Below are 57671 nucleotides of genomic sequence, written 5' to 3'. Positions count from 1 at the left end.
GTTTTGCTTTTTAAGAAAGGAGATGGAATGAAATTTGTTTCTATAATAATGGGCTCAAAGAGCGATTACGAGGTCGTTTACGAGGCGGCTAAAATTTTAAATGAATTCGGCGCGGCGTACGAGATGATCGTATCTTCGGCACACCGAAGCCCCGCTCGTACGGCTAAATATGTCGCGGACGCCGAGAAAAAGGGCGCGCAGGTTTTCATCTGCGCGGCGGGCATGGCGGCGCATCTTGCGGGCGCGGTCGCCGCAAATACGACCAAGCCGGTGCTCGGCATTCCGCTCGGCGGCAGCGCGCTTAGCGGCGTAGATGCGCTGTATTCGACCGTGCAGATGCCTGCGGGTATCCCCGTCGCGACGCTTGCGATCGGCAAGGCGGGAGCGAAAAACGCGGCGTATCTGGCGGTGCAAATTTTAGCTCTAAACGACGAGGTGCTAAGCTCGAAGCTAAAGGCGGATCGCGCGGCAAAAGCGGAGGCGCTGAAAAAGGACTCCGAGCAGATCGAAGTACTACTTGAGGACTAGAGCGCAAAGGTGCGCGGCAGCGCTAGGCGCGAGCTTAGCGAGTAAAATTTGGCGCTCAAAAAATGTTTAAATTTACGCAGCGGCAAATTTAAACGGCGAGCCATAGGTGCCGCGAGGCTAAATTTTTAAATTTATACTTCGTGCGGGTTTTAAAATTTAAGAGCCGAAACCCGCGCGAAATTTAGTAAAATTTGATCGATTTAAAGGAATAAAATGAAAAAGATCGTCGCTCTGTCGCTTGCTTTTGTCGCGCTTTTAGGCGCAAAAGAGATTAAAAGCAAGGAGGTGTTTTTATCGGACGCCGCCTCCGTGGATAGTTTGAGGCAATTTTTGAAAGCGAATAAAGAGGAGATCGTAAAGTTAAATTTAAGCTACTGCGCGAACGAGAACAGTTTGAAAATTTTAGAAAAAAATGCGAACGAGCGCAAAGGGGGCGTGAAATTTAGCGGTATTGCGGAGGATTACAAGCCCTCAAAAGACGTTACTATCGAATATTACGGCGAGCATTTCGATCTGGGCGAGGGCTATGACGACGAGGGTAACGCCGCAATCGACGAGGGGCAGATGATCATCAGATATAGCCCGCGCGAGAGTTCGTTTCAAAGCTTGACGCTACAGGTGGGCAGCTCCGAGCGCGGCACAAGATATAAGTGGCGGTATTTTTGGGACGAAAAAGCTAGATGCAAGGACGGCGAAGTGAGGCTAGACGGGGCGTTTTACGTCACGGACGGCGAGTATCCCGCAGCAAGCGATCTCGGCGATAAGGGAGATTTCGATATATTCGCCCTTGATCCGATCGCGAAAAAATATTTCAAGCTGCTGGAGTATAGATAAATTTGCCGCAGCGGGGCTTGCAAAACGAAATTTCGCTAAAATTTTAGGCGAAAATAAGAGATCGCCTTGTTTTGAAAAAATGACCTGGTTTCAGTAAATTCCGACTTGACGGGCGAATGCTCGGCTGAAATTTGAAAAATTTAAGAGCTGCAAAGAGCCTTTAAAGCAGGCTTTGAAAGGCGCTTTGGAAGATAAAATTTAAATTTACATATCGATAAAAGGATAAAAATGACGTTTTCACAGATTATTTTGACGCTTCAAAACTACTGGCACGAGCAGGGCTGCTTGCTCGTTCAGCCTTACGATATGCCAGCGGGCGCGGGCACCTATCATCAGGCCACCTTTTTGCGCAGCCTAGGAAGCAAACCTTGGCGCGCGGCATACGTAGCACCCTCGCGTCGCCCTACAGACGGACGCTACGGCGAAAACCCAAACCGCTTGGGCGCGTATTATCAGTTTCAGGTGATCTTAAAACCGAGCCCTGATAATATCCAAGAGCTCTATCTAAAAAGCTTAGAAAAGCTGGGGCTAGATCTTAAAAGCCACGATATCCGCTTCGTAGAAGACAACTGGGAGAGTCCGACGCTCGGGGCCTGGGGGCTTGGCTGGGAGGTTTGGCTAGACGGCATGGAGGTGACGCAGTTTACATATTTTCAGCAGGTGGGCGGCATCACGTGCGAGCTAATTAGCGGCGAGATCACCTACGGGCTTGAGCGCTTGGCGATGTATCTGCAAAACAAAGACGACGTTTACGACATCGTCTGGGACGACAAGGCGGGGCTAGTAACCTACGGCGACGTGCATAAAAGAGGCGAGTTCGAGTTTAGTAAATACAACTTCGAGCTTGCGGACACCGCGATGCTTTTTAATCAGTTTGAAAACTGCTTCGGCGAGTGCAAAAGCATCCTAAAGCACGGCCTGGCGCTTCCTGCGTATGATTACTGCATGCTCGCGGCGCACACGTTCAACGTCCTTGACGCGCGCGGAGCGATTTCGGTCACGCAGAGGCAGGATTATATTTTAAAGATCCGCGATCTTGCCAAAAACTGCGCGCTTTGCTATGCAGATCCGCAAAAATATGTCGCCGATCTTTGCGGCACGGCATGCAGCGGTAAAAAAGGCGGCAAAGAGGGCGGCGCGGCGCCCGCTTCCTCCGCAGGCGTAAATTTAAAAAACGCTTGCGGCAAGCAAAATTCCGCAAATAAGACAGATAAAAGCGTAAAGTAGGATTTATGAAAACGGGCGAAATTTATGAAATTTTAAATGCCGCCGCGCCTTTTTGCGACGCAGAGACGTGGGATAATAGTGGACTAACGCTCGGAAACTTGGATGATGAAATTTCAAAAATCTATCTAAGCCTCGACGTTACTAGCGAGCTGGTGCGCGAGGCTGAGGCGGGCTCTCTTTTCGTGGTGCACCACCCGCTGATTTTCAGTCCGCTAAAATCGCTTGATCCGCGGCTATATCCCGCAAATTTGATCTATGAGATGATCCGCAAAAATATCTCTCTCATCGTGATGCATACGAACTTTGACAAGCACGTTTTAAACAGGTTCGTAGCGCGCGAAATTTTAAAATTTGAAATTACGGATGAGCAGGAATTTTTGGTTTTCATGCGCGCGGATTTGAGCTTTGAGCATCTGTGCGCGGATATAAAGCGCAAGCTTGGCATTGAGCATCTGCGCGCGGTAAAGACGAAAAATTTCATCCAAAATATCGCGCTTTGCACCGGTAGTGGGAGCGAACTAAATCAAAGTTTGGGCGTGGATTGCTTCATCACGGGCGATATAAAATATCACGCGGCGCTTCAAAATTTAGAAAACGGCGTGAGTTTGATCGATATAAATCATTTTGAAAGTGAGCGCTATTTTGGGCGCGCGCTCGCACCTTTCTTGCAAAAAAGCGAAATTGAAGTTATAATAAGCGAGCAAAAAAATCCATTTACGTATTATTAAAGGAAAAAGATGAACAAATATTTAAGCCAATTGGTAGAGCTTTGCGAATTCGATAAGCAGCTGGACGGATTTAAGCCTAAAATCGAAGCCGCGCAGGAGAAACTAAGCAAAAAAAGCGGCGAAATTTCAGGCGCAAAAGAACAGATCGAAACTCTAAATGCGGAGATCGCCGAGCTAAAATCTCAAATTTTACAAGCAAACGCGCAGCTTAGCGCATTTTCGTCCAAGCTAAAAAGCACGGGCAAAAAAAGCGGCGCGGCAAAAACCGAAAAGGAGATCAAGGCCCTTAGCGTCGAAGAGGACATCGCAAAAGAGCAGCTCGAAGCCACAAACGAGGAGATCGAAAGGCTAGAAAAGATCGTAGCCGCAAAGGAAGCGCTCGTAAAGGAGCAGAGCGAAAAGCAAGAGGCGTTTGAAGCCGAGTTAAAAAGCTTGCAAGAGCAGGTAAGCGCCGAGATGGGCGAGGTCGAGGTCGCTCGCGGCGCGATCTACGCCAAGCGCGATAAATTAATGCAGGCGATGAATCCAAAAACCGTCTCATTCTACGAAAAAATCCGCAAATGGGCGGGCAATACGGCGGTCTCGCCGGTGCGCAAACAGGCCTGCTACGGCTGCTTTATGCGCATAAGCGACAAGACATATTCCGCGGTCATCAAAAGCGACGACATCGTAACCTGCCCGTATTGCGGCAGAATTTTATATAAAGAAGCCGAGTGATCTACACCGCCTTGGCGTTTTTGGCGTGGCTCGTCGCTGCGCCTTTTATTTTTATCCTAAGCTTTAAAACAAAATACCGCACGAGCCTGAAGGCGCGATTTTTTCTATACAAAAACCCTAAATTTAGCCCCGCTGCGGTGCACTTTCACGCTTGCAGTTTGGGCGAGGTAAACGCTCTTGCGCCACTAATTTCTAAATTTGAGAGCGTCGCGCTTAGCACGACCACGCAGACGGGCTTCGGTGCGGCGCGTGCTCTCACGCCGAACTCTCGCTACCTGCCGTTTGAAAACTGGCTTCCGTTTTGGCTTACTGGCAGCCGCGTGCTGGTGATTTTCGAAGCGGAGCTGTGGCTAAATTTGACCCGTTCCGCCAAGGCGCGCGGAAGCTACGTGATCCTGCTAAACGCGCGCATTAGCGACCGCTCGTACGCGAGCTATTTGCGCTTTAAGCTTTATTATCGCAAAGTGTTTGAAAATATCGATCTGGTGCTTGCGCAGAGCGAGCTTGATGCGGCGCGACTGTGGGAGCTCGGCGCAAAAAATATAAAGGTCGCGGGCAACGTGAAAAGCGCGAATATCGCCGTTGCGACGAAGGACTATTCCGCCGCGGCCGCAAATAGCTTTGTGCTTACGATCTCAAACACTCACGAGGGTGAAGAGGAGCTTGTTTTATCGAATTTAAACGATTTTATAAAATTTCACGGCTCGCAAAGTGCACTCGAAAAATACCAGCGCGCAGCGAGTATCCGCAGCGAGACGGACTTGCCTACGGCCGAGCTTCGCGACGAGCAGGGCTCGACCGAGCCGGTAAATTTAAACGCAGCTTCTTTGGATGCGGCGAGCTTAAGCGACGCTTCGTTCGCCGTGCCGAATGCGGCGACTTTAAACGGCGCGTCTTTAAATTCTGCCGCACGGAATGCAGCGCCTGCGATCGACGCGCCGCAAAAGCTAAAAATCATCCTGGCGCCGAGGCACCCGGAGCGCTTTGAAAAGGCCTACGAAATTTGCAAGGCTTGGGCGCGCGAGCACGGGCTTAGCTTTGAGCGATTTAGCGACAGCGCGGGGCTTCGGAGCGATTTTATCTTGCTCGATGCCTTCGGGGAGCTAGCGAACTTTTATAAAATTTCAAACGTCGTGATCTTGGGCGGCAGCTTTTTGCGCAATATCGGCGGACATAGTCCGATCGAGGCGGCAAGCTTCGGCGTGCCGATCATTAGCGGGCGATTTTTTCATAATCAAAAGGCGCTGTACGCGCTCGTGCAAAATATCGCTCTGTGCAGCGCGGATGAAATTTCAAGCCTTTTAAAAGAGCCGCTAAAGGGGACGCGGATAGATAAAATTTGCGATCTGCAAGAGATAGAAAATTTAATCAAGGAAAGAATTTAATGCAAGAAAAAGCCTACAAACTGCTGGCGGCGCAGGAAAACATCTCGCACAACGAAGCCAAGGCTCTCATCGATGCGGGGCTTGTGAGCGCGCGCGGCGCAAAGATCGCTCTAGCGCGCGAGATGCTCGGCGAAAATACTAAATTTAGCGTGATGAAGCCCGCAAAACCCGCGATCATTTACGAGGATGAGAACGTTTTGGCGGTCAATAAGCCGCCCTTTATGAGCAGCGAAAATTTAGAAAAAATCTATAAATTCGGGCTTCTAAACCGCCTGGATAAGGAGACTAGCGGCGTCGTGCTGCTATATAAGAACGAGGAATTTCGCGAAGCGGCGATTGCGGAATTTAAAAATTTGCGCGTGAAAAAAAGCTACATCGCGATCGTGAAGGGGATCGTGAGCGAAGAGATGAAATTTGACGAGCCGATTTTGACGATAAAGACCCGCAGCGGCGCGTTTTCTAAAATTTCGCCAAACGGCAAGAGCGCATTTAGCGAGGTTTATCCGCTGATGATAAGCGGCAAAAAATCGCTCGTAAAAGTGCGGATCGAGACGGGCAGGACGCATCAGATCCGCGTGCATCTGGCCAATGCGGGATTCGGCGTAATAGGCGATGAAAAATACGCTAAAAGCCGCGCGAAGCGGATGTTTCTGCACTCATACGAGACCGAAATTTTGGGGCTAAAATTTAAAGCTCCGCTAGGTACAAGCTTCAACGAATTCGGCTTTGAAATTCCTAAGGATCTCTGATATTCAATGGCTTTTAAGTTAATTTTAGGTAACATCGCAAGTTTAAAAATTTTATAAGGGATCAAAGTGTTTGAGATCATAAGCGAGTCGTTTAAAAACGCGGTCAATAAATTAAAAACAATCGATGACGAAAAAGCTTTAAAAAACGCCTTGGAGACGCTAAAAAAGGCGCTTTTAAAGGCCGACGTGCACCACAAAGTCGTAAAGGATTTTTTAGCGCTTGTCGAAGCCGATCTTCGTATCGGTACGATAGGGCAGAAGCCGTTTTTGCAGTCCATCAAGACAAATTTGACTAAAATTTTAACGGCGCCTAGAGGCAGCAGCCAGGGATTTGTGTTCGCTAGCACGCCTCCTACAGTAGCTTTGATGACGGGACTTCAAGGAAGCGGAAAATCTACAAGCACGATAAAACTCGCGAACTATCTGAAACTTCGTAAAAAAAAGGTCTTGGTTGCAGCGTGCGACTTGCAGCGCCTAGCCGCGGTCGAGCAGCTCCGTCAGCTGTGCGAGGCGAATGAGATCGAGCTGTTTTTCATCGAGGGCGAGAGCGATCCGCTAAAAGTTGCAGAAAAAGCGCTAAGCAAGGCTAAAAGCGGGCTTTATGACGTACTGCTCGTAGATACGGCGGGGCGTCTTGCGATCGATGAGGCTCTGATGGCACAGCTTGCGGAGATGAAAAAAACTCTAAATCCGCATGAAATTTTTTACGTAGCGGACGCCATGAGCGGTCAAGACGGCATTAAAACGGCCGCTAAATTTGATGAAATTTTGGGTCTTACGGGCGTGATCTTAAGCAAATTTGACGCAGATACCAAAGGCGGCGTAGCTCTTGGTATCGCGCAGCAGCTTGGCATCCCGCTTCGCTTTATCGGAACCGGCGAGAAGGTGGCCGATTTAGAGGGCTTTATACCCGATAGAATTACAGGTCGCATTATGGGCGAGGGCGATTTAGCGACGTTAGCCGAGAAGACAAGCGCCGTCTTCGACGAAAGAGAAGCTAAGGCTCTAAACAAAAAGATCAAAAAGGGCGAGTTTAATTTTAATGATTTCGTAAATCAGCTCGAAAGCGTGAAAAAGCTCGGCAATATGAAAAATTTGATCGGCATGATCCCGGGGCTTTCCGGAATGGCGAATAAGATAAAAGATATCGATTTGGAAAACTCAAAAGAGATACTTCATATCAAAGCGATGATCAATTCTATGACGCCGAAAGAGCGCGAAAATCCCGATCTGCTAAATAATTCGCGCAAGCGCAGACTTGCTGCTGGTGCTGGGCTTTCACAGGTGGAGGTGAACCGCTTTTTGAAGCAATTCGCGGGCGCTTCGAAGCTTGCGAAGAAATTTTCGGGCAAGGGCGGCATGCAGGGGCTTGCCTCAATCGCTCAAAGGCAAAATTTACCGAGATAGCCTCTCGGTAGAGTTTGCAGATGTTTAAGTTTTAGCCATCTGCAAGTTCTAAAACTTACAAAAATTTAAGGAGAAAAAATGGCAACAGTTGTTAGGCTTACAAGAATCGGAAGAAAGAAGCAGCCTTTTTACCGCATCGTGGTAACGGATAGCAGGAAAAGACGCGACGGCGGCTTTATCGAGACGATCGGCTTTTATAATCCGTTAAAACAGAGCGATAATATTAAATTCGACGCGGAGCGTTTAGCATACTGGAAGAGCGTAGGCGCGAAGTTAAGCGATAGGGTCGCTCAAATCACAAGCAAATAAAATGGTAGAAAATTTTATAAAAGAATACGCAAAGTTGATCGCCGACTATCCGCAGTCCGTTTCTACGCAAAAGCGGGTCGGTGAAAACTTTACTGAGATCATCGTCTATGCCGACAAGGCCGATACAGGCAAACTCATCGGCAAGGACGGCAAAATGATAAACGCCATAAAGACCGTCATCATCGGCTATAAAGCAAAAGATCCGATCAATTATAAAATTACCGTCAAAGCCAAAGATGCCTGATGATCTTTTAGAGGTCGCGAAGCTCGGTCGAACTATAGGTCTAAAGGGCGCGGTTAAAATTTTTGATCGCAGCGACTTCCCCTCTCAGTTTAAAAAAGGCGCCAAATTTTATCTGCGAAACGGCGAAATTTTAGAAATTCTATCCTTTAACGGCGCAAATTCTAGCGCTATCTTTAAAAATTACGAAAGTGTAGAAGCGGCGGCAAATTTAACTAACCAAATCCTTTACCGAAGCAAAGAGGACACGCGGAAATTTTGCAAATTGCAAAAGGGCGAGTTCTTTTACTTCGATATCATCGGGCTTGAAATTTATGAAGACGGTGCAGTTTTGGGGCGCGTAAAGGACATATCGCAGATCGGAAATGGATATCTTTTCGAGGTAGAAACGGATGAAAGCTTAATCTCGCAGGCTTTGCCGAAAGAATTTTTCATCCCCTACGTGGATGCCTATGTGAAAGAAATTTCGCTTAGCGAGCGTAAAATTTTTACGCAAAATGCGCGCGCGATTTTGGAAAACTCATGAATTTTATCTTCATCTCGCTATTTGAAAATCTCATCGCGCCGTATTTTGAGGACTCGATTTTAAAGCGCGCGGTCGATAAGAAAATAATCTCGACGCATTTTTTTAACCCGCGAAATTTCACGACAAATCGGTATAAAAAGGTAGATGATTATATGATCGGCGGCGGCGCGGGACTTTTGATCGGCACGGAGCCGCTTGCCGGAACGATCGAACACGTAAGAGCTAAATTTAAAAACGCCAAGTTTATCTACCTCTCGCCCGCCGGTAAAAAATTTAACCAAAACGATGCCAAGCGTTTAAGCGGCGAAGAGAGCCTATGCTTTATTTGCGGGCGCTATGAGGGGATAGATGAGCGCATAGTCGAAAGATATGTAGATGAAATTTTTTGCATCGGCGATTTCGTTCTTACCGGCGGCGAGCTCGGCGCGCTTTGCATGTGCGATGCGATAAGCCGCAATATAAGGGGCGTTTTGGGCAATGAAGGCTCGCTCGTCGAAGAAAGCTTTGAAGGCGGAATTTTAGAGGCACCCGCGTTCGCAAAGCCTGATATTTTTGAAAATTTATCTATAGTTTCAGAGTTTTTAAAGGGTAATCACGCTAAAATGCGCAGCTTAAAAAATCAAATGGCGCTATGCAAAACGAGGTTCTTCCGCCCGGATATGTACCGAAAGATCGCCAGAAATAAAGGAAATTTATGAAAAACAAGTATATCCAAGCGTTTGAGGACGCTCAGATCACAAGCAAAAGTGTGCCTGATTTCCGTGCCGGCGACACCTTAAAAGTAGCCATCAGGATCAAAGAGGGCGATAAGAGCAGAATTCAAAATTTTGAAGGTACCTGCATTGCGCGCCGCGGAAACGGCGTAAGTGAGACCTTTATCATCCGCAAGATCGGTGCAAATAGCGTCGGCGTAGAGAGAATTTTTCCGATCTACAGCGAGAGCATCGAAAGTATCGAGGTTCTAAGAAAAGGACGCGTTCGCCGCGCGAAACTATTTTACCTACGCGACAGACGCGGTAAAGCGGCTAAAATCAAAGAACTTCGAAAATAATCCTTTAAATTTTACGCTTCTTAATTCAAAAGGAAGCTTTTTTATAATGCGCGAGATTTTAAAAGATTTCGCGCAAAATCTACTCGCATTAAATCTAAAATTTTACAACTTTTCCATTAAAATTTTTAATTCTAAACTGCCTAGAAATCGTCTTTTTCTATGGAAAAAGATAAAATATATCCTGATTTTATTTGCGTTTAAAAATATTACTATAAAATGCAAATTTTAATTTATAAAGCTCGCGCTAAATTTGAGAATTCGGCCGAGTAAAATTTATTCAGTAAAGAGCGAGATGTGATTTTTTTAGGCATTGACGTAGGATCAACCACTGTTAAAACGGTAGTTTTAAACGATAAATATGAAATTTTAAGCAAGAGCTACGAGAGGCATTTGGCAAAGCCCAAGGAGCTGGTGCTGGATAAAATTTTGCAAATCCAAAAAACCTATGCAGGCGAGCAATTCAGCGTCGCCATAGCGGGTTCGGCGGGCATGGGTATCGCCAAAAATTGCAAAATTCCGTTCGTCCAAGAGGTTTTCGCTACCTCGCTCGGCGTCAAGCGGATGTTTCCAAAGACCGATGTCGTGATCGAGCTGGGCGGTGAGGATGCTAAAATTTTATTTCTCACGGGCGGACTTGAAGAGCGGATGAACGGTTCGTGCGCGGGCGGTACCGGTGCATTTATCGATCAGATGACCAATCTTTTGCATCTGGATATCACGGAGCTTGACCGCCTAAGCTTTGCGGCTAATAAAATTTACCCGATCGCCTCACGTTGTGGCGTATTTGCTAAAAGCGACATTCAGCCGCTACTAAATCAAGGCGTTAGAAAAGAGGATATTTGCGCTAGTATCTACGCCGCGGTCGTCGAGCAGACGATCTCAGGGCTTGCGCAGGGTCGCGAGGTCAAGGGCAATATCCTGTTTCTAGGCGGTCCGTTGTTTTTCCTAAAAGGCCTTCAGAAGCGCTTTAAAGAGGTGCTAAAGCTCACCGACGAAACGGCGACTTTCCCCGATATTGCGCCTTACTTCGTGGCTTACGGCAGCGCGCTGTACGCAAAAGATACGGGCGAAACGTTAAATTTAGAAGAGACGATCGCGCTTTTAAAAAAGGAGCCTGACAGGACCGCGCTGGAAGCCGAGCCGCCGCTTTTCAAAGACAGAGCGGAATTTGACGAGTTCACCGCTCGCCATGCCCGCGCGAGCGTGCCTAAGGTGGATATCCACACCTACAGTGGAGATGCGTATTTGGGCGTGGATTGCGGCAGCACTACGATCAAAGTCGTGCTTATGGGCGCAAACTACGAGCTGCTGTATAAATTTTACTCCTCCAATAAAGGCGATCCGGTCGATATCCTGTTGCCGCGACTTAAGGAGCTATACGATCTTTGCGAGGGTCGCATCAAGATCAAGGGCAGCGGCGTTACCGGCTATGGCGAGGATCTCATTAAAACCGCCTTTCGCTTCGATTACGGTATCGTCGAGACGATCGCGCATTACAGCGCTGCGCGCCACTTCAATCCGAAGGTAGATTTTATCATCGACATCGGCGGCCAGGACATCAAGTGTTTCTCCATTAAAGACGGCAATATTGATTCTATCGTGTTAAACGAGGCGTGCAGCTCGGGCTGTGGCTCGTTTTTGCAGACCTTTTCAAATTCTTTGGGTTACGACATTAAAGATTTCGCAAACCTAGCCCTTTTTGCGACTCATCCAGCCAAGCTTGGCAGCCGCTGCACGGTCTTTATGAACTCCTCGGTTAAGCAGGCTCAAAAGGACGGTGCTACGATCGAGGACATCAGCGCCGGACTTGCTATTAGCGTCATAAAAAATGCGATTTACAAGGTTATCCGCGTGCGAAATGCCGACGATTTGGGTCAAAACATCGTAGTGCAGGGCGGGACATTTTTAAACAATGCCGTGTTGCGCGCGTTTGAAAAAGAGCTCGGCAAGGACGTGATCCGTCTAGATATCAGCGAGCTTATGGGTGCATACGGCGCGGCACTTTTTGCCAAAAATAACGCAAACGAGCGTACCGATATGATCAGTCGTGCAGAACTTGAAAATTTCACTCATCGCAGCGAATTTAGCGTCTGCAAGCTCTGTACGAACAAATGCCCGCTTACGATCAGCTACTTCGGCGATACTAAATTTGTCTCGGGCAATAAATGCGAGCGCGGCGCGGGCAAAGAGATCCGCCACGACATTACGAATTTATTTGAGTTTAAAAACGAGCTTTTGCGAAAATATCGTAAGCCGCCGAAGCAAGACGCACCGCGAGTCGGAATTCCGTTTGTTTTGAATATGTTTGAGATGATCCCGTTTTGGAGTGCGTTTTTTGAAAATTTAGGCATGAGCGTCGTGCTGTCGCAAAAGCCGCGAAAAGAGACGCTGTTTTTGGCAAGCCAAAGCATCCCGAGCGATACCGTCTGCTACCCGGCTAAAAGCGTGCACGGCCACATCTACGATCTGCTAAATAAGAGCGTCGATTTTATCTTCTATCCGTGTATGAGCTACAGCCTAGATGAAAATATCAGCGAGAACTGCTACAACTGCCCCGTAGTCGCATACTACCCCGAGCTGATACGCGCGAACGTAGGCGCGCTAGAGGAGAAAAAATTCCTCTACCCGCACGTGGATCTTAACATGCAAGATTCGTTTTGCAAAACGATGCAGGCTGAGCTTGCGGACGCTGGGTATAAATTTCATTCCGACGCCGTTAAAAACGCCGTCTTGCAAGGCCTTAAGGAGCTGCAAAACTATAAAAATACCGTTTTAATAAAAGGCGAGGAGACCCTAAAGGAGATCAATATAAGCGGCATGCCTGCCGTCGTGCTAGCGGGTCGCCCGTATCATATTGATAAGACGATAAATCACGGTATCGATCGCTATCTAAATTCCTTGGGCTTTATAGTGCTTAGCGAGGACGCGCTGCCGCTTAGCAGGGTGCAGACGAAAAGCCTTAATCAATGGACCTACCACGCCAGGCTTTATAGTGCGGCGCGGTTCGTCTGTAAATACCCGCGTATGCAGCTGGTGCAGTTAGTGAGCTTCGGCTGCGGGATAGATGCGATCACGGGCGACGAGGTGCGCGACATACTGCGTCAAAACGGTAAAATTTACACTCAACTTAAAATCGACGAGGTTACGAACCTAGGTGCGGTCAAGATCCGCCTGCGTAGCCTAAAAGCGACTATGATAGAGCGCGAGAGGCAAGGCGCGCAACAAGAAGCAAGAAAGGATGCGCGCTAATGTTTGCTAAATTTACGAAAGATATGAAAGCGACCCACACAATATTGATCCCCACGATGATCGATCCGCATTTTCGCTTTATGCAAGGCGTGCTGCGCGACGAGGGCTATAAGAGCGTCTTGCTCGGCGAAAATCGCCAAAATATCGTCGAGGAAGGGCTTCGCAGCGTGCATAACGACATGTGCTACCCCGCGCTGCTCGTCATCGGGCAGTTTATCGACGCGCTCAAAAGTGGCGAGTTTGATACGCATAAAGTAGCGCTTCTCATCAGCCAAACGGGCGGCGGCTGCAGAGCGAGCAACTACATAAATTTGCTTCGCAAAGCGCTTGAGGACAGCGGCTTTGGCTACGTCCCCGCGATCTCGTTAAATTTTGGATCGCTAGATGAGAATGAATTTAGCCTCGGCAAAAAATCGCTTCTAAAGCTCTTCGCCGCAATATTTTACGGCGATTTGATGATGGGGCTGTATAATCAGTGCAAGCCCTACGAAAAGATCAAAAATCAAACGAATGAAATTTATGAACTCTGCGCCGAGCGGATCAAAAATTTGACCGATCAAAGATCGTTTTTCAATCTCAAGAAAAATTTCAAATTTATCCTCTCGCAGTTCGCTAAAATCGAGCGTGACGATAAGCCGCGAGTAAAAGTGGGCATCGTGGGCGAAATTTATCTTAAATATTCGCCCATCGGCAACAACGGGCTAAACGCCTACCTCATCCGCGAAAACGCCGAGCCCGTCAATACGGGGCTGATGGACTTCGTGCTTACCTGCATCTATGATGCGGTCTACGACAAGCAGCTCTACGGCAAGGGCGGCGCGGCGTATTACGGCTCGCTTGCGGTCGCTAAAGTAGTGGAATTTTTCCAGCGCATGATGATTAAGCAGATGAAGCGCTTCGGATTTCGCGCGCCGAGCCCATTTAGCGAGGTTCGTGCCGCCGCCGATGGCTACATCGGTCACGGCGTGAAGATGGGCGAGGGCTGGCTGCTGACGGCGGAGATGGTCGAGTTTATGCGTCACGGCATACAAAACGTCGTGTGCGCGCAGCCCTTCGGCTGCCTACCAAACCACATCATCGCGCGCGGAATGATCCGAAAGATTAAACAGAACTACCCGCAAGCAAACATCGCCGCTATCGACTACGACCCGGGCGCAAGCGCGGTAAATCAAGAAAACCGCATAAAGCTGATGCTTGCTAACGCAAATCGAAAGTAGCGCGCCGCAATCCATGATGATAGGTGGTTTTGCCTATATGCTGTGATCAGATACAAAATTTTATTTAAAAATTAAGTTGGAATGCAATAAAATACTATTTAAAAATTTAAGGAGCAACTATGTTTGATTTAAAAATTTATAGAGGAATAATAGATAATCTAAGAACAAATTTAGAAACGAATGTTAGTGGTAGCGTAAGGAATGGTAAGGGTGGTGTATCTACTTCTAATATGTATAGCTCGACTTTTAGGATAGATGGTAGGCAATTTATTCTGAAAATTCAAAACGATACTTTATCACAAGGCGATGAAATGGTGGTATGTGCAAATGGGAATAAAGTAATCAATTATAAAAATTTAACTACGAATGAAATGGGAGGTTTATCAAGATTATTTTGGTCTGCCATAAGAACTGTTTGTAATATTGCAGCATTTATTCCATTTTTTATAGCTTTGCTTTGCATTGAGGAAACTCGTTCAGGATTGGGGTATACAATGATTGTTATCGTCGTTATTTCAAGCTTGCTTTCTGCATATTTTATAAATAAATATGTTTCGATGCAGCAGCGTGCTATTAAAATGTTAAAACAATATTTGCAAGAGAATGATTTATAGATTTAAATTACTAATATGGTTAAATTAAGGCGAATTGAGCTAATAAAAATTACATTATTTGTATAAAAATATTGCTTTTGGGGCATAGCAAATAGGATAAAGGCTAGAAACAAGTAAAATTTCATCGAAATCTAATGTAAATCCGCGTGAAATTCTACGCGTCGCCGCCATAAAATTCTATCACATAATTCCATTCCGCCGCGCCGTAAAATTCCACTTTCGTTAAGGCAAAATTTAATACAATCCGTCTTTAAATTTTACGAAGGAAGTTTATGAAATTTTGGATTTGCGGCGCGGTTTTGGCACTATGCTGTGGAGTTTTTAGCGGATGCGCGAGTAAGAATTTGCCGGGCTACATGCAAGGGCGCGAGCATATCGTCGCGATGAGCGCAGCGTCCGGCGGTCAGCTGCGTATGAGCGGTGAGATTTACGATTATGTATTTGATGCAAATCTTAGTGCCGTGCGCGCCAAGGTCGCGAGTCTGGCGTCGCTGAATAAAGACGCGATAAGGCGCAACGTAAGCATGCTCACGATCGACAGATACAACGAGGGCAGCAATGCCGCGTATATCCAGCACGAAATCGAGCTCGTAAAATACGATCTGCCGCTATCCGTGCAGGCTAAGCTGATGGATGATCCAGAGCAGCTGGAGCCCGCGTATAGTTCTACGTTTCGTTACTCTTATCTGATCGAAGGCAAATATTTTAAGCGCCTAAAAGATCACGACGAGCTGCGCAGATCGCACCGCCTAAGCGTGCCGATCGAGTACCCTGCGCGTATAGCGGTCGATAGCGGTATCAAAAGCGAGCGCGATGCGAAAATGGATACCGACATGCAAGGGCTCATCGTGATGCCGCTAATGATGCCAGTGCTGCTTTTAGGCAGTATCCTAGGCGGCTGAAATCAGCTGAATCACGGAAGTGAAATTTTATTGATTTAAATTCTAAGGTAGTGGCGGACAGAGAGGGATTTGAACCCTCGAGCCCCGGTTAGAAGCTGCACCCTTAGCAGGGGTGTGGTTTCGGCCACTCACCCATCTGTCCACAAAAAGAAGTCGCATTATACATAACTAATCTAATAATGGGCTTAAATTAGCCTAGCCCGCAGAATTTATCACCTCGCGGATATTTGAGCTAGCGGCACAAAGAGCTATAACGAGTCAAAAGACGCTATGAAAAGAATTCATATTTGTCATAGTAAAATTTTAAGTATAAATTCGCTTGCCCTGCAAATTCTAAAATTTTTGAAGCTTAATTCTAAAGTTTACTATAACTTTACGTTAAAATCCTCTTTAAAAAATTTATGGTGGTCCGGTAAAATCTGGCCTAAATTCTGCATATAAATTCCGATCCTTAAATTTTCTACCTTCGTCTTCGTACGTAATTTAAGCTAAGATTAATGGGGGGGTATAATCTTCAAATACATTTTTTAAAAGGATTTACCGTGTCGTCTAACGCTAAAAGGTTGATGGGTATTATTATTGCACTTGTGGCTGCTTTTTTTGGAGCTGGTTTTTATATGAATAGCATCAATACGCTAGCCTCCCTGTTTGGAAATTTTTATAATCCATCTTTTGTTGTAGATTTTCTCGCTTTTGAGAAAGGAGTAGATCAACTTAAAATTACCTACGTAATCGCATTCGTGATTATATTTGTAGTGCTAGCTATTTTGATTGATAAATTTATGATTAACTCGAAAGATTCTAAAAAATGACGTCGCCAAATTTTTAAAGTAGGCGCGACGATGAGGTCAAAATTGTAAACGATCTCGTTACGCTTTTAAATTTAATTTTAAAATCTGCGTTTTTTGCAGTAAATTTTGTATAAATTCCATATTTAGAAAATTTTAAAATATTCAGAATTCTTAAAATTTCAAATTCAAAAATTTCAAAGTATGGGAATTTTTTAGGCTTTTAAATTCCGAAATTTTGCGAGTTTCAAAGCCTTTAAAATTCCAAGAATTCCAAATATGTGCGATTTATTCGCCTAGAGCTTTGTCGATGAGCTTGACGTCTTCACTTGCGCTGCCGTCGATGACTAGGGCTTGATCGCCGCCACTCACCGCGCTTTTTCCGTTAAATTTTGCGCCCACTTCGATGCCGAAGCTTTGCGATAGCACGTCGCCTACGAGCACACCGCCGCCTAGCAGCTCGACGAGCTCGGCTTCGATATTGCCGAAAAATTTGCCGCTGATTACGATATGTTTGGCCCTGATCGAGCCGCGCGCGGTACCATTTTTACCGATGACGACGGTGTTATCGGAGATCACGTCGCCTTCGACATTGCCATCGATATGCAAAATGCACGACAGGTGCAGCTCTCCTTTGATGAGCGTGCCTGACGAGATTATTGTTGTTTGAGCGGTGTTTGCATCGCCTTTATTAAAGATTGCCATGGGACATCTTCCTCCTTAGTAAAAATTTCTTTGTAATTTTTTTCGTTCCAGTTGATGAAATTTAGCGGATCTAGCGGCAGCTGCAAAAATCTAATCTCGTAGTGCAGATGAGGTCCGGTGCTAAGCCCGGTGTTGCCGCTAAAAGCGATAAGATCGCCTTTGTTTACAAACTCGCCTACTTTGCGAGTTAAATTTGAATCCAAATGCGCATATCGTGTCGTAAAGCCGTAGTTGTGGCGAATCTCGACTAGATTGCCATAGCCAGTAACGCCAGCGCCGCTGTATTGGATGATGCCGTCTGCAGGCGCGTAGATAGGCGTTTTAGGCGGCGTACGTAGATCAACGCCCGGGTGAAACTGCTTGCGCTTTAAGATGGGATGGTTGCGCCAGCCGAATTTCTCGCTGAGCTGATGAGTGCGCATTACCCTGCCGTTTGGGATCTGCATAAAAATTTCTTTTATCAGCGCGTCGGAGAATTTTTCGTTGATGATCTTTTGCGCGCGCTCTTTGATCTCTTGTTCGGAAGTAGTCTTGATGTGAGATAGGCGGTCGATCGCGCGCTCATCCTCCTCAGGATCGAGCCCAAACTGATGCTCTAAATCCGAAATTTTACCCTCGATGGCTTCAAATTCCATCTGACTTGCCGCGATACCGTCGCGAAGTTTTTGATTTAGCTCGTTAAGCTCGGTTTTGGTTCGCGAAAGGCTGTCGATTTTAGAGCCCAGATACCTGATATATAGCGCACCCGTAACGAAAATGGTAAAAACAAATAGTACCAAATATAACGCGATCTTTTTGATGATTTGCGAAAGCAAAAAATTCCTAGAGCCGTTAAGGTCGGTTATGGTTATCATAAATTTGTTTTTCATAATGCGGCATTATAATGCAGCATAGCTGAAATTTCAAAAAAATTGTAGATAAATTTAAAAGCTATTTAATTTCAAAATTTCACTAAAAGATAAAATTTATTACTTAGTATAATTATAATTTAAGCAAATCTTGCTATAATTACAGCAATTTTAAATAAAGGAGACACAATGTCAAAAACGGTAAAACAACTAAACAAACTTCAGGCGGACGCTCATGCGTTCTTTGTTGCATTCCACGATTATCACTGGAATGTTAAGGGCTTACAATTCGCGCAGGTTCACGCTTACACCGAGAAAGCATACGACGAGATGGGCGAGCTCTTCGACGATATGGCCGAGCGCGCGCTTCAAATAGGTGGCAAGGCCGTAACTAAGGCTAAGGATCTAATTGAGCTTTCAAAAGACGCTCCGATTAGCGTAAAAGACAGCTATAGCGTATCTGAGGTACTCGAGGATGTTAAAAAAGCCTATGAGTATTTGGTAAAAGAATTTAAAAAGCTTCAAGAAGTAGCCGAAGAAGAGGGCGACGATACGACTTCAAATATTGCGCAGGATCACTATGGCGATTATGAAAAACGCCTATGGATGCTAAGCTCAATGCTAAGCAAATAATCCCCGCAAATCCTTTCAAAATTTTTAGGGGCGCATGCCCCTAAAATCTATTAAAGTTAATATTTAAATTTCAAAAAATTTTAAAATTCTAAGATTATAATTTCACACTAAAATTTTAAATCTTGCTTGAAAATTGAAGTAGAGTTGCTCATTTAAAGTAAAATTCATGTAGGTTTTAAATTTCATATCGTTGAAATTTAACTCATTCGCCATGTAAAAGTATAACTCTTTTTATAAAGCTCGGTTTCATTTAAAATTTTGCCGCGTCGTTAAAATTCCCTTGCCGATTTCAAATTTTATAGCTGTAAAAATTCTAAGAACTAAGGCTTTGTAGCTCAAGAATGGCATTTGCTAAGAGATCGTCTGTGATAAATTTATATTTCTTTTTAGCATCTGATGATAAATTTTTTGGCTTGTAGTTTTACTATTTTGATTATTTTTAAAGTCCCGGTGCTTATAAATGAAGCGGAATTTTAAAAATTTCAAAGAATTTCGCAAATTCCGTAAAATTTTACAATTTCACGGAATTTTGATTTTAATAGAATTTGGTTCGAGCCTTAAAAATTCTCTTCGGTATTTCGGTCGCTTACGCGGTCCCACGGCAGCTTCATTCCACCCAGGATATGGAAGTGCAAATGCATCACCTCCTGGCCCCCGTTTTCGCCGCAGTTGCAAACGAGACGGTATCCGCTCTTATCAAGCCCCATTTTTCGGGTTACTTCTTGGATGAAAGCGCTCATCTTCGCCATCACCTCGGGAGGCGTTACTTGGAAGTTTTCGTAGCATTTTTTAGGGATAGCCAGGATGTGGATAGGCGCTTTTGGATTGATGTCGTGGAATGCCAAAAATTCATCGTTCTCTAACACTTTGTTGCACGGGATTTCGCCGTTTACGATCTTTTCGAAGACGTTCATTTTAGATCCTTTTATAAGGTTGAAATTTAGCCGCGATTATAGCCAAAAAATCCAAACACGCAAATTTACCTAGCTTTTATCAAATTTTAACTACAATCGCGCCATTAAATTTAACCACAAGGATAGAATTTGCAAGAGATTAAAGCAAAAATCGACGCCGCATCGAGCTTAAGCGAGCTGGAAGCCGTGCGCTTGGAGCTTTTCGGCAAAAAAGGCATCATAACGGCGCTTTTTTCCGAGCTCAAATCCGCAGCGCCCGAGCAGAAAAAAGAGCTTGCCGTAAGCGCGAATGAAAAGCGCGATTATTTCAGCGAGCTCATCGCTGCAAAAAGGGCGAGCCTGGAAGCAGCAGAGCAAAAAGAGGCGATGAAAAATGAAGCAATCGACGTCACGCTTTTTAACGAAAACGTAAGCTGCGGCGCGCTGCACCCCGTGATGGAGACGATGGATAAGATCATAGACTACTTCATCGCGCAAAATTTCAGCGTCGAAAGCGGTCCGCTCATCGAGGATGACTTCCATAATTTTGAGGCGCTAAATTTACCCAAATACCACCCTGCACGCGATATGCAAGATACGTTTTATCTAAATGACGGGCGGCTGCTACGCACGCACACCAGCGGCGTTCAGATCCGCACGATGGAGAAATTTAAAGCTCCGCCGGTGCGTATGATCGCCCCGGGCGCGGTCTTTCGCCGTGATATGGATCTAACCCACACGCCGATGTTTCATCAAGTAGAAGGTCTCGTAGTCGAGCAGGGAGACCGCGTGAGCTTTGCAAATTTAAAATACGTTTTAGAGGAATTTTTGCGCTATATGTTTGGAGACGTAAAGGTGCGCTTCCGCCCGAGCTTCTTTCCGTTTACGGAGCCTAGCACTGAGGTCGATATCAGCTGTATTTTCTGCCACGGCGAGGGATGCCGCGTCTGTAAGCAGACGGGCTGGCTCGAGGTGTTAGGCAGCGGTGTGGTCGATCCTAACGTCTTTAAAGCGGTGGGCTGGAAAAACGTCAGCGGATACGCATTCGGGCTCGGCGTGGAGCGCTTTGCGATGCTGCTGCACGGTATCCCCGATCTGCGCTCGCTATTTGAAGGCGATATTAGATTATTGGAGCAGTTTAAATGATAATAACGAGAAATTGGTTGCAGGAGTGGATCGACATAAGCGAAATTTCAAGCGAAAGGCTACTTTCTACGCTAAATTCCATCGGTCTTGAGGTTGACGCTCACGATGAAATTTCACTTCCTAAAGGCGTCGTCGTAGGACTCGTAAAAAGCAAGCGTCGACACGAGAATTCCGATCATCTAAATGTCTGCGAGGTTGATGTCGGTAAGCAGAGTCTGCAGATCGTCTGCGGTGCAAAAAACGTCGAGGCAGGGCAATATGTCGCGGTTAGCCTAATCGGTACCGTGCTTCCTGGCGGACTTGAGATAAAGCCTGCCAAACTTCGCGGCGTGGAGAGCTTTGGTATGATCTGTTCGGCAACCGAGCTTGGACTTGCTAAGACGAATGACGGCATCATGGTGCTTGATAGCAGCATCGGCGAGCTCGTGCTCGGTAAAGAGCTGCGCGAGTATGAAATTTTTAATGATGATCTTATCGAGATTGAGCTTACCGCTAATCGCGGCGACTGCCTTAGCATCTTAGGCATAGCGCGCGATCTAGGCGCAGCGCTTGATCTGCCGCTAAAGGAAAAGCACGAATTTGAAGATGCCGACGGAGCACCTGGTATCGGTAGAATTTTAAGCGTGCGTGCAAGCGATGAGGTAAGCGCTAAATTTGCTTTTCGAGCTTATGAGATCAAAGGCGAGCTGAAGTTAAATTTAAAGCAGACCTTGCGTCTTGCAAGCGTTGGTATTTTGCAAAGCTGCGCGGTGCAAAATTTCATCAACTACGCTACTCACTCTACCGGAGTATTGCTGCGCGCTTATGATTTTGAAAAGATCGCTTCCGCAGATGGCAAGGTGGCGCTTGACATAAAGCCCATGCCAAACGGCGAGTTCGGCGTTTATGCGGGCAAGAGACTGCTTAGCGTAGCAGGAATTTGCCAAGACGCGGAGCTAAAGGCATGTTGCAGTAGCAAAGTGGTGCTATTAGAGGCAAACTATACCGCGCCACTAATTATCGCCAAAGCAGTAAACGAAAATAAAAGCCTAAAAGGTGACGAGCACGTGTATCGCTCAAGCAGAGGCAGCGAACCAAAGCTTAGGCTGGGACTAGATCTGCTATTTAGATTGCTACTTAAAAATAAAGCCGTTAGCCTATATGCGGGCACACAAAAGATTTCAAATGCTTTGGAGCCGCTTATCGTGGGCTTTAGCGAAAAAGAGATAAACTCAATGATCGGCGCGCAAATTCCGCGCGATAAGATCGTAAAAATTTTAAAAAGGCTGGGCTTTGATGTGGGCGTCGAAGCCGATCTTATCACTGCCAAGGTGCCGCCTTTCCGCCACGATATCGTAAATTCCCACGACGTTTGCGAGGAGATCGTGCGTATCGTAGGCATCGATAATATCGCCGCCGCACCGCTAAGCTTCTACGAAAAAAACCGCTTAAACGATACCTACGTAAGCTTATGTAATGGACGCAAGCTTCGCAGCAAGGCGGCAGCGGTAGGATTTTTCGAGTGCGTGCATTATGTATTTGACGACGGCAAGGCGCTAGAAAGCTTAGGCTTTGCGCCGTGCAAGGTTAAAATTTTAAATCCGATAAACGGCGAGCTGGACGCGCTAAGACCGACGCTGATTAATCATCTGCTGGAATCTGCTGAGCGAAATTTAAAGAATTCTCGCAGAAGCGTCAAGCTTTTTGAGCTAGGAGAGGTCTTTGACGAAAGCGGCGCGCAGAGCCTAAGGCTGGGCTTTATCGCTAGCGGATTAAAGGCGGAGCCCTCTATCGCTGCCGGCGCAAAACCCGCTGCGGTGGATTTTTTGTATTTTGCAAATTTAATCCAAAGCGTCATCGGTAAATTTAAGGTCAGGCTGCCTGGCGAAAATTTGAAATTTTTAAGCGAATTCGAGCAGGCGCAGATCGAGCAGGGCGGGCAGATAGTGGGCTTTATCGGGCGCGTGGATTACGCCGTAGAAGCAGGGCGCGATCTGGATAAAAGCTATCTGTGCGAGATCGATTTTTCCAAGCTTAAATTTGAAAATATCGTAGCGGACGCTTATTCGAAATTCCCTAGCGTATCGCGCGATCTAAGTATTTTGGTGCCGAGCGGAATGCGTTTCGAGCAGATTAAGCAGTGCATAGATTCCCTTAAAATCGAGGCGCTAAAGGAATTTATCCCGAGCGATCTTTATAGCGACGAAAGCCTGGGCGATTCAAAGAGCCTGACGATCAGACTTGTATTTCAAGACCTTCAAAAAACGCTGTGCGATGAGGAAGTAGCGGGCTTTACCGATAAAATTTTAGCCGCGCTTAGCAGCGAACTGGGACTTGGACTGCGATGAGGATTTTTGCGCAAGCGGGCCCTTTGCGGGCGGAGATTTCAAACATCGCCGCGGATAAATCGATCTCGCACCGTGCGGCGATCTTTTCGCTGCTAGCGGAGGGGACGAGTAAAATTTCAAACTATCTAGCCGCCGAGGATACGCAAAATACGCTAAAGATCGTGGAGCTTTTGGGCGCTTGCGTGCAGCGCGTAGAGGGCGAAATTTTAATCACTCCGCCGAAGGCTATCAAAGAGCCGAACGTCCCGCTTGATTGCGGCAACTCTGGCACCGCTATGCGGCTATTTATGGGCTTTTTGGCGGGGCGGGAGGGATTTTTCGTGCTGTGCGGCGATCGGTATCTAAGCGAGCGCCCGATGAGGCGCGTTGCGGATCCGCTTTGCAAAGTAGGCGCTAAAATTTACGGACGAGCAGGCGGCGAAAAGGCGCCGATTGCGGTGCTCGGGCAAAAGCTTGGGTATTTTGAATACGCAAGTAAGATTGCGTCCGCGCAGGTAAAGACCGCTTTGATTTTAGCGGCTCTGCGCGGCAGCGGATGTAAATTTAGCGAGCCCGAGCTTAGCCGCGATCACAGCGAGCGGATGCTAAAAGCGATGGGCGCGCAAATTTCGCGAAACGGTCTTGCGATCGAAGTTGCGCCGCTTAGCTCGCCGCTTAAACCGCTTGAAATTTTTATCCCAAACGATCCCAGCTCGGCGTTTTTCTTCGCGGTCGCCGCAGCGATAACCCCGGGCTCGCGCATAGTGCTAAAAAATATGCTGCTAAACAAAACCCGTATAGAGGCGTATGAAATTTTAAAACGTATGGGTGCCGAGGTTAAATTTAATAAAACGAGCGAAATTTACGAGCAGATCGGCGATATAGAGGTTGCTTACGCGCCGCTTCACGCCGTAGAGGTGAGCGAAAATATCTCGTGGCTGATAGACGAAGCGCCAGCGCTTGCGATCGCTTTTGCCTGCGCACAAGGAACTAGCGTGCTTAAAAATGCCGCCGAGCTGCGCGTAAAGGAGTGCGACCGCATAAAAGTAACCTGCGAAGGGCTTCGCGCTTGCGGTATTAAGGCGCGCGAGCTGCAGGACGGCTGGCAGATCGAAGGCGGCGAGGCGAACGCGGCGATCATCACGCCGTGTGGCGATCACCGCATCGCGATGAGCTTTGCGATTTTGGGTTTAAGATCGGGGATGATCATCGAGGATAGCGATTGTATCGCGACGTCGTTTCCGAATTTCGCCGCGATTTTAAGACAGATCGGAGCCGGCGTTGAAGATTGAGATGGCCAAAAGCTACGGCTTTTGCTTCGGCGTCAAGCGCGCGATCAAGATCGCAGAAAGCGCCGGCGAGGCCGCTACGATCGGCGAACTGATACATAACGCCGAAGAGATTAACCGTTTAAAACAAAATTTCGGCGTCAAAACCTTAGAGGGCGTTAACGAGATCAAGGACGAGCAAAAGCTCATCATCCGCACCCACGGCATCCAAAAGGACGATCTGCAAAGATTAAAGGCGCAAAATAAAGAGCTCATCGATGCTACCTGCCCCTTCGTTACTAAGCCGCAGCAGATCGTAGAAAAGATGAGCGCGGAGGGCTATGACATCGTGATCTTCGGCGATAAAAATCATCCCGAGGTAAAGGGTGTGAAATCCTACGCAAAATCGCGCGTATTCGTGATCATGGATACGAAGGAACTGCAAGACGTCAAGCTTGGCTCGCGCGTCGCGCTCGTTTCACAGACTACGAAAAAGATAGAAAGCTTTACCAAAATCGCGGATTTTTTGATGCAGCGCGCAAGGGAGCTAAGAATTTTTAATACGATTTGCAATGCGACGCTGGAAAATCAAGAGGCTGTAAAAAGCCTGTCGCAAAAGGCCGATGTGATGATAATCGTAGGCGGGAAAAATTCCTCCAACACCAAGCAGCTTTTTTTAATCTCGCAAAATTTTTGCAAAGACAGCTACCTTATAGAAAACGAAAGCGAACTTGAGCGCTCGTGGTTTGAAAACAAAAGCCTCTGCGGCATCTCCGCAGGAGCCAGCACGCCTGATTGGATCATCAAAAAAGTGGTAGCGAGAATAGAAGATTTAACGCAGAATTTATAAACTCTCTTATCAAATTTACTCTTAGAAATTTATCAAATCGAAAGCAAATTTTAGCTAAAATCGCACATTTTAGTTCTTTTCAAAAAAGCACAAATAAATTTAAAGGAAGCATATGGCTGAGGTGAACGAGAAGGTTCAAAACCACGCAGAGGAAGATTTTGCGACATTGTTAGAGGAGTATGACGCCGGCAAGTCTCGCGACGAGGTCGTCACAGGTAAGGTTATCGCCCTTAAGGACGGTGAGGTTTTCATAGACGTAGGCAGGAAGTCGGAGGGTATTTTAGATGCCGCCGAGGTTAGCGATGAGCAAGGAAACCCGCAGGTTAATGTAGGAGATGACATCAAAGTCGCTATTATCGGAAGCAGAGGCGGTCGCCCGGTCGTATCGTATAAAAAGGCTCTAAAGAAGGAAAAAGTAAAGGCATTCATCGACTCCTATGATGAAAACGCAGAAAATGTTTATGACGTTAAAATTCTATCGTTTAATAAGGGCGGTTTCGTTTGTGCTAACGCAGATGATGTGGAATTTTTTATGCCTCGCTCGCAAAGCGCGCTTAAAAACCCAAATGGCGCTGTCGGTAAAAATTTCAAGGTAAAGATCATTAAAGTTGATAGAGACGAACAAAGCATCGTAGTATCGCGCAAGAAGCTACTTGATGAGGATCGCAAAGCAAGCAAAGAGGCGATCGAGAAAGTAATCGCTACTGAGGGCATCATCGAAGGCGTCGTTAAAAAAATCACAACCTACGGTATGTTCGTAGACGTAGGCGGTGTGGACGGGCTCGTGCACTACAGCGAAATTTCATACAAAGGCCCGGTAAATCCAAGCTCGATCTACAAAGAGGGCGATAAGGTTCCGGTTAAAGTTATCAAATACGACAACGATAAAAAGCATCTCTCCCTTTCGATTAAAGAGGCGATGCCAGATCCTTGGAACGAGATCAAAGATAGCCTGGAAGTAGGCGATACTATCCGCGTAAAAGTAAGTAATATCGAGCCTTACGGCGCGTTTGTCGATCTTGGCAACGATATCGAGGGCTTTTTGCATATCAGTGAAATTTCGTGGGATAAAAATATCAAAAATCCGAAAGATTTCATCAGCGAGGGCGAGGAGCTTGACGTTGAGGTCGTAGAGATTAACCCTAGCGAGCGTAGATTACGCGTAAGTCTTAAAAATTTACTTACCAAGCCGTTTGACGAGTTCGTTGCCAAGCATAAAGTGGGCGACGTGCTAAAAGGTAGCGTCACTACGATTACAAATTTCGGCGCGTTTGTAAGGATCGACGGCGTAGAGGGACTTTTGCATAACGAAGATGCTTCGTGGGATCGCGGCGAGAAGTGCAAAAATTTATTCAAAGTAGGCGACGAGATCGAGGTTAAGATCATCAAGATCGACAAAGATACTCAAAAAATTTCTCTAAACCACAAGGAGCTCGGCGATAGCCCGATTAGCGAGTTTGCCAAGAGCCACAATCAAGGCGATGTCGTAAAAGGCAAGATCCGCGATATTAAAGAGTTCGGAATTTTTGTCGAGCTGGGAGGCGGTATCGACGCGCTTATCCGCAAGGAAGATCTTGGCAACGTAAGCGTAGATAGCCTAAAGGTGGGCGACGAAATCGAGGCTGCGATCGCTTTCATCGATGAGAAGAAAAATAGAATCCGCCTAAGCGTGCGCAGGCTGGCTCATCAGAAGGAGCGCGAGGCGCTAAATGAGATCAATAGCAACGACGATGAGAAGCAAAGCCTAGGGGATCTGATCAAAGATCAACTAAATAAATAAAACTCTTTCCGCAAGGCATCCTCGCCTTGCGGATCCACTTCTAAAGGTTAAATTTAATGAAAACTATCATAGTCTGCGACGCAATCCACAAAATCGGTTTTGATATGCTTAAGCAGGAATCGGACGTTAAAGTAATCGACGCCACGAGCGTGCCCAAGAGCGAGCTATATGGAATTTTAGGCGATGCGGACGTTGCGATTACCAGAAGCTCTACGGCGGTGGATGAGAAATTTCTAAATGCCGGCACCAAGCTAAAAGCGATCGTGCGCGCGGGCGTGGGTGTGGATAACTGCGATATCGACGGCTGCTCCAAGCGCGGCATTATTTTGATGAACGTACCTACGGCAAACACCATCGCCGCGGTCGAAATGACCATGTGCCACCTACTAAATGCGGCGCGCAAATATGTAAATTCCTGCAACGATCTGAAAATTAATAGAATTTGGAAGCGCGAGAAATGGTACGGCACCGAGCTTTATAAAAAGAGCCTCGGCATCATCGGCTTTGGAAATATCGGTTCGCGCGTGGGGGTGCGCGCGCTTGCGTTTGGAATGAACGTCATTGCCTACGACCCATATATTGAGCCCGAAAAGGCCACGAAGCTCGGAGTAAAATATACGAAAAATTTCGACGAAATTTTATCTTGCGATTTCATCACGATCCATACGCCGAAAAATCAAGAGACGATAAATATGGTAGGCGAGCCGCAAATAGCGAAGATGAAAGACGGCGTGCGCCTAATAAACTGCGCCAGAGGCGGGCTGTATAATGAAAAAGCGCTCGCAAACAATCTACGCAGCGGCAAGATCGCGTATCTCGGCATCGACGTGTTCGACAAAGAGCCTGCGACCGATCATGAGCTTTTGGATATCGAAAATTTAAGCGCGACTCCGCATCTTGGCGCAAATACGCTCGAATCGCAAAGCAATATCGCCAGGGAAGCCGCGGAGCAGGCGATCAGCGCCGCACGCGGCTTGAACTATCCAAACGCCTTAAATTTGCCGCTTAAGCTTGAGGATCTGCCGCGCGGTATCGAGCCGTATATAAATTTGGTCTCGAAAATGGCCTATCTTGCGGCGCAGATCAATAAAGGCCCGATCAAATCGATCACGATCGAGGGCAGCGGCGAGGTGGTGCAGTATCTAAAATCGATGCTCGTTTTTGCCATCGTAGGCGCGCTGCACGATTCTTTGGGCGATTCGCTAAATTACGTCAATGCTAAATTTCTTGCGGATGAAAAGGGGATCGAGACGAGCTTCGGCGAGCTTGCAAACAGCGTCTATAAAAGCGAGATCGCGGTAAAAATCATGACCGACGAGGCGATCTCAAACGTCGCAGGTACGGTCTTTGACGGCAGCGAGGAGCGTATCGTAAATATCGGCGGATTTAAGACCGATTTTAAGCCGAAGGGCAAGATGATAATCTTCAAAAACACCGACGTGCCGGGCGTTATCAAGTCCGTAAGCACTATCCTAGCCGACGAAAACATCAATATCGCGGACTTCCGCCTAGGCAGAGGCAAGGAGGGGGACGCTTTGGCGGTCATTTTGGTCGATTCCGAAGTGCAAAAAAGCACGCTCGATAAACTGGCGGCGCTTCAAACCTGCCTAATGGTGCGCTACGCGGCGCTTTAATCCTTTTCCGCTTAGGAGGCGGAATTTTAAATTTCGCCTCGTTTTAATTCTTTATAATTTAAATTTACAATTTCAGCTATGACGGCGTTTGATGAGGCGATGCGGGAACGCGCGGCGAGGATTTTGGCGGAACTTGAGTATGCGCAGACCTGCGCTTGCGGTACGTTGTGGCGTGCGACTTTTGCAAACGCCGCGAGCGCTTTAAATTTAACTCTCGCCCTGAGCTTGCTTTTAAATTTAAATTTCGTCCTTGTAGATCTGCTTTAAATTTCATCATTACAAGCGTCGCCGATTAAATTTTGCCGCTATGCAGGTTTGGCACTAAAAGCTAGAGGCTGCGATGCGAAACGCGGTCAAATTTTATAAATTTTTAGACACGGAGGGTGCTTTTGCTTTAAATTTATTAGCGGGTGCTTCATCTCTCTAATCGTATCGCCCGTTTAAATTTCGGGCAACCGCCGAGCGATTTTATTGCTGATTAAATTTAGGGCAACTACCGAGAGATTGCGCCGCTGATTAAATTTTACGTTTTTGCCGAAATTATGCTTCGCCGAAAAATTCCACCCGGACTAAATTTAGTCGATACAAAATTTCAGCCGTAATGCGTCCTGCTAATTTGTGGCCCCAGTGTCTCGATTAGGCTTAAAATTTTGCGGATCTGCGTTTGGTATTCGCGCGCGAGCTCTATGCTAGCAGGCCTATCAAAAAGAGTAGTTTCAAAAAGATCGGGCGCACCGTTTAAAAATAGATATAAACGCTTATCCATAAATACCGCGCTCAAGCTAAACTCGCCGTTCGTTTCGCGATTTATTTCGCGCAGACGCTCCATAAACGCGGGCGTTAGCAAATAGCGCGCTTCTACTTTGTCATCCGCAAACACGCGAAAATCGCGCATAAAATCCAAATCGTCCATCATCTCTTTTTCGCCGAAGATCTTGGCGTTTAGCTCCCTGCTTACCACTATCGTTTTGCCCGAGGTTTTTTTCGCGAGCTCGCAGATCAGTACGTTGCCGTCAAAGTCCATATAATTATCGTAGAATATTTTGATCAACATAATCGCCGCTATGAGCGGATTATCCGTTTTCATGTAAAACCTGCTATTGCTATGTACCTCGCTGAGGCTAAATTTAATCCCGCAGTGCGCGCCCGTAATCCGATCCTCGCTTTTGATCCCGGACTTCCTATCAATTCTAAATTTTTGAAATTCCTCTTCTTGCATGCCGGTATAGGGATAGTATTTTAAATCGGCGTTCATATCGTCTATGACGGCGCGGACGAATATCTCTTTGTAAAATTTATAGTAGCGAATTTCCGCTTCGGTTTTTTGACCGGCGCAATGCAGAAAAAATATCCAAAAGATCGGAAAAAGGATCAAGACGCCCAAAAATTCGGCAATTTCTATAGAGGGAGTGTCTGTTTCAACGCCGTCTAGATACACTAATACGAACAGGACCGCAAAAAAGACGACTATACTGAGGTAGCGGTATCTATTAAAAATTTTAGCGCACGCTTTTTGCTCGATTGAAGTTTGCGAAATAGCATCTTGCAAAGAAGGCGACATATCTATCCTTGATAAAAATTTCGCCCGTATTGTAGCAAAATTTAACGTGATTTATAAAGAGCGAATTCCGCCGCATAATTAATAGTCGAGATCGGAGCTTAATTTATGCAGTCCGTGCGGCGTAAATTTTAAAATCTTACTATTCTGAAAACAATTCGCACCGGATTTAAAATTTAACGCATTGCGTAAACTTATATTTCACGCGAGCCGCCTTTGAAATTTGCGTTTAAATTTTGCGATCACAGCACCCTGAGGTTGTCTGAGAGGAAATACATAAAAATCCCGAGCCCAAACATCACGAAAAGCCCCAAAAATTCGACGTAAAGCTTCAGGCTTACGAGCCGCTTTGAGCTTAGCTCGTTTGCCTTCGCGCCGAAAAGCGCGGCTAGAAATATCACGACGCTCATTCCAAAACCGATGAAAAGTGCACTTGCGACGCTAAGCGCGAAGCTTCCGAGGCTGAAGGCAAGCACGAAAATAAGGATCGTGCCAGGGCAGGGCACGAGCGCCGCCGCAAGCGCGATAAGCCACTCTCGCCCTTTCTCGCCGCCGCCAGTCGCGCCATTTCGCAGCGAGCGAGATGAGGTTTGGTTTTTTAAATTTGCAGAATTTAAAGCCTGTTTTTGCTCGTTTTGGCTAGACGAGTTTTCCTCTAAATTTGCGGCTAAATTTGAATCCGAATTTAGCTCTGCCGTTGCGGCGCCTAAATTTTTGGCATCCAAATACTGCGCGGATTCGCCGCTTTGGATATTAAATTTAGAAAATTTATAACTCTTTGACGCTGCGTGAGCGGAATCCCTAGCGTTTGCAAACGCCGTATTTTTTAAGTGCGCGTCCGTCTCTGCGGTGTTTGCAACGGAAGCGCAAGCGGCGCAGGAGCAGCCCGCATCGTGGTGGGCGCCCGATCTTATGCGGCGAGCTTTGTCGTAGATGATGAGCGCCGTTATGACGATGATCAGAAGCGCCGAAATTTTCGTGGTGATCGAGGCGGAGTTTGCAGAGACGAGCCCTGCGACGTTTTGCAGCACGAACATGCTCGCGCTTACTAAAACGAGCGCTCCCAGGACGTGTAGAAGCCCGATTTTAAGGGCAAATCCGAAGGCTTTGACGTAGCTGCCGCCATGGGCTAGGAAATAGCTCGCCGTTAGCAGCTTCGCGTGCCCTGGGCCTGCCGCGTGGAAAAAGCCGTATATAAAAGAAAGCGCCAAGACCCATAGGATCGTGCTTGCGCTTGCATGCTCGCTGCTTGCGCGAAACGCCGTTTTGAGGCTTTTCATAAAATCCATCGTCTTTTGCGCGACAAATCCCAGCGTAGCCTCTTTTTGTGGCTCGCTTGAAATATTGTCGCTGTCGGATGCGGCGCCGTTTTTGCTCGCGCTATTTTGCGCTAAATTTAAAGAACTCTCCATGGGCGGCGTCGCTAGATTTTGCGTAGAATGCGTGGAATTTAAAGAGTTGTCTCGGATCGCCGTCAAATTTTCACCCGCGTCTTTATCTACAGACGCTGCAGAATTTGCGGGGCCACCTTTTGCCTGCGCGTCCTTTTTGGCGGTTTTATTAATCTGCGCGAGAGTATCCGAAGCGGCGATGTTTTTTTGAGCCTCTGCTGCAGCCTCCGAAACGATGTCGCCGACGGATCTTTGGTTTGATCTGCGCGCCGAGCTGGCATTAGGTTTTGTTTGCTCGCCTTGCGCAAGTTTATCCTCTGAGTCCACAAGACTCTGCTCGCTAGATACAAGACCATCCCGCGCTAAATCGGAGTTCGGCGCGCTTGAAATTGGCGGTTTTTTATCTGCGATTTTTGGCTTTTCGCCGCTAAATTCTATAAAAGTGGTGGCTAAATTTGAATTAGGCTTCGCTACAAAGCCCTCGCCCAGATTAATGGGCTTATCGTCAAGCATTTTGAAATTGAAAAATCCCTGATCGTCGTTAATGGAAATTTTAAGAACGCGGTTATTGCGCAGCTCGAAGCCGACCTTTTGATCGAACTCGAACACGAGTCTGCCCTTTTTGACGAGGCTTATTGCGTTTTTAAAATTTCCCTTGATCTGCGTGCCTACTAGGTTGCTAAGCGCGAGCTTTGCGTTTTTTGGCGCTTGATCGTAGAATTCCGCTTCGCAAAGATAGTTTTTGGGGGTTAGATAATCGGTCATCGCCTTAGTTATCTCGGCAAGCTCGCTATTTTCAAGCTTGGCATTGGAATTTATATCGTAGGTCTGCATTATGACGTCGGTAAAATTTTGAGAGAAAAGCCACGAAAAATGCAGACTCACGATCTTGCCGTCTTGTGCGACGGGAGTGATGCTAACGTGCGCAGTGGGCGTGTATAGGGCGCACAGAGCGCACGCAAATATCCGCGAGCTAAAGATCGCGGATAAAATTAAAATTTTAATAAATTTCATCAACTACAAATTTTCTCCGAAAACGTCGATCGTCTTTTTCATTGTCTCGTACCAATCTAGCGGCAGCTGATCGATCTCCATCACCTTTGCGCCCGTTTGTGCGGCGATGGTTTGCGCTGCCTTTTTGGAAAACTGCGGTGCGACGAAAATCACCTTGATCTTTTCCTCTTTGGCTTCCTCGATTAGCTCGGCTAAATCCGCAGGCTTAGGCTCTTTGCCCTCCACTTCGACTGCGATCTGCTCTAAATCGTATCGATGCGCGAAATAGCCCCAAGACGGATGATAAACCATAAATTTCTTTCCCTTGACGCCCGCTAATTTCTGCTTTGCGTAAGCGTCTAGCTCGTCAAGCTTTTTAGCAAATTTATCGAAATTTATTTCATAAATTTTAGCATCCTTAGGATACTGTTTGGTTAACGCGTCTTTAATATTTTTAGCTTGAATTTTTACAAGCTGCGGATCGAGCCAGATATGTGGGTCTAAACCGCCGTGATGGTGATGGTGCTCGTGCGCCTCGTGGTCTTTGTCACCATGCTCATGATGCGCGTCATGATCGTGATCATCGTGATGTGAGCTATGATCATGTTCGTCGTGATGGTGATGCTCTGCCATAGCCATTTTGGTAATGCCATCTTCGGTGCGGATTATCTTCATCTTCGGATACGATGCAGCAAGCTTTGGTAGCCAGACTTCATCAAATTCTATACCGACTGCAAAATACAGATCACTATTTTCTAGCATTTTCATCTCCGAAGGCTTAGGCTCGTATGTGTGCGGATCGGCGCCTTTGCCGACCATCGTATTTACCTGCAGGGTATCGCCTGCAATCTGTTCAACAAAATACTTCGTAGGAAGTATGGTCGTAGTGACCGTAGGTTTGGCGAATACTACGCAACTAGCTGCTAAAAGCGTGAAAATAAGCTTTTTCATAAAATTCCTTTCCAAAAAAAATTGCGGAAGTATATCAAAAGCAACTTAGTTGCAACTTAATATAAATTTATCTAAATTTCGCTATCATCGCTTAAATTTTAAAAAAGGCGTAAAATGGATCACAAAGATTTTTTAGCGAGTCACGATATTGCTCCTACAGCACTTAGAGTGCAGATCGTGCAGATCCTAAGCGAGAAAAAATGCCCGGTAAGCTATGATGAACTAGTAGAACTAACAGGTGCTAATAAAACCACGATATATCGCAATATAGCGCTTTTGGAAGAAAAAAATTTGATAATTACCAGCGAGAATAATCATAAAAGCTTTTATGAGCTCACCGACGGCGCCAAAGCGTATTTTATCTGTGAAAGCTGCCATAAAATGGAGGAGATTTCGATGCCTACTTTGCCACAAAAAAATGTCAAAAGTGTGCTCGTGCGAGGATTGTGCGAGAAGTGCGGCGGCTGAGGCAGGAAATTTAATCAAAAGCGCTCAAAGAAATTTGGCTAAAACGCTAGGGCAAAATTTAACCGATTTTTAACGGATTTTTATAAAACAAACGATATAATCCGAGCGTTTCATATTTTAAAAGGGAAAAATTCAGTGAATAAAAACGATACGATAAAAGCAATAGAGAAGTTTGTAAGTTCTCAAGAAATGACGATGTTTCGCCTGAAAAAGGGTATCTACGGCGATGCGATGAAAAACCTGGATCAGGTTTTTACGCCGTATAAGGAGTTTGCCGAGTTTTTCAAAAATCCCGCAAATAGGCTGCAGGAGCTGTTAGGCAACATCGCGTACGAATCGATTTTAAACTACACTGAAGCAGGGCTATCGCACTGCGAGAAGATCCACTCGATCTATTTTGTGGAATCCAAAGGACTTTTCAAAAGTGGGCTAAAGTATATCGAGCCTGATGCGACCGCGAGAGAAAGAGCCAAGAGTTATTACGACAAATTGCTGGAAAATAATGAGAAGCTTAACGAATATATCGATATCGGCTTGCAAAGGCTACATGGCTTAGAAGCAAAGGTTTTCGAGTAGGCTAGGCTAGCTTTGGGATTTGATTTGCGCGGCGAAATTCTATCGCAAATCCTTAGCGCTTAAAATTCTATGATTAAATTTCATACCTTTTGCAGATCGCAAACTTATACTATTTAATTCCGCGTTAGCGCCGCTTTTAATTGTGTATATAGCAAATAGGGTGGCTTGAGCAATTCCGTGGCGGCAGGCATTATCCGATAGGATCAAAGAAATAATCTAAATTTTTAAAGCTCAACGAAGCGGGTTAAAATAAGCAAGCTTGGCTAAATTCCGTGGAGCGACTAAAGAAAGTTCTAACATAAACTAGTGCTTAGTTGGAGTCTGCGAATTTGAAATTTCGCGGTTAGCGCGAACGGGAATTTAAAATTCTAGCGCCACTTTAGATTTTTGCGAAATGCGGAATTTTAAAAATAGGTATTGCGCCTGCAACAAGCAAAACGCAAGATTTGAAATTTACTAGAAAATGCTCGCTGCAAAGTAAAATTTAAAAGCTAGGCTGCAGGGCGATACAGCGTAAATTTTAATTTGCTCTATAGTGCAAAACGCATTCAGCAAGAGATATTTTTGGAAGCGGAAGGGGCGATAGAGAGCCGTAACGAATTATATCTGATTGCGCTAATACGACATTGTTGGTATATGCAGTTATGTAGCCGATACGTAAAAATTATTTAGTGGTGTCAATATGGTGAAGCGTGCGGTATAAATTTTAACTTGTTTTGGCGTGCTGTTTTAATATCTCTATCGCGCGCGGCAAATTTAAGCGGCTAAACTTATTACGATTAAAAAATTCTAAACGCGGATTAAAGCTTGGCGGCGAAATAAGCCTTGCTAGCACTCTGCTGCATCTTAATTTCGCCGCAAGCAACTTTATTTATCTGCCTTTTCGGCTTTATATTGCGCTAGCAGGGTGCCTAGCTCATCTTTTATGCGAAGCTTTTCTTTCTTCATCGCATCGATCTCCAGATCGCTCATATGCACTCTGCCGGCTTGTGCGTCGGCGATCTTGTGATCCAGCTCGTCGTGCTTCTCGAAAAGCGAATCAAATCGCGCGTTTTTGCCTTTTAACTCAGTGATTAAATATCTGTATTCATGAAACATGCTTTACTCCTTTGAAAAATTTATTTAAGTATATCAATAAAGCGCTTAAAACCTAATTTCAGCTATCAAATTTAGACTGAATTTCACGCATGAGATTCCAAATTTTAAAAGGTAAAATTTTAGTATTTAAAAATTTAAAACAGGCAAATTTAAATGATAAAATTTTAGGACAGAGCTTTAAAGCCCTGCCGCTATTCGCTATTTTCGAGACGAGATTTTTATTATGAAAGAGTAAGCTGTGAATCTTTATGATCTATAATCGGCGTTGATTTTTACGTAGTCGTAGCTAAGATCGCAGCCGTATGCACTAAACTCGCCATCTCCGAGTCCTAAATCGCACCAGATCGTAAAGCTTTTTTGTTGCATCACGGCGTGAGCCGCAGCCTCGCGCGCGGCGTCCAGCTCGCGATTTTGCGCGTCATAAAGTAGCACGTCATCGTATTTAATACGCAGCTTTTCTTCGTCGCATTCGATACCGCAGGCGCCTATGGTGGAGGCTATGCGACCCCAATTCGGGTCTTCGCCGAAGATCGCCGTTTTAACAAGCGGCGAATTGCTTAGCGCCTTCGCCGCCGTGCGAGCGTCTTCGGCATTTGCGGCGCCGCTTACTTTAAATCGCACCAGCTTGGTTGCGCCTTCGCCGTCTTTTACAAGCATCAGTGCAAGCTCGTGCGTAAGGGCGTTTAGCGCGGAGGCGAAAGCCTCCTTTTCGTAAGCGCATTTGGCGCTGCTGCATAGCATAATCGTATCGTTGGTGGAGGTGTCGCCGTCGACGCTTACTGTGTTGAAGCTCTGCTCCGCTGCTTTTTTTAGCAGCTCGTCCATATCTGCGCGCGGGATTTTTGCGTCGGTCAGGACGAAGCAGAGCATGGTCGCAAGCGCAGGATTGATCATGCCTGCGCCCTTGCAAACGGCTGCGATGTGAAATTTCTCGCCGTTTTCTAAAGAAATTTCATATGCAAGCTCTTTTTTTATCGTGTCGGTAGTCATAATGGCGGTGGCTAGGGCGTTCGAGTTTCGTGCCGAGAGGTTAAAATTTTGCGCGGCGGCGATAATTTTTTCCTTTTTGAGGCGGTATCCGATGACGCCGGTGGAGCTCATGACGGGGTTTATCAGAGGGATTTTTTTGCCAAGCTCGCTAAAAATTTCATCGATATCGGCGATGCCTTGCTCCCCGGTCATAGAGTTTGCGTTTTTAGAATTTACGAGGATAAAATTTGTTTTAAGCTCTCCGCCAGCGCGCTCTTGCGCCCTTTTGAAATGCCTAATCGGCGCGGCTTGAAATTTATTGCTCGTAAAGATCGCGCTTACGGCAAAGGGCTCGTCTGCGCGGATAAATCCTAGATCGTTGCCCTGTTTTTTAAAGCCCGAATTCACGCCGTCAAAATAAAAGCCCTCGACATTCTGCAAGCCGCCCTCGAGCTTAGTAATTTTAAACATATCTCATCTCCTGCGGCTTGTATTTGCTACGGATGAGTTTTTTGGTGTTGCGGATACCCTCTGCCGTGCCGATGACTAAAAATTTCACCCCAGTACCGATGAGGTAGTCGCCATCCGGCATCGGAATGAAGCGGCTGTTGGGCTCTTTGATTCCCACGACGTCGGCGTTTGTAAAATCACGCAAGCGAGTTTCTTTTAGGCGCTTGAAGCGGATCCACGAAAAATCGGGCACCGTAATCTCCTCGATATCGATAAGCGAGTCTTTTTTATACAAAAATCGCTCCAAAATGTTTTCCATATCAGGGCGCACGCTGATCGCAGAGAGCCTTTGTGCGGCGAGTTTGGATGGTGAGACGATAGAATTTGCGCCGAGTTTTTTTAGCCTCTCGGTGTCGCTGTCATCATCGCTATTTGCCATTATGAAGTATGGGGTGATGCGACCAAGCTCCTTTTCGTAGAGGCGTACCAGCGAGATTATTGCGATATTATCAGCTAAATTTGGACTTAGTGTAATGACGGATTTTGCAGATGACAGATGCGCTTTTAGCATTGTAGTTTCTACATGCGGCTCGCCTACGATGAAATATGGATAGCGGTTTTCTTCGGCGATTTTGGCTAGAGCGGGATCGGGGTCGATCACGACAAAAGGTAGATGATTTTCGCGAAACTGCTTGGCAAGCTCGGCGCAGTAGATGTTGTTGTAACAGATAATGTAGTGGTTTTTGAGCCTTGCGATGTTATTGATCATTCGTTGCTCCCTAAGTAAATTTTGAAGTTTGCCGTTTTTTATGACCTCGACGACGACGCCCAGGCAAAACGAAAAGGTTCCAAAGCCCATAAGGATGAATAAGACGGTAAAAATTCTACCCGCGGGCGATATCGGCGCTACTTCGGTAAAGCCTACCGTCGTGAAGGTCATACCCGCCTGATAAAAGGCGTCTACGAGCGAAAAGCCCGCTATAAAGACATAGCCTAATGTGCCGATTAGCATCATCAGCACGATGGTTATCAGCGGTAAGCGAAAAGGGCGTAGCTGGTCGTAAATTTCTGTATAGAGGTTGATGTCCGGCTTAGTCGAGCCGGACCAGTCGAGGAATCGCTTGATCTTGTCCAAAACAGACATAAATTCCTCTTTAAGAGGTTATTTTGATTGCTTTTTCATAGTTCGTAGAGTTGAGGCGGCGACTTTGATTCGTCTGGTTGAGCCGTCTTGTAGCTGAACGCGGATGGTGCGTAGATTGACCTGGAATTTCTTTTTGGTCCTGTTATTTGCGTGGCTGACGTTGTTTCCTACCATCGCACCTTTGCCGGTGATTGCGCATCTTCTTGCCATAATAAATCCTTGATGATTAAAATAAATGGCGATTATAGCGAAAAAATTTCAAATTATGCTTAAAATCCGCCGCGGTTCAAATTTAGCGAAATTTATGACAAAACTAAGTAAAATTCCGCATCTTGAAATTTTAAAGGAATCTTAATGTATGTCGCACCCAGCATTTTATCGGCGGATTTCGGCAGGCTCGCGGAGGAAATTCGCGCAGTCTGCGAAGCGGGCGCCGATCTCATTCACGTAGACGTGATGGACGGACATTTCGTACCCAATCTTACGATCGGACCGCTTGTAGCGAGCGCCGCGGCAAAGGCGAGCAGCAAGCCTTTAGACATCCATCTGATGGTTAAAAACGTGCCGTTTTTCGTCGATCTTTTTTTGCCGCTAAAGCCGAAATTTCTTAGCTTCCACATCGAGGAGGAGCAGCACCCTCTGCGCCTCATAGATCATATACGCCGCAGCGGCGTCTCGCCCGCAGTCGTGCTAAATCCGCACACTCCGCTTAGCGTGCTGGAGTTTATCTTGGGCGAAGTCGATATGGTGCTTTTGATGAGCGTCAATCCGGGCTTTGGCGGGCAGAAATTTATCCCCTCGGCGCTTGAGAAAATTAAGCAGCTGCGCGAGCTGATCGATCGCAAAGGCGCAAAATGCCTCATTGAGGTCGACGGCGGCGTAAACGGGCTGAATATTGCTGGTATCGATGAAGCCGGCGCCGACGTCGTGGTAGCGGGCAATTACATATTTTCTTCAAACGACTACGCGGAGGCGATCCGTGCGCTTAAAATTTAGGCGCGGCACAGGGGTAAAATTTTGACGCGCCAGATCGAAAATCTCATAAATTTACTGGCTCAAAAGAGCATAAATTATTACGATTTTATCTCAAAAGCAAGCGATATTGCCGAGATTACCGAGCTTTTCGAGCCAAAAGACCTTTCGATGTGGCGAGCGCTGGGCATAGAGATAATAAAACTCGACAACGGCAAAATCACGCTCAAAACCCGCGAGACGGACATTTCGGATGAAATTTTTTGCTTTGTGGACATCGAGACGAACGGCGGGCTCTCAAACGGTCAGATCATTGAAATCGGCGCGATAAAAACGCGCGGCACGCAGGAGCTCGATCGTTTCGAGAGCTTCGTTTACGCGCCCGCCGTGCCCGAAAATATCACCGAGCTTACCGGTATCTGTGCGGACGATCTTGTGGGCGCGCCGCCGCTAGCTAGCGTGCTGGAGCGGTTTAGGCTGTTTTTAGGCGATAGCGTTTTTGTGGCGCACAACGTCAAATTTGACTATGGCTTCATCGACGCGAGCCTGCAAAAATGCGGCTTTGGGATGCTTTTAAATCGCAGGCTCTGCACCGTAGAGCTCGCGCGCCGCACGATCGAGGCGCAAAGATACGGGCTCGGCTCGTTAAAAGAGCTTTTAGGCGTGCAAAACGTCCACCACCGCGCATTTAGCGACGCCATTTCCTGCTTTGAAATTTTCAAATTCGCGCTCTCGCGGCTGCCGTGGAGCGTGCAAAGCACCGAGGATCTGATACTTTTTAGCAAAACCGCAAAGAGTCTGGCGCTGCCTAAGCCGCAGCTTTCTGGGCGCGGCGAGGGCGAAATTTTATAAATCGCGCGCCGAATTAAGAGATGAAATTTTAGTGAAATTTCGCGCCGCCGTTTGAAGGATAAAATTTGCGCTTTTAAGCGGCGGCGCTTTAATCTGCGCGGATTGCGGTAGCGTAAATTCGATCCGAGCGATTTTGGGCGGCGAAAATCGGCGCGTATGGACCTAGATTTTGAAATTTTACCCTTGCCGTAGCGATTGAATGCGCATAATCGCGCCGGTGCAAATTTAAAGCGCTACTGCGGCAAGATGTGATTGCGAGCGAACCGAAACGGCGCGAATTTAAGCAGGCGCAGTTTTAAATCGCATTGCGATCGCACCGGATTTAAGTGCAAATGCCCGCAGCGGCGCCCTCTACGTATGCCGGCTAGGCGGATCATGCGATTTTAATTTACTCGGGCGGATGCGGCAGCGAGCGCTCGTGAAGCCTTTTTGCTTTCGCGGCTTTGATTTTTGCGGTGATAAATTTTGTGCCCGTCCGCGGTTTTACAACCTTGCTTCGGGCGAATTTTATGAGCGCTTGTAGTCGCGTGGATGCGCCCGAAGCGTCGCGCGCTTTAAATTTTAAAATTTAGCCTAGGCGCGCGAATTCGATGCTTTAAACTCTAAAATCAATAAATTTTGCCCGCGTCTGCGCGTCTTTTGCGTCCTAAAAGCGATAAATTTAGCGTGCCCGTGTCGCCGCCGCAGATACGCTAGGCGCGAGGGTTTTCCGCATTCGTCGCTTAGAATTTTAAGATTTGATTTTAGCTTGACGACCTGATCGGTACGTGCCCGTGCTGAAAATTTTAAAATGGAGCTTTATAAAATTTTGCGGCGCCGACCGAAAATGGAATTTCATAAATTTTTATCGCAAAACACAGCGCGATCGGAGCAAATTTAAACGCAAGCCCACTCTTACCATAGCGGCGTACGGCGACCGCATATGCACTAAATTTAGCGATAAGCAAATCTGCGATCCCAATAATACGAATTTGCGCAGACGCAGCCCGCCTCTCATCAAAGCGTCATCGGAGGGCTTGACGGGCTTTGCGAGCGAGCGGAGTAATGTGCCGCCGCCATCTTTGCAAGAAGCGTTATTTTGCGATTGAGCGGTCTTTTCCGCCTCAAAAAGGGCATATCGTGAGCTAAAATTTAAACAAAATTTCATTAAGCGCGGCGCTGCTTTTAAATTTACGTTGCAAATTCCATAGGCTGCGAATATGGCGGTTAAATTTTAAAATTCTATCTGTTTTAGTCATGTCTTGAGGTTATGTGTTGCGAGGGTTCGCGAGCCGCTTGATTGGAAAATGAGTTTTAAATCATTCCTAGCGTATATGCTCGCGCAGTAAAGTGTAATTTTGCGCCGAAAATTTCACGCCGCTATTTCACCGTCGAGCCGTCCACTGTCTTACCTTTCATCCGATCACTCCGTATTTCAAACGCGCTAGAATTTCGGAAAAGCTCCGTTTTAATGCAAAATTTTATCTGCCTACCATGGTCTGTGGTGGATGAAATTTTGCCGCTCGCCGCGAGACGCGCGCAGTATTCGCTTGCCGCGCATGCATGTGATAGCCCGTATCCTCTTGCCGCAAGCCGCCGCTTTACCAACGTCCATCGTTGTAGGCTCTCGCCTGCTTCTTCGCGTATATTTTTGTGCCTTGTAAGCTGCGCGTCACCCCATCTGCGTCAAGATCAAGCCGTACCTTTAAAGCACGCAAATCTATCCTACATAAAATTTTCGCTTCTTCGCTGTGCTCGCCGCCTGCCACACTTTGTCGTGATTATTATGTTGCGAGCCGCCGCCGCCTTATTTCGCAACCGCACCTGTCACGCATACATACCGTGCTCGCTGCTAATTTTAGCGCCTGTGCTTTAAATTTCAGTCCAAAAGCCCTATTTGGCGCCGCGTCCGAGCATAAACAATCTCACTGCTTGTTCGGCGACGCGGGCTAAATTTTGTGTTGCGGTCTCTTTTTCCATCGCGCGCTCAAGGCTCATCGGTTCGTTTAGGATGCAAAAAAATGCGCCTATGCCTCGCTCATTACAGCCGCCGGCACAGGGCGATATGCCGCCTGCCAGCGCGATTACGGGCACGCCGTAAGAAGCAGCAATCTTTGCGACACCGCAAGGGGTTTTACCCATCGAGCTTTGAAAATCGAGCCTTCCTTCGCCTGTGATGACGAGCTCGACGCCTTTCATATCGCGATCTAGCCCGATCTCTTCGGTGATGATGTCGATGCCAGGCTTAAGCGTCGCGTTTAGAAAGCTCACGAAGCCAAAGCCTAGCCCGCCGGCAGCTCCTGCCCCGGGACTATTCCAAAGCTCGCGTCCAAGATGTTTGCTTACGATGCTTGCAAAATTTATAAGTCCCGCATCGAGCTGCTTTACCATCGCCGCATCCGCGCCCTTTTGCGGAGCGTAAATATATGCCGCGCCGTTTTCGCCGAAGAGCGGATTATCCACGTCGCAGGCGATGAGAAACTCACACTCTTTAAGATGTGGTAGCACCGAAGTGCAATCTATCGTGGCGAGTTTAATCAGATCCTCGCCCGCTCCCGCAAGCTCTGCGCCATTTGCATCTTTAAATTTAAAGCCGAGCGCGCGCAGCATCCCCATGCCCGCGTCATTCGTAGCACTTCCGCCGATGCCGATGATAAACTTTCGCGCGCCGTGTGCGATCGCATGCGCTATCATCTCGCCAAAGCCATAAGTGCTCGTTTTTAGCGGGTTGCGGCGCGATTTTTCGATGAGCGGCAGACCCGATGCGGACGCCATTTCTAAGATGCCTAGCTCGCCTTTTAAGGCGTAGCGCGCGGGCGTTTTTTCGCCTAACGGGTTTGCTACGATGACGTCCATGAACCTAGCTTTTAGCGCGTCGGCAAGGGCTTCAACGCTGCCTTCGCCGCCATCTGCGATAGGTTTGACGAGCACCTCGCAGCCTAGCTTTTCGATGCCTGATTTTACGGCGTTGCCCGCCTCAAGCGAGCTAAGCGAGCCCTTAAACGAGTCGATCGCGACTAAAACTTTCATATTTTTCCTTTAGCTGGTATTTTAAAATTTTGGAATTTTACAGCGCGTAGGCTAAATTTACGATGACAAGACTGAAGCAAGAGTAGAATTTTAAAATCTCGTTGCCAAATTTATGGGGCAAATTCTAAAATTTCATGTCGTGGAATTTTAGAATTCTGTAAGCCATAGAATTTCGGCTAAATTTTAAAATTCCGTAGCGATAGAATTTTAAAATTTCGCTCCTTGAGGCTTTGTGTGTAAATTTAAAACTATGTTAAGCGAAATTTTAATACTAAGGCATTTGCGCGACGCGGGCTAGCTACGTAAATTTAAAGAATTTTATGTAGCTAGCCGCTGGTAGATGCCCGTAGCGCTCCGCACTGATTTAGCGCAGTAGCGGCTAGAATAAGCTAGCCTATATCAAAAACAGCGACAAAATCCACACGCTGATCATACCCGTAATGCCCATAATTAGGGTTAGCATGGTCTGTGTGCGGTAGCCTTGCTGCGGATTCATCTTGCTGAAATTCGTAACGACCCAGAAGTAGCTGTCGTTAGCGTGCGAAACGGTCATCGCGCCCGCTGCGATCGCCATTACCACAAGCGCGCCGGACATTTCGGAGGTGAAGCCCAGTACCTGCATCAGCGAGCCGTCTGCGTTAAATGCGCCCATAATCGAAGCTGTAGTGATGATCGCCACGGTGGAGCTTCCTTGTGCGGTTTTTAAGACGGCTGAGATTAAGAACGGGAAGAAAATACCCGCGGCTTTAATCGCGGTCGCATTATCCTTGATGTAGGTTACGAAGCCGGCGTCGGTGATGACCTTGCCTAGCACTCCGCCCGCTGCGGTGATGAAGAGGATCGGGCCTACGATTTTTAAGGATTCGTTGGTGATCTCGCTAAATTCGCCTAGTTTGCCGGTTTGTGCGAGCAAAAATACCGCAAAAACTACGCCCAAGGCTAGCGCGATGATAGGATTTCCTAAAAATTGCGAAATTTCGCCTGCAAACCCGCCTACTTTTAGGATCTTGGCGACGGAACCCAGCGCCATAAATAGGATCGGCACCAAAATAGGGGCTAAGCTTAAAAATCCGCCCGGCAATTTGCCGTATTGTTTAAGCAGATCGTCGTAGCTTTTGGCGATGACTTCATTGGCTTCAGCCTCGCTTATATGCACGCTCTTGGCGACTTTTTTGGAAAAAAAGTATGTAGCGATCAGCACCGGCAAGGAGACTACCGCGCCCATTGCGATTACGAGCAGCAGATTGCCGCCTAGACCTACGGCGCCTGCTGCGGCGATCGGTCCCGGAGTCGGCGGGATGAATACGTGCGAGGCGTAAAGTCCGCCGGAGAGCGCTACTGCAAGAGCGACCGGATTTTCGCCGATTTTTTTGCTGATCGCTTCTCGGATTGGGTTTAAAACGACGAAGCCGCTGTCGCAAAATACGGGGATACCTACGATCCAGCCCATTATGAGCATCGCAAGCTCGGGACGCTTTTGCCCGACTACGTTTACGACCATATCGGCGAGTTTGAGCGCCGCGCCGGTCTTTTCAAGCACGGTGCCGATGAGCGCGCCGAAGATTATGACGATACCGATACTCTTAAACGTGCCGCTGAATCCGTCGCCGATAATCGCGGGGATCTTGGCTAGCGGTATGCCCGCGACGATTGCGAGCGCCAGGGAGATAAGCATTAGCGCCAAAAACGGGTGAACGCCTGCTTTGGAGATCAAAAAAATCATCACGACGACTGCTATGGCGAAGCAGATGATTAACGCAACACCGCTCATAAAAGCTCCTTGAATGGATTTAATTTGCCCGCAAGCGGTTTAAGCTTAAGCTCCGTTTGCGCCTCAAATTTAATGCGGTAATTTTAGCGAAATTTTAATATAAAGCAAGAATGGCGGCGTTAAATTCATGAAAATTTATGATTTATGCGGAAATGATGGACTGGCTAGCGGAATTTATCGGTTGGAATTTATCGGTGCCGCGCGGCGAGAGGCGGTTTAAATTTTAAAATTTGCAGCGTTTGGCTTGACTCACGTTGCGCGGCGGCGGAAATTTTATCGCGGATCTGCCGTCGTGGTGCAGTAATGGGAGGCGGTGCGCTTGCACTTTACACGCAGGTTTGGCAGCTTGGGGGCGTGAGCGACGCGGGCGACTTTGCGGCGCTTGCTGCGGCGGCAGTGGTGGAGATAGGGCGGCAGTGGCGGAGGTGGCGGTGAGGCAGCGGTGGCGGGACTTTTGATATACAATCAGCGATGATAGAATTTTGATCGCAAACTACTTGCAGCAGCGGCGATAAAATTTTAATTGAAACTATCGGTAGCAGTAGTGGCTGAATTTTATTAAAACTATTGACGCAGCGGCGAAATTTTGATTTTAGCGGCGCCAGAGGAGCTTTTTTAAAAGATCAAATTTTAATCAAAGGCAAAAGCGGCGTCGTCGTAGCTTCGATCAAAACGGCGCATAGCGGCTCGGATAAAAACCGGCGGCAATGCCCGATCTCTAAAATTTTAATCAAGAATACTTGGGATGCAAGAATTTATAGCGATAATCTTAGCTCGCCCGAGTTAAAATTTTGATTGAGTATATGGCGATAGAATTTCATTTAAAGCTAGCAGTAGTGAAATTTTCAGCTTCGAGAACGGCAGGAATTTTATTACTTGAAGGCAGTGGGGAGGGGATTTACAGCTTTTTATATGATTTTTCTGTGAGTTTGCCGTGATCTTTTCGCAATTTTTTAAAATTACAGATGGTATTGTGCGGTTTATATGTGACGAAATTTTACGGTTCGGTGAAATTTATAAGAGCCATTTAAATTTACACAGTCGCTTAAATTTATAAGCTACTGCGCCTCTTTTTGAGCACTCTTTGCGCGCGTAAATTTTAATCGGCAGCTCTATCTAATCCGCAAAATTTTAGTTTTTGAAATTTTATAAATTTTCGAGCTTGCGTTTTGACTGAAATTTTTATCCACGACCTCGTCCGCCGCCGCTTTCGCCCAGGCTTCGTCGAAGTTTTGTCCGTTTAAATTTGCGCTGCTGGAGTAAAGCCAGTCAAATTGCCTCAAAAACTCCTCGTGAGCGCACTCTTTCACGACACGCACGGCCTTGGCGTTCGGATATAAAAACGTCGTTTTTCTCGCGCGGCGCACTAAATTTTTAAATTTAGCGGGCACGCGAGCGAGATTTTTTAGCTCGCTAAGCTTTGCCGTCGTTATGAGGCAGGGCTTGTCCGCCGCTCGGCCTTTGAGCGCGTTTATCTCGCGAAAATCCTTGCTCAAAAATCCCGCCGTCGTATCGGTCTGCGCCAAATAGATCATTTCTCCTCCAAATTTACGCCTTTTTCCTATCTTTGGCTAGCAAAAATATGCACGAGACAATGAGCGTAAAGCCCGCAAAATCAAGAAATACGAACTCCGTCCCCAGCCAAAAATAGGCAAACGCCGCCGCGCTCACTGGCTCGATGCACGCTATCATGCTCGCCCTGCTCGCGCCTATTATCTTTAGCCCCGTCATGTAAAAGCTAAACGCGCATATCGTGCCCAGGATCACCACCGCAGCAAGCGCCGCAAAGCCCTGCGCGTCGCTCACGCCACCTAGCTGCCAAACCCGCGTGTAAAGCGCAAGCGCGCCGCTGCCGATGACCATGCCCCAGCCTAAATTTAGCGCAATGGGGTATTTTTGATTTAGCTTCGTTGGGATGAGGCTGTAGATCACGACGCCAAGCGCGCTAATCAGGCACCAAACCAGCGCCTCCGCGCTGATAACGAGCGAACCCAGATCGCCGTGAGTGGCGAGCAGCACGACGCCCAGTACCGCCAAAATGAGGGCGATGAGTTCGACCTTTTTAGGCGCACGCCGCTGTAAAAAGCAAACGACGGCGAGGATGAGCGCGGGCGCGGAGTACTGGATCACGGTCGCGACGGCGGCGTTTGAGAGCTCAATGCTGTAAAAATACGCATATTGCGTCATCATGAGCCCAAAAAACGCATAGATGAGCAGCTGCGGCAATAGCGCGCGATCTTTTAGCGGAGCGAGGGCTGTGCGCGGCGAACGCGCTAAATAGTACGCCACCATCGCAAGCCCGGCAAGGCTCAAGCGGTAGGGTACGAGCCAGTCGGCGCTAACGCCTTTTTGCGTGAACAGATACTGCCCGCAAACGCCGCTAAAGCCCCATAATACGCCGCCAAGAAGGGTGATGAAAACGCCAAAAAATTCGCTCTGAGATCTCATTTGCCGCCTTAAATTTAAAGCCAAAGTATATAAGCTTATGCTTAAGCTGGGGTTAAATTTGGGAGTTTGAGCGCGGCTGCGAGCTAGTTAAATTTGAGCAGGAGTTAATACTGCGAAGCTGGATTTATTAAGCCCAATTAAACGACAAAAACTCTAAAATTTAAAACAAAAGGGATCAAATTTGGGCGAAACGACTTTTACGATTATATTTTACTGCGCTTGTACGCTGTTTTTGACGGCTGTAGGTTACTTTGCTTTGGGCGTTTTGGCGAAATTTATGCTTTTATCAAATTTGCAGCGCGCCTTTGCTTGCAAGATCCCAAATTTAGCCTCGTCATGTTCGCGCCCGCGTGCATTTTATCGCTTTATATCGCGTTGGTTTCGCAAAATATCATTTTTAATTTTACTTGGAGCACCTCGGCAAATATTTTCGGCGGGCCGGCTTCCGGGTTGCTTTTAGATGCGCTACTTTTTGGATTTTCGCTGATTGCAAGGCTAGAGGAGCGATATTTTTACGTTTTTTCGTTTCGCTTGGCGCTTTTAGAGCTGCTTTGCGGGCTTATTACGGCGATAATTTCAAGGGATATTTTTAGCATTTACGTCCCGTGCGCGCAGATTTTGCTCGTATTTTGTGTATGTTTTGACTTTTTGTTTCTGAGCGCGGCGAAAGCAAACGCGAAGCTGCTAGATGATTTGAGCGCAAAAAATGATTTAAGCGAATCAGAAAAACTAGCCAAAGAGGCGCTAGAGCGGCTCACAAACTCGCCGAATAAAGAAGAAGCGCTACTACAAGCAAATTTTATCAGAATAAAACTAAAGCAAATACGCCGTGCGGCTTAAATTTATGGTTTTAGCCGTTTAAATTTAGCGTTTCGCGCGTCAAATTTGAGCTAAATTTGCGCTCATTTATCGACGAGTACGGTCAAATTTAAACAACCTTTAACGAGTCGGCTAGCGTTGTCTAAATATCCGTCCGAAAAACGCAGCCGTTTGGCGAGCCCTAAGCAAAACAAAGGCCCATAGCTGCCTACAAATCTGCATAATAAGATACGCCGACATCATCACGCAAAAATTTGCAATGCCAAAGCCTATCATTTCATAGTATAAAAATAATTCTAGCCTCACCTGTGCTATGAACTCTCGCGTCGGGCGATAAGAGTGCCATACGCTATAACCCGAGAAAAAATCATCAAGTCCGCCGAATACCAAAAAGCATACGATAAGCGTAAGCAAAATAATACCTTGCGAAAGCGCCTGGGCGTTGTTTTTGTTTTCCTCGAGCCTACCGGTAGCTCCTTTTGCCACGCCGTAAAGTCCCGCAAACAGCAAACAAACTAGCATAAAAAAACATAAATAACTAAGATGAAACGCCGCTACGTCGCCAAAGGTGGTTTTAGTCTGCGCCACGTTTATAGCCGGATAAAAACCTGCCATAAACGTCATAAAGGCCCTAAAAACCGCGTGAGCGGACAAGATGTCTTCGGGCACGATAAATAGGCTCAAAGCTGCCAAAACATAAGCGATCAGGCTAATAAAAAAGGCGATTTCAAGCTTCCTTGCGGCTAATCTTAATCTTGCTTTTAGTCTTATCATTTTCTTGCTTTATATTTTGATCGCAAACGGCGCAAGCGGGAATCTAAAGAGTTTTTAATTCCGTGCGCCATGCGGTAGGATTTTAAAATTTCAGAGTCTATGGTAGCGCTCGGCCAAATTTAAATACAAATTTAACCTCTAAATTTGGCTGAATTTACGTACGTCAAATTTGCGGGCTAAATTTGACGTCCGAATTTACGGTTTTAGTTTCTTGATCTCACTCGCCGCTCAGATGCTCCTGTAGACTCTTAACCTCCAGCGCGCGGCCAAATTTAAAACGGCGCTTTAAATTTAGACTAGCGCCAACTCTAGCACCTCTTCGATCCGCTCTACCGGCGTTATTTTCAGATCGTTTTTGACCTCGTCCGGGATCTCAGCCAGGTCGCGCTCATAGTTTTTGCGTGGGATCAGCACTTCGGCGATTTTGGCTTTGTGTGCGGCGATGAGCTTCTCTTTGAGCCCGCCGATTGGCAGCACCTTGCCGCTTAGCGTGATCTCGCCCGTCATCGCAAGATCTGCGCGCACCTTGCGCTCGCTTAAAATCGACGCGATCGCCGTGCTCATCGTGATGCCCGCGCTCGGTCCGTCCTTCGGCGTCGCGCCCTCGGGCACGTGGATGTGAAGATCGAATTTGTTGTAAATCTGCTCCGAACTTTCGGAATTCTCCTCTGCGCTTAAATTTCGTGCCGCTGAGCTTTTAGACGCGCCGCCGTTTGTGCGTAATGCGGAGTTTCTGCCCGCGCGTGAGGCTTTTGTTGCGCCCGTCTTCGCGTCTTGGCCTGCTTTGAGCTTACCCTCGTCGATCAGCACCTTTACGACGCTAAAGGCGATCTGCGCGGATTCTTTCATCACGTCGCCGAGCTGGCCCGTGATCGTCATCGCGCCCTTGCCTTTGATCTTGACCGCTTCGATCTTGAGCACATCGCCGCCTACTGCAGTCCACGCAAGCCCGTTTACGATGCCGATTTGATCGCACTTTTCGACCTCATCAATCTCGAAAACCTTTTTATTTAGAAATTCGCTTAAATTTTTCGTCGTAACGACGATTTTTTTAAACTCTTTGTCTTTTAAAATTTTAACCGCGACCTTGCGGAAGATCGCTGCGATCTGGCGGCGCAAATTTCGCACACCGCTTTCACGCGTATACTCTTCGATGATCTCGGCAAGGGCTGCCGGGTTGATCGCTACGTCGGCTGATTTTAAGCCGTGGCGCTGCAGCTCCTGGGGGATCAGATAGTCTTTAGCGATCTGAAATTTCTCCTGCGGCGTGTATGAGCTAAGCTCGATAAACTCCATCCTATCGCGCAGCGGCGCAGGTATGAGAGATACGTCGTTTGCCGTGGCGATAAAGATGATCTTGCTAAGATCGATGTTGAAATTTAGATAATAATCCCTAAAGCTCGAGTTTTGTTCGGGGTCTAAAATTTCAAGCAGAACCGCCGTCGGATCGCCCTTGTATGAGCTTGAAATTTTATCGATCTCATCAAGCACGATGACGGGGTTCATCTGATTTGCCTCGATGAGCCCTTGTACGATACGACCAGGCATCGCGCCGATATAGGTGCGGCGGTGTCCGCGTAGCTCGTTTACGTCCTCAAGCCCGCCCAAAGCGATACGGATGAGTTTGCGCTTAAGCGCGGTCGCTATAGAGTTCGCAAGGCTCGTCTTGCCCACGCCGGGAGGGCCGTAGAAGCACAGGATCGCGCCGCCATTTTTGCCGTCCTCCTTACTCTTCTTGCCGCTTGTGCCACGAAGCTCTAAAAGCTGCTTTAGCGCGAAATACTCCTCAATGCGCGCCTTGGGCTTTTTCAGGGAGTGGTGGTCTTTATTTAGCTGCGCCGTAACGCCCTCGATGGACATCTTATGCTTGGCGGTCTTTTCAAAAGGCACCTCCAAAACCCAGTCCAGATAGCTCTGCACTAGCCCCGCATCGGCGCTGTCCGGATGGAGGCGGGCAAATTTATCGATCTGCTTTTTGATCTCTTTGTAGGCATCCTCGCCCAAATAGGGCTTTTTGGCCTCTAGCTTTTTGCGGTACTCCTCGATCTCGACGTCACGATCGGCATCGCCGCCTAGCTCCTTTTGGATCTGCTTGAGCTGCTCTTTTAAAAAATACTCTTTGTTCGTCTTGTCGATCTTGGAGTGAACTTTGCTTTTGATCTCCTTTTCGAGCCTCTGTGCTTCGATCTCGTCGGAGATGTAGTTGATGAGGTTGAAAAGACGCTTTTGCAAGTTGCTCTCTGTAAAAAACGAGTAGGCTACCTGCTTTTTTAGGCGCAGTGCGCTTAAAATCAGGTCGCAGACGCGCGCGGCGTCGGTGCCGTCGTCGATGGTTTTTAGCAGATCGTTCGGGAAAAAATGCGTGAGCGTGCTAAGCGTCTTGGTTTTTTCTTTCAGCACGCTTACTAACGCGTCTAATTTCTGGTCATTGCCGCGCTCGTCATGGATGATATCGACGGTAGCGATTAACGGATCTTGCGAAATTTCTTTTACGATTTTACCTTTTAGCGCGCCTTGAAATAAAATTTTAACCCGACCGTCGGGAAGCGGCACGGTTCTCATCACAGAGCCCACGACGCCTGCGTTATAGATACCGCCGAAGCTTCTATCGCCGTTAAATTCCGACTTTGAGCTTACGACCATTATCATAGATTCGTTTTTGGCTGCTAGATCGAGAGCCTTTTTGTTATGCTCGTCGCCGACGAAAAGGGGCGCTATCATAAACGGATATAAAAATAGCTCGTCCTCGACGATGATAGGTAGATCGCTCGGGAAGGTTGTATTTTGCATCAGTTGCATCGCTCCTCCTACTCAAAGATCGCGCGATACCAAGGCGAGCGCGGTTTGATGACGTCGGTGCCGTTTAGCGGGGATTCTTCGATGCGCTGCTCGTAAATTTTGGCAGAACTTTCGCGGTCGGTGCGCTGGTAAAGATCTTTGATGTCGATATTTAGCTGATGCTCGGCAAGCCTAAGCTTTGTTAGCATCGTCTCAAGTAGCGGACGATACTCGCTCTGTGGATATTCAGCTATAAATTTTCGAATTTCGTCGATGCTGTTTAGCATTAGCTTTTGGTTGCGATTTGGGCGGCTAAAGGAATCGAAATTTGCTCTAATTTTTAGAAATCTTGCGTATTCGATCTTTTGCGTCGTGCCGTAGAGACGGATATATTCGTCTAGGTATTTGTTTGCTTTCTCGTAGTTTTCATCCTCCACAAAAGCCCACGCCATAATGAGTGTCATCTCCTCAAGCAGCGGAGAGGCGATGTGTTCGCTAGAAAAGCTAGTGTAGTGCTTCTCGGCATCCTCCATATTTGCGTTGTTGATATCTTCTAAAATTTTAGAATACCATGCCTCGGGGCTTAGATTAAAAAGCTCGCCGTCGCCTTTGCCACTGCAGCCGCCGATAAACGCGATAAATAGGAGAGCGGATAGAATTTTACTTAGATTTGTCATAAAAAATCCTTGGAATTTATTTAGCTCGTAATTTTATAGTCTTTGAGTAAATGCAAGCTTAAATTCCGCGTCCAAATTTAAAAATGGAATTTCTTTAAAATTTTTATGCGTTCGGGCTTAAAAATCTTTGTAAACCAAAAAAATTTACGCGATAAATTCTAAATTTAAGTTTAACAATAGTATAATTAGCGCCGATAACGCAGAGTAAGTTTGCGTTTCCGTAATTTCAAAATTTTAAAGAAAGGATGTAAGATGAAAAAAGGTTTTACTCTAATTGAGCTGATCTTTACTATCGTGATTTTGGCGATTACGACGATGGCGATCCCGCGTATCGTCGCGCAGACGACCGAGCTAAATGCCCTTGCGATCAAAGAGGAGCTTGTATATAACGCTAAAGCTTTTATGTCTCGTATATCTAAAGCACAGTGGGATAACAATTGGATTGGTTATGCTACTACTAGCTATAAGTGCGAGGAAGGCTATGAGGATGGCTGCATAGCGAGCTCCAAGGCTAGGATTTTAACCATAGACTCGAATACCATTGACGGTACGGAGCCTAGACCGGGAATTTTGGAGGAGCCTAATAAGCGTGAGGTTTCCCCTGCATTACCGACTTTAAAAAGGCATTTCGGTGGAATTGCTAAAAAAAAAGGCGGTCTTTATAGAGATGTTGACGATTACGATGGCTTTACGACCGATATAACAGTCGGTAATTTGGTAGGCTCTAGCAGTAAGGGCGATTTTATACTTAATACGAGGATAAAGGTAGATGTGGATTACGCCTATGAGCCTTTTAATAAGGAAGAGTATGCTAAGGGCGTCAATCTTAAAGGTGTTCTTAGCGATAAGCCGTACCATTTTGTTAGTTATGATGGGCCGCCGCCTCCTGGTGCTAATAACGCTCCTTTTACTAATATTAAGATGGTTAGGGTATCTGCGGTGGATCTAAACGATGCTGTGGCTAGAGACGGCAATAGTAGTAAAGCGGTCGTTTTAAAGGCGTTTCTATCCAATATCGGCGTCGGCTACCAGACGACCGCCACTAGACGATATAATTGATAGGAGCACGAGATGAAAAGAGGTTTTACTCTTATAGAGCTTGTGTTTGTTATCGTAGTGCTAGGTATCATCTCGATGTTTGGCGCTGATCTATACACTAAGATCTATAAATCCTACGTGCATGTGCGCGCGGTAAACCAGCTCGAAGCTAGAACGCAAAATGCGATGATGCTAATAACAAATCGCTTGGAAGATAGAATAAAAAGCTCTACTATAGGCAGAGAACTTAGCTCAAACCAATTTGTGCCAATTAGCGCTTTAGATGATCCAAAATACGATATATTAGAGTGGATCGGACAAAGCGTAGAGACGAGAAATATAAATAAGAGAAATCCGGGCTGGAGCGGCTTTATGTCGATGTCTCAGCTTCGAGATATCAAATGGAAAGCGGATGCAGATAAAGGAGATGCCGGCTATATAGCGGATACTAGAGTTGCGTTTAATATGGTATCTTTGGGTAGCGACTTCCCGGAAGTAGCTAAAATAGTTAGGAATTTAAGGGCTAAGACATACAACGTCCCTTCTGTCAATTACGAGGTCGCCGTTATATTTGGGATAGTCACGAACGACGCTTCGCCTACTAGCGTAAATATAGGCTACGGCTACGATAGAAAGGTCGACGTGAACGGTAGCAACCGCGTACTAATCGCCGTAGGTAGACCTAGCATTGCTGGTAGTGGTAAGATACAAGGCGAAACTATCAGGATAAATCAGTATCCGCTTAATCCAAACAACGATAACTCGCAGGAATTCTCCGAGCAGTACTATATAGCTCATAGCGCTTACGCGATTGTTCCCGCTCAGGTCGTAACATATACGAAAGACAATGCGGGCAATTTGAGTAAGAATTTTAATCTACTTTTTAAGTATAACTATCGTCCTTGGAGCACTGCTAAAGATGATGCGAACTCGTATGATAAGGCTAGCAGTGCGTTACTAGCCGAGGACGTGAGCTTGTTTAGGTTTAAGGACGATAACGGCGCTGTCGCGCTTAAGCTATGTATGAGAGACGACGGCAGAAATTTTGATCCTTCGGAGCTGGATCTAAACGTTTGTAAAGCACAGGTGGTGTACTAATGAAAACTATGCAAAAAGGCTTTGCTCTAGTAGCAGCCATATTTTTTATCATCATTGTAGCGACTACGGCGATTACGGCACTATCTATCGCGTCTATGACGGCTCGCGATGTCAATAATATCCAAGGCAGAGAGCAGGCGCTACTGCTAGCTCAGAGCGCTACGGAGTTAGCCGTCCTTGCTATGCAAAAGCATGAGTATCTAACTACCGAGCTTAAGGAAAAGGGCTCTACGGCTGCGACTAATCCTACATTAAATACGATTACGCTTGAGTATCCGTCAAATGATCCAGCTCAAAAGATGTTTGATATCACCGTGACATTCGGATATTTCGATAGACAGCTAGGTGCGCCCGGCAATCATACCGTCGCTTATAGTAATTTTGGGCAAGGCTCGTCAGAAAGTCTTGCGAACGGTAGTGTGGGCAGAATTTTAAGCCATGCTGCGCTTGTAGATGTGGTAGTAAAATCTAATGTAGCGGTTATGGGAAGGCCACAGATCACATATCATAGGCGTACTATTCAAAAACCATAATGCAAAGGAGAGACGATGAATTTAAATATCGTAGGTAAGCAGTTTGAGCTAACAGAAGCTATTAAAAATTATGTCGAAAACGCATTTGAGACGCTAGAAAAATATAATCTCGACATCATCTCGGGGCGTTGTGTAATTTCTGCCGACGAGAAGCAAGGCAGAAAGGGCTTCGTGGTGGATTTCTCACTAAATTTAGCGCATCAAGACACTATAGTCGTGCGCCAAAAAGATAAAGATCTCTATGCCGCCGTCGATCTCATCGTCGAGCGCGCCTCAAAAGTGCTTCGCAGATACCACGATAAGGTAAATTCTCACAAAAATCGCGACGAGATGAAACAAAACGCCGTAGATAATGCGGTCGGTACCAATAAGCCAAATTTAAACGATGAGGTCGATGAGATCGTCCCTACCGAGCTAGAGCTTTATAAACCGCTAGAGATTGATGAAGCGCTAAATAAGCTGAAAGAAAGCACCGATCAGTTTTTGGTTTTTAATGATATGGATGCCAAAATGCGTGTGCTTTACAAGCGTAAAGATGGTAAATTCGGCTTATTTTAGAATTTTAGAATTTTAGAATTTTAGAATTTTAGAATTTTAGAATTTTTAAGGCGCGGAATTCTCGCGCCTTTTGTTGTTTGGGAGTCGTTGTTTATTTGTTATTATATTTTTTTTAATGTAGCCCAACATAAATAAAACCGCATTTTATAAAATCTTTCTTTTAGAAATTCTTTAAAATTTATTTATATTTGCTCCATATCCGTATTAAATTTAAGCAAAAAAAATGTAAAATAGTAGTCAAAAATTATGTTATTGACCGGAGGGTAGTATCATGAAAGTTAAGAGTTTTAGCTTCGCGCCTCTTTTGGCGCTGTTGTTTTGTTTCTCAACGGGTGCATTTGCGGATGATGACAGATCAAATGTAAAAATCGTACCTGCGACTCAGTTGGGTAACGAATATCGTACTGACGGCGGAGCAGACTGGAGACAAGGCTGGATTTTCAGAAAAAATATGAAAGACTCTAAAAGCGCTGGATGTGGTGATTCTGATTGTTTTTTTGGCGTGTATAATTTCAGCAATATCAAAAAATTTCCTGAGGATATGCGAGATCAAAAGCCTGCTGTAAGATTTGGTGGTGCGGGCTCTTACGTATTCGGTGATTATGCTGTAACTAGCGGATCGGTTATAACCTCTAGTTGGCCTAATAAAGGCACCCATTATATGTTTGACTCGAAGGGTACATATATCAACGATGGTGGTTTTACTTTAAATAGCTCTACATCTACTTTAAAGTTACCAAAAGGCGTTACTGCAGATGATATCGTATATGCTAGGCTTTATTGGCAAGGAAATATATTTAATATCGAGGCACTGGATGGTTTTAAAGCTACGAAGGATTATCATAAAGTTCAGTTTAGAATGAGAAGTTCGAAAAGCTCTGAAGCAACCAATATAGAGGAAATAGAACGAGATAGATGTGACGGATACGCTGCATGGAATTATAATGCAAATACTAGAGACGGCGGGCAATATGACGCAAAAGAGGCAGGCGTTTATAAAGAATGTGAGCGTGGTAGTGGACCTCATGGTTGTAAAACTAATGCCCAAGGGCAAGTTATGGCAAAAAAAAGATTAGCGGTTAATTATCTGCGTAAGTACGGTTGGTATTATCGTAGCGAAACCGATAATAATATACCTAAGAGTTTTACTTATAATGGCAAGGTTTATAAGAGGTGGGAAAATCGCGGTCCGATTCCGGGTACAGAGAGCTATCTATTCTGGAGATATGAATGGACTGACCCTTTAAACGAAATGCGCCTTCAATATGGTTGCTCTAAAGATATAACCAACATCGTAAGAGCAAATTTCAAGGATTATTCCGATAGTATAGATTTTACCGTGGGTAATATTAAAACTAGCGCCGGCTGGGATGCTTACGGAGCTTCATTTTTAAATGGCGGTTTTGAGACGGCAAGAGTAGGTGCTTATGGCGGATGGGGCGTCGTGATAGTGTATGATAAAACATTACCATCTCGTAGGAAGCTAATGGAAGATCTTCAAAATTCTGATAAGGTAATAGGCAGAGTAGCGAGTGTCGCTGAAGCTAAAAAAATTCGAGATACGTATTTTAAGCCTAAAAATGTAACTATCTATGGCGATTTTGTTACTATTACGCCATGGTCTACCCCGGCTCCTGGTTACTCGCCTATCAATGTAAATTTAAAATTAAGCGGCTTTTATACGCCAAGGCAAGGTAAAGTAAATGCAAAATTAGGGTTCCTGGGCTTTGCAGGCGAAAGAGAGATGCGAGAGCAAGAGTATTTCAAGGTAGAAAATAAGAATAAAAATACGATGGATACTCTAAGCGGAAGTGTAGTAAATGCTAATTTGGGTAATGGCTTTGCAAATATATATGATGGCTCGACTTCCATTTTGGAGCTAGATAGCGATGGCAACTATAAACTTACCTATCCTAAAGGAACTTATTATAGATGGGGTATGGACCTAGATGAATTTGACATAAGCTCAAAGATGGGAAATAAACAATCCAGTTTAGATGTTCAATTAGGAGGCGCTTCCGTTAAAGAGCAAAATGGCAAAGAATCTGCGGATCAAAACTTCATCAGTATGCTAGCCGTATCTGTAGATATGTATGTGCCTAATATGTGCTATCAGTATGAAGTCTATAACGCCTCTAACTGGGTTAAATTCTTTGATAATGATGGTAACCGAAGAAGCGAAGAGGATGTAAAAAAACTACGTGAACCTCC

General features: G+C 46.4%; 57 protein-coding genes, 1 tRNA gene and 1 pseudogene (2 of these 59 running past the window's edge). 39 read left to right on the top strand and 20 right to left on the bottom strand.

The window, feature by feature from the left end; all coding sequences use genetic code 11:
* The 18 genes and pseudogenes from QZ367_RS08640 to QZ367_RS08555 form a co-directional block, all read left to right on the top strand.
* Window positions 1–31: the 3' portion of a peptidase U32 family protein gene (locus QZ367_RS08640; protein ID WP_291939709.1), read on the top strand. Its footprint begins 1232 nt before the window's first position; the window shows 31 of its 1263 coding nt (coding positions 1233–1263); its start codon lies off the left edge, out of view; the stop codon is at window positions 29–31.
* On the top strand, window positions 28–528 hold the full coding sequence (gene purE / locus QZ367_RS08635; RefSeq protein ID WP_291939706.1) for a 5-(carboxyamino)imidazole ribonucleotide mutase: 501 nt from the start codon (window positions 28–30) through the stop codon (window positions 526–528). The genes QZ367_RS08640 and purE overlap by 4 nt, the downstream gene beginning before the upstream one ends.
* A gap of 213 nt (window positions 529–741) precedes the next feature.
* A complete protein-coding gene (locus QZ367_RS08630) occupies window positions 742–1362 on the top strand; it encodes a hypothetical protein (protein WP_291939704.1) in 621 nt (206 codons plus the stop codon).
* Between the two features lie 228 nt (window positions 1363–1590).
* A pseudogene (gene glyQ, locus QZ367_RS08625) lies at window positions 1591–2427 on the top strand (glycine--tRNA ligase subunit alpha); the annotation flags it as partial.
* A gap of 167 nt (window positions 2428–2594) precedes the next feature.
* Window positions 2595–3317, top strand: a complete 723-nt coding sequence (locus QZ367_RS08620) for a Nif3-like dinuclear metal center hexameric protein (RefSeq protein WP_291939701.1) — start codon at window positions 2595–2597, stop codon at window positions 3315–3317.
* 9 nt (window positions 3318–3326) lie between these two features.
* Complete coding sequence (locus QZ367_RS08615) at window positions 3327–4034, top strand: zinc ribbon domain-containing protein (RefSeq protein ID WP_291939698.1); 708 nt, start codon at window positions 3327–3329, stop codon at window positions 4032–4034.
* Window positions 4031–5419: a glycosyltransferase N-terminal domain-containing protein gene (locus QZ367_RS08610; protein ID WP_291939696.1), complete on the top strand. Its 1389-nt coding sequence runs from the start codon at window positions 4031–4033 to the stop codon at window positions 5417–5419. The genes QZ367_RS08615 and QZ367_RS08610 overlap by 4 nt, the downstream gene beginning before the upstream one ends.
* Window positions 5419–6168 carry an RluA family pseudouridine synthase gene (locus QZ367_RS08605; RefSeq protein WP_291939693.1) on the top strand — a complete coding sequence of 250 codons (750 nt, stop codon included), beginning with the start codon at window positions 5419–5421 and terminating at the stop codon, window positions 6166–6168. The genes QZ367_RS08610 and QZ367_RS08605 overlap by 1 nt, the downstream gene beginning before the upstream one ends.
* A 66-nt stretch (window positions 6169–6234) precedes the next feature.
* Complete coding sequence (ffh, locus tag QZ367_RS08600) at window positions 6235–7575, top strand: signal recognition particle protein (protein WP_291939691.1); 1341 nt, start codon at window positions 6235–6237, stop codon at window positions 7573–7575.
* Window positions 7576–7653: 78 nt separating this feature from the next.
* Window positions 7654–7884: a 30S ribosomal protein S16 gene (rpsP, locus tag QZ367_RS08595; protein WP_291939688.1), complete on the top strand. Its 231-nt coding sequence runs from the start codon at window positions 7654–7656 to the stop codon at window positions 7882–7884.
* A 1-nt stretch (window position 7885) separates the two neighbouring features.
* The gene (locus QZ367_RS08590; protein WP_005873158.1) at window positions 7886–8128 is read left to right on the top strand and encodes a KH domain-containing protein; all 243 of its coding nucleotides are present in this window, start codon (window positions 7886–7888) and stop codon (window positions 8126–8128) included.
* Window positions 8121–8651 (top strand): ribosome maturation factor RimM, encoded by a 531-nt coding sequence (gene rimM / locus QZ367_RS08585; protein WP_291939684.1) that lies wholly within the window; start codon window positions 8121–8123, stop codon window positions 8649–8651. Before QZ367_RS08590 ends, rimM begins: the two co-directional genes overlap by 8 nt.
* Window positions 8648–9349: a tRNA (guanosine(37)-N1)-methyltransferase TrmD gene (gene trmD, locus QZ367_RS08580; protein ID WP_291939682.1), complete on the top strand. Its 702-nt coding sequence runs from the start codon at window positions 8648–8650 to the stop codon at window positions 9347–9349. Before rimM ends, trmD begins: the two co-directional genes overlap by 4 nt.
* On the top strand, window positions 9346–9702 hold the full coding sequence (gene rplS, locus QZ367_RS08575; RefSeq protein ID WP_005873155.1) for a 50S ribosomal protein L19: 357 nt from the start codon (window positions 9346–9348) through the stop codon (window positions 9700–9702). The genes trmD and rplS overlap by 4 nt, the downstream gene beginning before the upstream one ends.
* A 294-nt stretch (window positions 9703–9996) precedes the next feature.
* Complete coding sequence (locus tag QZ367_RS08570; RefSeq protein WP_291939677.1) at window positions 9997–12951, top strand: acyl-CoA dehydratase activase; 2955 nt, start codon at window positions 9997–9999, stop codon at window positions 12949–12951.
* Complete coding sequence (locus tag QZ367_RS08565) at window positions 12951–14168, top strand: 2-hydroxyacyl-CoA dehydratase (RefSeq protein WP_291939674.1); 1218 nt, start codon at window positions 12951–12953, stop codon at window positions 14166–14168. Before QZ367_RS08570 ends, QZ367_RS08565 begins: the two co-directional genes overlap by 1 nt.
* Window positions 14169–14287: 119 nt before the next feature.
* A complete protein-coding gene (locus QZ367_RS08560) occupies window positions 14288–14782 on the top strand; it encodes a hypothetical protein (protein ID WP_291939671.1) in 495 nt (164 codons plus the stop codon).
* 272 nt (window positions 14783–15054) lie between these two features.
* Window positions 15055–15684: a hypothetical protein gene (locus tag QZ367_RS08555; protein WP_291939668.1), complete on the top strand. Its 630-nt coding sequence runs from the start codon at window positions 15055–15057 to the stop codon at window positions 15682–15684.
* A gap of 51 nt (window positions 15685–15735) precedes the next feature.
* On the opposite strand, the gene QZ367_RS08550 is transcribed toward QZ367_RS08555, so the two are convergent.
* Window positions 15736–15826 (bottom strand) — tRNA-Ser (locus QZ367_RS08550).
* A 400-nt stretch (window positions 15827–16226) separates the two neighbouring features.
* Between QZ367_RS08550 and QZ367_RS08545 the strand changes: the two genes are divergently transcribed.
* Window positions 16227–16496, top strand: coding sequence for a hypothetical protein (locus QZ367_RS08545; RefSeq protein WP_291939664.1), 270 nt, complete (start codon window positions 16227–16229; stop codon window positions 16494–16496).
* 264 nt (window positions 16497–16760) lie between these two features.
* Here the strand turns inward: QZ367_RS08545 and QZ367_RS08540 are convergent, their stop codons facing one another.
* Window positions 16761–17177 (bottom strand): polymer-forming cytoskeletal protein, encoded by a 417-nt coding sequence (locus QZ367_RS08540; protein ID WP_005873147.1) that lies wholly within the window; start codon window positions 17175–17177, stop codon window positions 16761–16763.
* A complete protein-coding gene (locus tag QZ367_RS08535; RefSeq protein ID WP_291939659.1) occupies window positions 17129–18046 on the bottom strand; it encodes a M23 family metallopeptidase in 918 nt (305 codons plus the stop codon). The genes QZ367_RS08540 and QZ367_RS08535 overlap by 49 nt, the downstream gene beginning before the upstream one ends.
* 168 nt (window positions 18047–18214) lie before the next feature.
* On the opposite strand from QZ367_RS08535, the gene QZ367_RS08530 reads away from it, so the two are divergent.
* A complete protein-coding gene (locus tag QZ367_RS08530; RefSeq protein WP_005873145.1) occupies window positions 18215–18658 on the top strand; it encodes a DNA starvation/stationary phase protection protein in 444 nt (147 codons plus the stop codon).
* Window positions 18659–19215: 557 nt separating this feature from the next.
* On the opposite strand, the gene QZ367_RS08525 is transcribed toward QZ367_RS08530, so the two are convergent.
* On the bottom strand, window positions 19216–19572 hold the full coding sequence (locus QZ367_RS08525) for a histidine triad nucleotide-binding protein (RefSeq protein WP_291939653.1): 357 nt from the start codon (window positions 19570–19572) through the stop codon (window positions 19216–19218).
* 129 nt (window positions 19573–19701) lie between these two features.
* On the opposite strand from QZ367_RS08525, the gene pheS reads away from it, so the two are divergent.
* The 7 genes from pheS to QZ367_RS08490 all read left to right on the top strand — a co-directional run bounded on the left by pheS (window position 19702) and on the right by QZ367_RS08490 (window position 28802).
* Window positions 19702–20697, top strand: coding sequence for a phenylalanine--tRNA ligase subunit alpha (gene pheS, locus QZ367_RS08520; protein WP_291939650.1), 996 nt, complete (start codon window positions 19702–19704; stop codon window positions 20695–20697).
* Window positions 20694–23024: a phenylalanine--tRNA ligase subunit beta gene (pheT, locus tag QZ367_RS08515; protein ID WP_291939647.1), complete on the top strand. Its 2331-nt coding sequence runs from the start codon at window positions 20694–20696 to the stop codon at window positions 23022–23024. Before pheS ends, pheT begins: the two co-directional genes overlap by 4 nt.
* Window positions 23021–24295, top strand: a complete 1275-nt coding sequence (gene aroA / locus QZ367_RS08510; protein ID WP_291939643.1) for a 3-phosphoshikimate 1-carboxyvinyltransferase — start codon at window positions 23021–23023, stop codon at window positions 24293–24295. The genes pheT and aroA overlap by 4 nt, the downstream gene beginning before the upstream one ends.
* Window positions 24285–25121, top strand: a complete 837-nt coding sequence (locus QZ367_RS08505) for a 4-hydroxy-3-methylbut-2-enyl diphosphate reductase (protein WP_291939640.1) — start codon at window positions 24285–24287, stop codon at window positions 25119–25121. Before aroA ends, QZ367_RS08505 begins: the two co-directional genes overlap by 11 nt.
* 112 nt (window positions 25122–25233) lie before the next feature.
* Window positions 25234–26901 (top strand): 30S ribosomal protein S1, encoded by a 1668-nt coding sequence (locus QZ367_RS08500; RefSeq protein ID WP_291939637.1) that lies wholly within the window; start codon window positions 25234–25236, stop codon window positions 26899–26901.
* A 56-nt stretch (window positions 26902–26957) separates the two neighbouring features.
* Window positions 26958–28535 (top strand): phosphoglycerate dehydrogenase, encoded by a 1578-nt coding sequence (gene serA, locus QZ367_RS08495; RefSeq protein ID WP_291939633.1) that lies wholly within the window; start codon window positions 26958–26960, stop codon window positions 28533–28535.
* 123 nt (window positions 28536–28658) lie between these two features.
* On the top strand, window positions 28659–28802 hold the full coding sequence (locus QZ367_RS08490; protein ID WP_291939630.1) for a hypothetical protein: 144 nt from the start codon (window positions 28659–28661) through the stop codon (window positions 28800–28802).
* Window positions 28803–29127: 325 nt separating this feature from the next.
* Here the strand turns inward: QZ367_RS08490 and QZ367_RS08485 are convergent, their stop codons facing one another.
* The 3 genes from QZ367_RS08485 to QZ367_RS08475 form a co-directional block, all read right to left on the bottom strand.
* Window positions 29128–30096, bottom strand: coding sequence for a DUF3137 domain-containing protein (locus QZ367_RS08485; protein ID WP_291939626.1), 969 nt, complete (start codon window positions 30094–30096; stop codon window positions 29128–29130).
* 239 nt (window positions 30097–30335) lie between these two features.
* Window positions 30336–32498 (bottom strand): DUF1007 family protein, encoded by a 2163-nt coding sequence (locus QZ367_RS08480; protein ID WP_291939622.1) that lies wholly within the window; start codon window positions 32496–32498, stop codon window positions 30336–30338.
* Between the two features lie 3 nt (window positions 32499–32501).
* Window positions 32502–33428, bottom strand: a complete 927-nt coding sequence (locus QZ367_RS08475) for a zinc ABC transporter substrate-binding protein (protein WP_291939620.1) — start codon at window positions 33426–33428, stop codon at window positions 32502–32504.
* A gap of 114 nt (window positions 33429–33542) precedes the next feature.
* Between QZ367_RS08475 and QZ367_RS08470 the strand changes: the two genes are divergently transcribed.
* Both QZ367_RS08470 and QZ367_RS08465 read left to right on the top strand, forming a co-directional pair.
* The gene (locus tag QZ367_RS08470; protein WP_291939617.1) at window positions 33543–33896 is read left to right on the top strand and encodes an HTH domain-containing protein; all 354 of its coding nucleotides are present in this window, start codon (window positions 33543–33545) and stop codon (window positions 33894–33896) included.
* A 135-nt stretch (window positions 33897–34031) separates the two neighbouring features.
* Window positions 34032–34472, top strand: a complete 441-nt coding sequence (locus QZ367_RS08465) for a hypothetical protein (protein WP_291939615.1) — start codon at window positions 34032–34034, stop codon at window positions 34470–34472.
* 867 nt (window positions 34473–35339) lie between these two features.
* Here the strand turns inward: QZ367_RS08465 and QZ367_RS08460 are convergent.
* The 4 genes from QZ367_RS08460 to rpmB form a co-directional block, all read right to left on the bottom strand.
* Window positions 35340–35570, bottom strand: coding sequence for a YdcH family protein (locus tag QZ367_RS08460; RefSeq protein WP_291939612.1), 231 nt, complete (start codon window positions 35568–35570; stop codon window positions 35340–35342).
* Between the two features lie 246 nt (window positions 35571–35816).
* Complete coding sequence (gene argJ, locus QZ367_RS08455) at window positions 35817–37010, bottom strand: bifunctional glutamate N-acetyltransferase/amino-acid acetyltransferase ArgJ (protein WP_291939609.1); 1194 nt, start codon at window positions 37008–37010, stop codon at window positions 35817–35819.
* Window positions 37003–38133, bottom strand: coding sequence for a potassium channel protein (locus QZ367_RS08450; RefSeq protein ID WP_177387602.1), 1131 nt, complete (start codon window positions 38131–38133; stop codon window positions 37003–37005). The genes argJ and QZ367_RS08450 overlap by 8 nt, the downstream gene beginning before the upstream one ends.
* Window positions 38134–38151: 18 nt before the next feature.
* Entirely contained in the window at window positions 38152–38343 is a 192-nt protein-coding gene (rpmB, locus tag QZ367_RS08445) for a 50S ribosomal protein L28 (RefSeq protein WP_291939605.1), read from the bottom strand.
* 144 nt (window positions 38344–38487) lie between these two features.
* Here rpmB and rpe point away from each other — a divergent pair, with 144 nt between their 5' ends.
* Together rpe and QZ367_RS08435 are read left to right on the top strand one after the other, a co-directional pair.
* Window positions 38488–39129, top strand: coding sequence for a ribulose-phosphate 3-epimerase (rpe, locus tag QZ367_RS08440; RefSeq protein WP_291939602.1), 642 nt, complete (start codon window positions 38488–38490; stop codon window positions 39127–39129).
* A gap of 21 nt (window positions 39130–39150) precedes the next feature.
* On the top strand, window positions 39151–39957 hold the full coding sequence (locus QZ367_RS08435) for a 3'-5' exonuclease (protein WP_291939599.1): 807 nt from the start codon (window positions 39151–39153) through the stop codon (window positions 39955–39957).
* Window positions 39958–40742: 785 nt separating this feature from the next.
* On the opposite strand, the gene QZ367_RS08430 is transcribed toward QZ367_RS08435, so the two are convergent.
* The 4 genes from QZ367_RS08430 to QZ367_RS08415 all read right to left on the bottom strand — a co-directional run bounded on the left by QZ367_RS08430 (window position 40743) and on the right by QZ367_RS08415 (window position 44737).
* Window positions 40743–40904, bottom strand: coding sequence for a hypothetical protein (locus tag QZ367_RS08430; protein WP_291939596.1), 162 nt, complete (start codon window positions 40902–40904; stop codon window positions 40743–40745).
* 412 nt (window positions 40905–41316) lie between these two features.
* Entirely contained in the window at window positions 41317–41544 is a 228-nt protein-coding gene (locus QZ367_RS08425; protein WP_291939594.1) for a hypothetical protein, read from the bottom strand.
* A gap of 285 nt (window positions 41545–41829) precedes the next feature.
* Window positions 41830–42966, bottom strand: coding sequence for a glycerate kinase (locus QZ367_RS08420; RefSeq protein ID WP_291939591.1), 1137 nt, complete (start codon window positions 42964–42966; stop codon window positions 41830–41832).
* Window positions 42967–43360: 394 nt separating this feature from the next.
* The gene (locus tag QZ367_RS08415) at window positions 43361–44737 is read right to left on the bottom strand and encodes a GntP family permease (RefSeq protein WP_291939588.1); all 1377 of its coding nucleotides are present in this window, start codon (window positions 44735–44737) and stop codon (window positions 43361–43363) included.
* Window positions 44738–45040: 303 nt separating this feature from the next.
* On the opposite strand from QZ367_RS08415, the gene QZ367_RS08410 reads away from it, so the two are divergent.
* A complete protein-coding gene (locus QZ367_RS08410) occupies window positions 45041–45172 on the top strand; it encodes a hypothetical protein (RefSeq protein ID WP_291939585.1) in 132 nt (43 codons plus the stop codon).
* Between the two features lie 132 nt (window positions 45173–45304).
* A complete protein-coding gene (locus QZ367_RS08405; RefSeq protein ID WP_291939582.1) occupies window positions 45305–45532 on the top strand; it encodes a hypothetical protein in 228 nt (75 codons plus the stop codon).
* 317 nt (window positions 45533–45849) lie between these two features.
* Here the strand turns inward: QZ367_RS08405 and QZ367_RS08400 are convergent, their stop codons facing one another.
* Together QZ367_RS08400 and QZ367_RS08395 are read right to left on the bottom strand one after the other, a co-directional pair.
* Window positions 45850–46272 carry a Sua5/YciO/YrdC/YwlC family protein gene (locus QZ367_RS08400; protein WP_291939580.1) on the bottom strand — a complete coding sequence of 141 codons (423 nt, stop codon included), beginning with the start codon at window positions 46270–46272 and terminating at the stop codon, window positions 45850–45852.
* A gap of 13 nt (window positions 46273–46285) precedes the next feature.
* Window positions 46286–47185, bottom strand: coding sequence for a DMT family transporter (locus tag QZ367_RS08395; protein ID WP_291939578.1), 900 nt, complete (start codon window positions 47183–47185; stop codon window positions 46286–46288).
* A gap of 450 nt (window positions 47186–47635) precedes the next feature.
* Between QZ367_RS08395 and QZ367_RS08390 the strand changes: the two genes are divergently transcribed.
* Window positions 47636–48025, top strand: a complete 390-nt coding sequence (locus QZ367_RS08390; protein ID WP_291939575.1) for a hypothetical protein — start codon at window positions 47636–47638, stop codon at window positions 48023–48025.
* Window positions 48026–48136: 111 nt separating this feature from the next.
* Here QZ367_RS08390 and QZ367_RS08385 read toward each other — a convergent pair whose 3' ends face one another.
* The 3 genes from QZ367_RS08385 to QZ367_RS08375 all read right to left on the bottom strand — a co-directional run bounded on the left by QZ367_RS08385 (window position 48137) and on the right by QZ367_RS08375 (window position 52233).
* Window positions 48137–48778 (bottom strand): hypothetical protein, encoded by a 642-nt coding sequence (locus tag QZ367_RS08385; RefSeq protein ID WP_291939572.1) that lies wholly within the window; start codon window positions 48776–48778, stop codon window positions 48137–48139.
* 291 nt (window positions 48779–49069) lie between these two features.
* Window positions 49070–51577, bottom strand: coding sequence for an endopeptidase La (gene lon, locus QZ367_RS08380; protein WP_291939570.1), 2508 nt, complete (start codon window positions 51575–51577; stop codon window positions 49070–49072).
* Between the two features lie 8 nt (window positions 51578–51585).
* Window positions 51586–52233: an outer membrane protein assembly factor BamD gene (locus QZ367_RS08375; protein ID WP_291939567.1), complete on the bottom strand. Its 648-nt coding sequence runs from the start codon at window positions 52231–52233 to the stop codon at window positions 51586–51588.
* Between the two features lie 252 nt (window positions 52234–52485).
* Here QZ367_RS08375 and QZ367_RS08370 point away from each other — a divergent pair, with 252 nt between their 5' ends.
* The 5 genes from QZ367_RS08370 to QZ367_RS08350 all read left to right on the top strand — a co-directional run.
* On the top strand, window positions 52486–53292 hold the full coding sequence (locus QZ367_RS08370; protein ID WP_291939564.1) for a type II secretion system protein: 807 nt from the start codon (window positions 52486–52488) through the stop codon (window positions 53290–53292).
* Between the two features lie 12 nt (window positions 53293–53304).
* A complete protein-coding gene (locus tag QZ367_RS08365; protein WP_291939561.1) occupies window positions 53305–54369 on the top strand; it encodes a type II secretion system protein in 1065 nt (354 codons plus the stop codon).
* A complete protein-coding gene (locus QZ367_RS08360) occupies window positions 54369–54902 on the top strand; it encodes a hypothetical protein (protein ID WP_291939558.1) in 534 nt (177 codons plus the stop codon). The genes QZ367_RS08365 and QZ367_RS08360 overlap by 1 nt, the downstream gene beginning before the upstream one ends.
* Window positions 54903–54917: 15 nt before the next feature.
* Window positions 54918–55460, top strand: coding sequence for a ribosome-associated translation inhibitor RaiA (gene raiA, locus QZ367_RS08355; RefSeq protein ID WP_291939555.1), 543 nt, complete (start codon window positions 54918–54920; stop codon window positions 55458–55460).
* 271 nt (window positions 55461–55731) lie between these two features.
* A protein-coding gene (locus QZ367_RS08350; RefSeq protein ID WP_291939552.1) for a hypothetical protein crosses the window boundary here: on the top strand, window positions 55732–57671 show its beginning. Its footprint extends 4462 nt past the window's final position; 1940 of the gene's 6402 nt are visible here — the first part of the coding sequence; its start codon is at window positions 55732–55734; its stop codon lies off the right edge, out of view.

The sequence above is a fragment of the Campylobacter sp. genome, from assembly GCF_019423325.1.
Classification (GTDB): domain Bacteria; phylum Campylobacterota; class Campylobacteria; order Campylobacterales; family Campylobacteraceae; genus Campylobacter_B.
This window is presented reverse-complemented; position numbering and strand designations above follow the sequence as displayed.

Excerpts from the sequence above, each read along its gene's own strand:
- purE (WP_291939706.1), top strand. The coding sequence starts at position 28 with ATGAAATTTGTTTCTATAATAATGGGCTCAAAGAGCGATTACGAGGTC.
- QZ367_RS08630 (WP_291939704.1), top strand. The coding sequence starts at position 742 with ATGAAAAAGATCGTCGCTCTGTCGCTTGCTTTTGTCGCGCTTTTAGGC.
- QZ367_RS08620 (WP_291939701.1), top strand. The coding sequence starts at position 2,595 with ATGAAAACGGGCGAAATTTATGAAATTTTAAATGCCGCCGCGCCTTTT.
- QZ367_RS08615 (WP_291939698.1), top strand. The coding sequence starts at position 3,327 with ATGAACAAATATTTAAGCCAATTGGTAGAGCTTTGCGAATTCGATAAG.
- QZ367_RS08605 (WP_291939693.1), top strand. The coding sequence starts at position 5,419 with ATGCAAGAAAAAGCCTACAAACTGCTGGCGGCGCAGGAAAACATCTCG.
- rpsP (WP_291939688.1), top strand. The coding sequence starts at position 7,654 with ATGGCAACAGTTGTTAGGCTTACAAGAATCGGAAGAAAGAAGCAGCCT.
- QZ367_RS08590 (WP_005873158.1), top strand. The coding sequence starts at position 7,886 with ATGGTAGAAAATTTTATAAAAGAATACGCAAAGTTGATCGCCGACTAT.
- rimM (WP_291939684.1), top strand. The coding sequence starts at position 8,121 with ATGCCTGATGATCTTTTAGAGGTCGCGAAGCTCGGTCGAACTATAGGT.
- trmD (WP_291939682.1), top strand. The coding sequence starts at position 8,648 with ATGAATTTTATCTTCATCTCGCTATTTGAAAATCTCATCGCGCCGTAT.
- rplS (WP_005873155.1), top strand. The coding sequence starts at position 9,346 with ATGAAAAACAAGTATATCCAAGCGTTTGAGGACGCTCAGATCACAAGC.
- QZ367_RS08565 (WP_291939674.1), top strand. The coding sequence starts at position 12,951 with ATGTTTGCTAAATTTACGAAAGATATGAAAGCGACCCACACAATATTG.
- QZ367_RS08560 (WP_291939671.1), top strand. The coding sequence starts at position 14,288 with ATGTTTGATTTAAAAATTTATAGAGGAATAATAGATAATCTAAGAACA.
- QZ367_RS08555 (WP_291939668.1), top strand. The coding sequence starts at position 15,055 with ATGAAATTTTGGATTTGCGGCGCGGTTTTGGCACTATGCTGTGGAGTT.
- QZ367_RS08540 (WP_005873147.1), bottom strand. The coding sequence starts at position 17,177 with ATGGCAATCTTTAATAAAGGCGATGCAAACACCGCTCAAACAACAATA.
- QZ367_RS08535 (WP_291939659.1), bottom strand. The coding sequence starts at position 18,046 with ATGAAAAACAAATTTATGATAACCATAACCGACCTTAACGGCTCTAGG.
- QZ367_RS08530 (WP_005873145.1), top strand. The coding sequence starts at position 18,215 with ATGTCAAAAACGGTAAAACAACTAAACAAACTTCAGGCGGACGCTCAT.
- QZ367_RS08525 (WP_291939653.1), bottom strand. The coding sequence starts at position 19,572 with ATGAACGTCTTCGAAAAGATCGTAAACGGCGAAATCCCGTGCAACAAA.
- pheT (WP_291939647.1), top strand. The coding sequence starts at position 20,694 with ATGATAATAACGAGAAATTGGTTGCAGGAGTGGATCGACATAAGCGAA.
- aroA (WP_291939643.1), top strand. The coding sequence starts at position 23,021 with ATGAGGATTTTTGCGCAAGCGGGCCCTTTGCGGGCGGAGATTTCAAAC.
- QZ367_RS08500 (WP_291939637.1), top strand. The coding sequence starts at position 25,234 with ATGGCTGAGGTGAACGAGAAGGTTCAAAACCACGCAGAGGAAGATTTT.
- serA (WP_291939633.1), top strand. The coding sequence starts at position 26,958 with ATGAAAACTATCATAGTCTGCGACGCAATCCACAAAATCGGTTTTGAT.
- QZ367_RS08485 (WP_291939626.1), bottom strand. The coding sequence starts at position 30,096 with ATGTCGCCTTCTTTGCAAGATGCTATTTCGCAAACTTCAATCGAGCAA.
- QZ367_RS08480 (WP_291939622.1), bottom strand. The coding sequence starts at position 32,498 with ATGAAATTTATTAAAATTTTAATTTTATCCGCGATCTTTAGCTCGCGG.
- QZ367_RS08475 (WP_291939620.1), bottom strand. The coding sequence starts at position 33,428 with ATGAAAAAGCTTATTTTCACGCTTTTAGCAGCTAGTTGCGTAGTATTC.
- QZ367_RS08470 (WP_291939617.1), top strand. The coding sequence starts at position 33,543 with ATGGATCACAAAGATTTTTTAGCGAGTCACGATATTGCTCCTACAGCA.
- QZ367_RS08460 (WP_291939612.1), bottom strand. The coding sequence starts at position 35,570 with ATGTTTCATGAATACAGATATTTAATCACTGAGTTAAAAGGCAAAAAC.
- argJ (WP_291939609.1), bottom strand. The coding sequence starts at position 37,010 with ATGTTTAAAATTACTAAGCTCGAGGGCGGCTTGCAGAATGTCGAGGGC.
- QZ367_RS08450 (WP_177387602.1), bottom strand. The coding sequence starts at position 38,133 with ATGTCTGTTTTGGACAAGATCAAGCGATTCCTCGACTGGTCCGGCTCG.
- rpmB (WP_291939605.1), bottom strand. The coding sequence starts at position 38,343 with ATGGCAAGAAGATGCGCAATCACCGGCAAAGGTGCGATGGTAGGAAAC.
- rpe (WP_291939602.1), top strand. The coding sequence starts at position 38,488 with ATGTATGTCGCACCCAGCATTTTATCGGCGGATTTCGGCAGGCTCGCG.
- QZ367_RS08420 (WP_291939591.1), bottom strand. The coding sequence starts at position 42,966 with ATGAAAGTTTTAGTCGCGATCGACTCGTTTAAGGGCTCGCTTAGCTCG.
- QZ367_RS08415 (WP_291939588.1), bottom strand. The coding sequence starts at position 44,737 with ATGAGCGGTGTTGCGTTAATCATCTGCTTCGCCATAGCAGTCGTCGTG.
- QZ367_RS08410 (WP_291939585.1), top strand. The coding sequence starts at position 45,041 with ATGGGAGGCGGTGCGCTTGCACTTTACACGCAGGTTTGGCAGCTTGGG.
- QZ367_RS08400 (WP_291939580.1), bottom strand. The coding sequence starts at position 46,272 with ATGATCTATTTGGCGCAGACCGATACGACGGCGGGATTTTTGAGCAAG.
- QZ367_RS08395 (WP_291939578.1), bottom strand. The coding sequence starts at position 47,185 with ATGAGATCTCAGAGCGAATTTTTTGGCGTTTTCATCACCCTTCTTGGC.
- QZ367_RS08385 (WP_291939572.1), bottom strand. The coding sequence starts at position 48,778 with ATGATAAGACTAAAAGCAAGATTAAGATTAGCCGCAAGGAAGCTTGAA.
- lon (WP_291939570.1), bottom strand. The coding sequence starts at position 51,577 with ATGCAACTGATGCAAAATACAACCTTCCCGAGCGATCTACCTATCATC.
- QZ367_RS08375 (WP_291939567.1), bottom strand. The coding sequence starts at position 52,233 with ATGACAAATCTAAGTAAAATTCTATCCGCTCTCCTATTTATCGCGTTT.
- QZ367_RS08370 (WP_291939564.1), top strand. The coding sequence starts at position 52,486 with ATGAAAAAAGGTTTTACTCTAATTGAGCTGATCTTTACTATCGTGATT.
- QZ367_RS08365 (WP_291939561.1), top strand. The coding sequence starts at position 53,305 with ATGAAAAGAGGTTTTACTCTTATAGAGCTTGTGTTTGTTATCGTAGTG.
- QZ367_RS08360 (WP_291939558.1), top strand. The coding sequence starts at position 54,369 with ATGAAAACTATGCAAAAAGGCTTTGCTCTAGTAGCAGCCATATTTTTT.
- raiA (WP_291939555.1), top strand. The coding sequence starts at position 54,918 with ATGAATTTAAATATCGTAGGTAAGCAGTTTGAGCTAACAGAAGCTATT.